Origin of the sequence: Nocardia sp. NPDC002869, from assembly GCF_046764065.1 — a bacterium.
GTDB classification, from domain to species: Bacteria; Actinomycetota; Actinomycetes; order Mycobacteriales; family Mycobacteriaceae; genus Nocardia; species Nocardia rhamnosiphila.
Genome location: NZ_JBKOOL010000005.1, coordinates 1 through 57,671, shown reverse-complemented (window position 1 = coordinate 57,671; position 57,671 = coordinate 1). Strand labels below are relative to the sequence as shown.

Annotated in this window: 45 protein-coding genes, 3 tRNA genes and 2 pseudogenes (1 of these 50 running past the window's edge); 22 read left to right on the top strand and 28 right to left on the bottom strand. The window is 67.7% G+C overall.

Annotated features, from left to right (window positions below; genetic code table 11):
• The 7 genes from dnaN to ACLML9_RS01520 form a co-directional block, all read left to right on the top strand.
• On the top strand, positions 1-852 hold the 3' portion of the coding sequence (gene dnaN / locus ACLML9_RS01550; protein ID WP_411943751.1) for a DNA polymerase III subunit beta. The gene continues 324 nt to the left of window position 1, outside the view; 852 of the gene's 1,176 nt are visible here — the last part of the coding sequence; its start codon lies off the left edge, out of view; the stop codon is at positions 850-852.
• 184 nt (positions 853-1,036) lie between these two features.
• Positions 1,037-2,251, top strand: a complete 1,215-nt coding sequence (gene recF, locus ACLML9_RS01545) for a DNA replication/repair protein RecF (protein ID WP_411943750.1) — start codon at positions 1,037-1,039, stop codon at positions 2,249-2,251.
• Between the two features lie 348 nt (positions 2,252-2,599).
• Entirely contained in the window at positions 2,600-3,166 is a 567-nt protein-coding gene (locus ACLML9_RS01540; RefSeq protein ID WP_265803127.1) for a DUF721 family protein, read from the top strand.
• Positions 3,167-3,474: 308 nt separating this feature from the next.
• Positions 3,475-5,520 (top strand): DNA topoisomerase (ATP-hydrolyzing) subunit B, encoded by a 2,046-nt coding sequence (gene gyrB / locus ACLML9_RS01535; protein ID WP_411943749.1) that lies wholly within the window; start codon positions 3,475-3,477, stop codon positions 5,518-5,520.
• A 67-nt stretch (positions 5,521-5,587) separates the two neighbouring features.
• Positions 5,588-8,089 carry a DNA gyrase subunit A gene (gene gyrA / locus ACLML9_RS01530; RefSeq protein WP_411943748.1) on the top strand — a complete coding sequence of 834 codons (2,502 nt, stop codon included), beginning with the start codon at positions 5,588-5,590 and terminating at the stop codon, positions 8,087-8,089.
• Positions 8,090-8,128: 39 nt separating this feature from the next.
• A complete protein-coding gene (locus ACLML9_RS01525) occupies positions 8,129-9,253 on the top strand; it encodes a DUF3566 domain-containing protein (RefSeq protein ID WP_411943747.1) in 1,125 nt (374 codons plus the stop codon).
• Between the two features lie 182 nt (positions 9,254-9,435).
• Positions 9,436-9,509, top strand: a tRNA-Ile gene (locus tag ACLML9_RS01520).
• Positions 9,510-9,809: 300 nt separating this feature from the next.
• Here the strand turns inward: ACLML9_RS01520 and ACLML9_RS01515 are convergent.
• Positions 9,810-10,460, bottom strand: a complete 651-nt coding sequence (locus tag ACLML9_RS01515; RefSeq protein WP_411943746.1) for a TetR/AcrR family transcriptional regulator — start codon at positions 10,458-10,460, stop codon at positions 9,810-9,812.
• Positions 10,461-10,495: 35 nt separating this feature from the next.
• Here ACLML9_RS01515 and ACLML9_RS01510 point away from each other — a divergent pair.
• Together ACLML9_RS01510 and ACLML9_RS01505 are read left to right on the top strand one after the other, a co-directional pair.
• Positions 10,496-11,832 (top strand): annotated as a pseudogene (locus tag ACLML9_RS01510) (oxygenase MpaB family protein).
• Positions 11,833-11,924: 92 nt separating this feature from the next.
• Positions 11,925-11,997: transfer RNA gene (locus ACLML9_RS01505), tRNA-Ala, on the top strand.
• 10 nt (positions 11,998-12,007) lie between these two features.
• Here ACLML9_RS01505 and ACLML9_RS01500 read toward each other — a convergent pair.
• Entirely contained in the window at positions 12,008-12,313 is a 306-nt protein-coding gene (locus ACLML9_RS01500; RefSeq protein WP_411943769.1) for a winged helix-turn-helix transcriptional regulator, read from the bottom strand.
• Positions 12,314-12,396: 83 nt separating this feature from the next.
• Between ACLML9_RS01500 and ACLML9_RS01495 the strand changes: the two genes are divergently transcribed.
• Positions 12,397-13,371: an NAD(P)-dependent oxidoreductase gene (locus ACLML9_RS01495; protein WP_411943768.1), complete on the top strand. Its 975-nt coding sequence runs from the start codon at positions 12,397-12,399 to the stop codon at positions 13,369-13,371.
• 27 nt (positions 13,372-13,398) lie between these two features.
• Here the strand turns inward: ACLML9_RS01495 and ACLML9_RS01490 are convergent, their stop codons facing one another.
• Together ACLML9_RS01490 and ACLML9_RS01485 are read right to left on the bottom strand one after the other, a co-directional pair.
• The gene (locus tag ACLML9_RS01490) at positions 13,399-13,932 is read right to left on the bottom strand and encodes a helix-turn-helix domain-containing protein (protein WP_411943745.1); all 534 of its coding nucleotides are present in this window, start codon (positions 13,930-13,932) and stop codon (positions 13,399-13,401) included.
• A gap of 156 nt (positions 13,933-14,088) precedes the next feature.
• Positions 14,089-14,730 (bottom strand): class I SAM-dependent DNA methyltransferase, encoded by a 642-nt coding sequence (locus tag ACLML9_RS01485; RefSeq protein ID WP_411943744.1) that lies wholly within the window; start codon positions 14,728-14,730, stop codon positions 14,089-14,091.
• Positions 14,731-14,842: 112 nt separating this feature from the next.
• On the opposite strand from ACLML9_RS01485, the gene ACLML9_RS01480 reads away from it, so the two are divergent.
• Positions 14,843-15,142, top strand: coding sequence for a cold-shock protein (locus tag ACLML9_RS01480; protein ID WP_051714988.1), 300 nt, complete (start codon positions 14,843-14,845; stop codon positions 15,140-15,142).
• Positions 15,143-15,236: 94 nt separating this feature from the next.
• On the opposite strand, the gene ACLML9_RS01475 is transcribed toward ACLML9_RS01480, so the two are convergent.
• Entirely contained in the window at positions 15,237-16,142 is a 906-nt protein-coding gene (locus tag ACLML9_RS01475; protein ID WP_411943743.1) for an oxygenase MpaB family protein, read from the bottom strand.
• Positions 16,143-17,021: 879 nt separating this feature from the next.
• Here ACLML9_RS01475 and ACLML9_RS01470 point away from each other — a divergent pair.
• Complete coding sequence (locus ACLML9_RS01470; RefSeq protein WP_411943742.1) at positions 17,022-18,113, top strand: ATP-binding cassette domain-containing protein; 1,092 nt, start codon at positions 17,022-17,024, stop codon at positions 18,111-18,113.
• A 59-nt stretch (positions 18,114-18,172) separates the two neighbouring features.
• Positions 18,173-18,967, top strand: coding sequence for an ABC transporter permease (locus tag ACLML9_RS01465; protein ID WP_411943767.1), 795 nt, complete (start codon positions 18,173-18,175; stop codon positions 18,965-18,967).
• A 7-nt stretch (positions 18,968-18,974) separates the two neighbouring features.
• Here ACLML9_RS01465 and ACLML9_RS01460 read toward each other — a convergent pair whose 3' ends face one another.
• Complete coding sequence (locus ACLML9_RS01460) at positions 18,975-19,181, bottom strand: hypothetical protein (protein WP_411943741.1); 207 nt, start codon at positions 19,179-19,181, stop codon at positions 18,975-18,977.
• A gap of 187 nt (positions 19,182-19,368) precedes the next feature.
• Between ACLML9_RS01460 and ACLML9_RS01455 the strand changes: the two genes are divergently transcribed.
• On the top strand, positions 19,369-20,250 hold the full coding sequence (locus tag ACLML9_RS01455) for a rhomboid family intramembrane serine protease (protein WP_411943766.1): 882 nt from the start codon (positions 19,369-19,371) through the stop codon (positions 20,248-20,250).
• A gap of 119 nt (positions 20,251-20,369) precedes the next feature.
• Here ACLML9_RS01455 and ACLML9_RS01450 read toward each other — a convergent pair whose 3' ends face one another.
• Both ACLML9_RS01450 and crgA read right to left on the bottom strand, forming a co-directional pair.
• Entirely contained in the window at positions 20,370-20,831 is a 462-nt protein-coding gene (locus ACLML9_RS01450) for a PH domain-containing protein (protein WP_411943740.1), read from the bottom strand.
• 93 nt (positions 20,832-20,924) lie between these two features.
• On the bottom strand, positions 20,925-21,191 hold the full coding sequence (crgA, locus tag ACLML9_RS01445; protein ID WP_411943739.1) for a cell division protein CrgA: 267 nt from the start codon (positions 21,189-21,191) through the stop codon (positions 20,925-20,927).
• A gap of 154 nt (positions 21,192-21,345) precedes the next feature.
• On the opposite strand from crgA, the gene ACLML9_RS01440 reads away from it, so the two are divergent.
• Complete coding sequence (locus ACLML9_RS01440) at positions 21,346-21,987, top strand: aminodeoxychorismate/anthranilate synthase component II (RefSeq protein WP_030524427.1); 642 nt, start codon at positions 21,346-21,348, stop codon at positions 21,985-21,987.
• A gap of 33 nt (positions 21,988-22,020) precedes the next feature.
• Here the strand turns inward: ACLML9_RS01440 and pknB are convergent, their stop codons facing one another.
• The 7 genes from pknB to ACLML9_RS01405 form a co-directional block, all read right to left on the bottom strand.
• Positions 22,021-23,931: a Stk1 family PASTA domain-containing Ser/Thr kinase gene (gene pknB, locus ACLML9_RS01435; RefSeq protein WP_411943738.1), complete on the bottom strand. Its 1,911-nt coding sequence runs from the start codon at positions 23,929-23,931 to the stop codon at positions 22,021-22,023.
• Positions 23,928-25,421, bottom strand: coding sequence for a serine/threonine-protein kinase (locus ACLML9_RS01430; RefSeq protein ID WP_411943737.1), 1,494 nt, complete (start codon positions 25,419-25,421; stop codon positions 23,928-23,930). The genes pknB and ACLML9_RS01430 overlap by 4 nt, the downstream gene beginning before the upstream one ends.
• Before the next feature lie 37 nt (positions 25,422-25,458).
• Complete coding sequence (locus tag ACLML9_RS01425; protein WP_411943736.1) at positions 25,459-26,925, bottom strand: peptidoglycan D,D-transpeptidase FtsI family protein; 1,467 nt, start codon at positions 26,923-26,925, stop codon at positions 25,459-25,461.
• Positions 26,922-28,400 (bottom strand): FtsW/RodA/SpoVE family cell cycle protein, encoded by a 1,479-nt coding sequence (locus ACLML9_RS01420; protein ID WP_030524423.1) that lies wholly within the window; start codon positions 28,398-28,400, stop codon positions 26,922-26,924. The genes ACLML9_RS01425 and ACLML9_RS01420 overlap by 4 nt, the downstream gene beginning before the upstream one ends.
• Positions 28,400-29,908 carry a PP2C family protein-serine/threonine phosphatase gene (locus tag ACLML9_RS01415; protein ID WP_411943735.1) on the bottom strand — a complete coding sequence of 503 codons (1,509 nt, stop codon included), beginning with the start codon at positions 29,906-29,908 and terminating at the stop codon, positions 28,400-28,402. The genes ACLML9_RS01420 and ACLML9_RS01415 overlap by 1 nt, the downstream gene beginning before the upstream one ends.
• Positions 29,905-30,372 (bottom strand): FHA domain-containing protein FhaB, encoded by a 468-nt coding sequence (locus tag ACLML9_RS01410; protein WP_411943734.1) that lies wholly within the window; start codon positions 30,370-30,372, stop codon positions 29,905-29,907. Before ACLML9_RS01410 ends, ACLML9_RS01415 begins: the two co-directional genes overlap by 4 nt.
• 202 nt (positions 30,373-30,574) lie before the next feature.
• On the bottom strand, positions 30,575-31,918 hold the full coding sequence (locus tag ACLML9_RS01405) for an FhaA domain-containing protein (protein ID WP_411943733.1): 1,344 nt from the start codon (positions 31,916-31,918) through the stop codon (positions 30,575-30,577).
• Between the two features lie 249 nt (positions 31,919-32,167).
• On the opposite strand from ACLML9_RS01405, the gene ACLML9_RS01400 reads away from it, so the two are divergent.
• Both ACLML9_RS01400 and ACLML9_RS01395 read left to right on the top strand, forming a co-directional pair.
• Positions 32,168-32,250: transfer RNA gene (locus ACLML9_RS01400), tRNA-Leu, on the top strand.
• Between the two features lie 222 nt (positions 32,251-32,472).
• A complete protein-coding gene (locus ACLML9_RS01395) occupies positions 32,473-33,240 on the top strand; it encodes an SDR family NAD(P)-dependent oxidoreductase (protein WP_411943732.1) in 768 nt (255 codons plus the stop codon).
• A gap of 835 nt (positions 33,241-34,075) precedes the next feature.
• Here ACLML9_RS01395 and ACLML9_RS01390 read toward each other — a convergent pair.
• A complete protein-coding gene (locus tag ACLML9_RS01390) occupies positions 34,076-35,065 on the bottom strand; it encodes a stage II sporulation protein M (protein WP_411943731.1) in 990 nt (329 codons plus the stop codon).
• A 173-nt stretch (positions 35,066-35,238) separates the two neighbouring features.
• Between ACLML9_RS01390 and ACLML9_RS01385 the strand changes: the two genes are divergently transcribed.
• Positions 35,239-36,039, top strand: coding sequence for an RDD family protein (locus ACLML9_RS01385; protein WP_411943730.1), 801 nt, complete (start codon positions 35,239-35,241; stop codon positions 36,037-36,039).
• 23 nt (positions 36,040-36,062) lie between these two features.
• On the opposite strand, the gene ACLML9_RS01380 is transcribed toward ACLML9_RS01385, so the two are convergent.
• The 5 genes from ACLML9_RS01380 to ACLML9_RS01360 form a co-directional block, all read right to left on the bottom strand.
• Positions 36,063-37,358: a DUF58 domain-containing protein gene (locus ACLML9_RS01380; protein WP_411943729.1), complete on the bottom strand. Its 1,296-nt coding sequence runs from the start codon at positions 37,356-37,358 to the stop codon at positions 36,063-36,065.
• A 3-nt stretch (positions 37,359-37,361) separates the two neighbouring features.
• On the bottom strand, positions 37,362-38,366 hold the full coding sequence (locus ACLML9_RS01375; RefSeq protein WP_411943728.1) for an AAA family ATPase: 1,005 nt from the start codon (positions 38,364-38,366) through the stop codon (positions 37,362-37,364).
• Positions 38,363-39,397, bottom strand: a complete 1,035-nt coding sequence (locus ACLML9_RS01370; RefSeq protein WP_411943727.1) for a DUF4129 domain-containing protein — start codon at positions 39,395-39,397, stop codon at positions 38,363-38,365. Before ACLML9_RS01370 ends, ACLML9_RS01375 begins: the two co-directional genes overlap by 4 nt.
• Positions 39,394-40,302 (bottom strand): hypothetical protein, encoded by a 909-nt coding sequence (locus ACLML9_RS01365; protein WP_411943726.1) that lies wholly within the window; start codon positions 40,300-40,302, stop codon positions 39,394-39,396. Before ACLML9_RS01365 ends, ACLML9_RS01370 begins: the two co-directional genes overlap by 4 nt.
• 115 nt (positions 40,303-40,417) lie before the next feature.
• Positions 40,418-42,058, bottom strand: a complete 1,641-nt coding sequence (locus tag ACLML9_RS01360; protein ID WP_411943725.1) for a DUF4407 domain-containing protein — start codon at positions 42,056-42,058, stop codon at positions 40,418-40,420.
• A 1,009-nt stretch (positions 42,059-43,067) separates the two neighbouring features.
• On the opposite strand from ACLML9_RS01360, the gene gltB reads away from it, so the two are divergent.
• From gltB to ACLML9_RS01345, 3 genes are all read left to right on the top strand, one after another.
• Positions 43,068-47,720: a glutamate synthase large subunit gene (gene gltB, locus ACLML9_RS01355; RefSeq protein ID WP_411943724.1), complete on the top strand. Its 4,653-nt coding sequence runs from the start codon at positions 43,068-43,070 to the stop codon at positions 47,718-47,720.
• A gap of 56 nt (positions 47,721-47,776) precedes the next feature.
• On the top strand, positions 47,777-49,246 hold the full coding sequence (locus ACLML9_RS01350) for a glutamate synthase subunit beta (RefSeq protein WP_411943765.1): 1,470 nt from the start codon (positions 47,777-47,779) through the stop codon (positions 49,244-49,246).
• A 385-nt stretch (positions 49,247-49,631) separates the two neighbouring features.
• Positions 49,632-50,531 (top strand): cutinase family protein, encoded by a 900-nt coding sequence (locus ACLML9_RS01345; RefSeq protein ID WP_411943723.1) that lies wholly within the window; start codon positions 49,632-49,634, stop codon positions 50,529-50,531.
• Here the strand turns inward: ACLML9_RS01345 and ACLML9_RS01340 are convergent, their stop codons facing one another.
• From ACLML9_RS01340 to lysX, 3 genes are all read right to left on the bottom strand, one after another.
• The gene (locus ACLML9_RS01340) at positions 50,532-51,143 is read right to left on the bottom strand and encodes a histidine phosphatase family protein (RefSeq protein ID WP_030524408.1); all 612 of its coding nucleotides are present in this window, start codon (positions 51,141-51,143) and stop codon (positions 50,532-50,534) included.
• 148 nt (positions 51,144-51,291) lie between these two features.
• Positions 51,292-51,696 (bottom strand): hypothetical protein, encoded by a 405-nt coding sequence (locus ACLML9_RS01335; RefSeq protein WP_411943722.1) that lies wholly within the window; start codon positions 51,694-51,696, stop codon positions 51,292-51,294.
• A gap of 115 nt (positions 51,697-51,811) precedes the next feature.
• On the bottom strand, positions 51,812-55,147 hold the full coding sequence (gene lysX / locus ACLML9_RS01330) for a bifunctional lysylphosphatidylglycerol synthetase/lysine--tRNA ligase LysX (RefSeq protein ID WP_411943721.1): 3,336 nt from the start codon (positions 55,145-55,147) through the stop codon (positions 51,812-51,814).
• A 257-nt stretch (positions 55,148-55,404) separates the two neighbouring features.
• Here lysX and ACLML9_RS01325 point away from each other — a divergent pair, with 257 nt between their 5' ends.
• On the top strand, positions 55,405-55,626 hold the full coding sequence (locus tag ACLML9_RS01325; RefSeq protein WP_265803096.1) for an RNA-binding S4 domain-containing protein: 222 nt from the start codon (positions 55,405-55,407) through the stop codon (positions 55,624-55,626).
• 37 nt (positions 55,627-55,663) lie between these two features.
• Here the strand turns inward: ACLML9_RS01325 and rraA are convergent, their stop codons facing one another.
• The 4 genes and pseudogenes from rraA to ACLML9_RS01305 all read right to left on the bottom strand — a co-directional run.
• Positions 55,664-56,152, bottom strand: coding sequence for a ribonuclease E activity regulator RraA (gene rraA / locus ACLML9_RS01320; protein WP_411943720.1), 489 nt, complete (start codon positions 56,150-56,152; stop codon positions 55,664-55,666).
• A 37-nt stretch (positions 56,153-56,189) separates the two neighbouring features.
• Positions 56,190-56,594 carry a DUF5313 family protein gene (locus tag ACLML9_RS01315; protein WP_265803094.1) on the bottom strand — a complete coding sequence of 135 codons (405 nt, stop codon included), beginning with the start codon at positions 56,592-56,594 and terminating at the stop codon, positions 56,190-56,192.
• A 57-nt stretch (positions 56,595-56,651) separates the two neighbouring features.
• A complete protein-coding gene (locus tag ACLML9_RS01310) occupies positions 56,652-57,035 on the bottom strand; it encodes a DUF5313 family protein (RefSeq protein ID WP_411943719.1) in 384 nt (127 codons plus the stop codon).
• Between the two features lie 9 nt (positions 57,036-57,044).
• Positions 57,045-57,560, bottom strand: a pseudogene (locus ACLML9_RS01305) (CopD family protein); the annotation flags it as partial.
• Positions 57,561-57,671 lie beyond the last annotated feature (111 nt).

Sequence of the window (57,671 nt, the reverse complement as noted above, 5' to 3'; positions counted from 1 at the left end):
TTCTCGCTGCCGACCATGCCGGTGGAGGACTATCCCCAACTGCCGGAGGTGCCACAGTCGAGCGGGGAGCTGGCGGTCGAGGTGTTCGGTGAGGCGGTCGGCCAAGTGGCCGTCGCCGCCGGCCGCGACGACACGCTGCCCATGCTGACCGGTATCCGGGTCGAGATCGATGGGCCGCAGGTGGTCTTGGCGGCGACCGACCGGTTCCGGCTCGCGGTGCGGCACATCCAGTGGCAGCCCGCACGCACCGATATCGAGACCGCGGTGCTCATTCCCGCCCGCACCCTGTCCGAGGCTGCCAAGACGCTGGGTGCCTCCGATCGACCGGTGCAGCTGTCGCTGGGGTCCGGAGCGGGCGCAGACGGGCTGCTCGGCATCGTCAACGGTGGTCGGCGGACCACCACCCGCCTGCTGGATGCCGAATTCCCCAAGTTCCGGCAGTTGCTCCCCAAGGAGCACACCTCTATCGCGACGCTGGAGGTCGCCTCGCTCTCCGAGGCGATCAAGCGTGTCGCGCTCGTGGCCGAGCGCGGTGCCCAGGTGCGGCTGGAATTCTCCGCTGAAGGCCTGCTGCTGTCGGCGGGCGGTGACGACGCCGGCCGGGCCGAGGAATGGCTCACCGCCGATTTCCGGGGCGAACCGCTGACCATCGCCTTCAACCCCGGCTACCTGATCGATGGTTTGTCCGCGCTGCGTTCCGAGCGGGTCACCTTCGGGTTCACCACGCCCAGCCGCCCGGCTGTGCTGCTGCCCGCCCGTGAGGAGGAACCGGAGCCGCTCGATTCCGGTGCGTATCCGGCGCTGGCGAGCGACTACATCTACCTGTTGATGCCGGTCCGGCTCCCGGGCTGAGCGGGCGTGGGTTCGGTAACGACGAACCGGCGCACCTCCACCCGGTACCGCCGGTGCCGGTGTACCGTGCCTGCGGTGGCGGTCGGTAGCGATACCTCCGCAAACCAGCGCCGCGACCTGCGCTCTCCCCAGTTATCCACAGCTGTGGATAACTGGGCTGTCATTCCCCGGATGGTGTGAACAGGTGCATATCCGTGCTCTGACCTTGCGTGATTTTCGATCCTGGGAGCACGCTGAGATCGAGTTATCCACAGGCCCTACGGTTTTCCTGGGGGCGAACGGTAACGGTAAGACCAACCTGCTCGAAGCGCTGGGCTACCTGTCCACATTGGGGTCGCACCGGGTCTCCACCGACGCACCACTCGTCCGGGCCGGTGCCGAACGTGCCCGGATCGGCGCGAACGTGGTGCATCTGGGGCGCGAATTGCGGATCGACGTCGAACTCAACCGCGGCGCGGCCAACCGGGCACAGATCAACCGGTCCCCGGTACGCCGGCCGCGGGAGATCCTCGGCATTCTGCACACCGTGTTGTTCGCTCCCGAGGATCTGGCGCTGGTCCGGGGCGACCCGGGGGAGCGTCGTCGTTTTCTGGACGAGTTGTGCACTGCACGGCGCCCCGGCCTGGCCGGCGTACGCGCCGATTACGACCGGGTGCTGCGGCAGCGTTCGGCCCTGTTGAAAACGGCGGGCCGGTCCGCGCGGGCGGATCTCGGCACGCTGGACGTCTGGGACGGGCACCTGGCGGCTCACGCGTCGGTCCTGCTCGCGGAGCGGTTGCGCCTGGTCCACGAACTCCATCCACATCTGGCCCGCGCATACGCGGCTCTCGCGCCGGAGTCACGGCCGGCGGCGATCGGGTACCGCAGCGGCGCGCTGCCGGCCGCGCTGCTCGATCCCGGCCGGCCGCCCGAGCCCGGGGACCGGGCACTGCTGGAGGAGACCCTGCTGCGTGAACTCGCTACGTCGCGGGCGAAAGAGCTCGAGCGCGGTGTCTGCCTGGTCGGTCCGCATCGGGACGAGCTGGAGTTGATGCTCGGCGAAACCCCGGCCAAAGGTTTCGCCAGTCATGGGGAGTCCTGGTCGTTCGCGCTGGCGCTGCGGCTCGCGGCGTTCGAACTGCTCCGAGCGGACGGGGCCGAACCGGTCCTCTTGCTCGACGATGTCTTCGCCGAACTCGACCGGCGTCGCCGCACGGCACTGGCCACCGTGGCGGCGGCCGCCGAGCAGGTGCTGATCACCGCGGCTGTCCCCGAGGACGTGCCCGCCGAGCTGATCGGCGCGACGTTGCGGGTGACGACCACCGGGGATCCGGAGCATCGGATATCCGGTTTCGCGGCGGAGCGCCCGGTCGCCGGTGGTGACCCGCCCGCGGCGGTCGCCGGTGATTCGCCGGGATGAGGACACGCGCCCGCCGCCGTCTTGCATGCGCGCCGGGCCGTTCGTAGAGTGAGCCGGTACACCGGGCCGTTATCCCCCCGTCCGGTATCGGAATCCAGTTATACACAGCCTGTGGATAACTTATTCGACCAGGTCGTCGCACCGCACCCCGGACGACTGCCCGGTCCACTCGGTGGCACCCGGCACCGGCACCCGAAATAGCAGCCCTGAGCTGCGAGTTTCCCCGATGGAGCGGCCTTTGCGACGATCCTGGTGGTGCGGTGTCGAGCGGGGGTTCCCGGATGTGCACAGCTCGAGGAAAAACCGGTCGAACCTGGGGATAACTCGCACCGGTGAGTGGGAGCAGCGATGACCGACCAGCCCGGAACGCCCGGGGGCGCAACGCCTCCGACCGAACCGGAGTTGCGCGGGGTCGACCTGGCCCGCCGGGCGTTGGAGGAGGCTCGGGCGGCGGCGCGCGCCAGCGGTAAATCCGTCGGCCAGGGACGCTCTTCCCCGCGCCGCGGTCTCCGTTCCGGTGCTCGCCGCCGCAGCGGGTGGTCCGGTCCCCGTCCCGACGACCGCGATCCGCAGCCGCTGTCCAAGCTCGCCACCTCGATCGCGCGCAGTCGCGGCTGGTCCACCAAGGTCGCCGAGGGCACAGTGTTCGGGCACTGGTCGGGTGTGGTCGGGGAGGACATCGCCGCCCACGCGAAACCGGTCTCTCTCGAGAACGGGGTGTTGAGTGTCGCGGCCGAGTCCACGGCCTGGGCCACGCAGTTACGTCTGCTCCAGGCACAGTTGCTCGCGAAGATCAGCGCGGCGGTGGGGCCCGGGGTGGTGCGTTCACTGCGGATTTCCGGGCCGACGGCGCCGAGCTGGCGCAAAGGACAACGTCATATCCGGGGTCGCGGACCTCGCGATACCTACGGTTAGAAACCGGTTTCACGTGGAACGCGACCTCGCGGCTACCGCCCCCGCGCCTCAGTGAACTCTCAGGCCGAATCTGATGCTTCGAAACAGCTGCATCGCGAGGGGACCCGTGCCGGTCCGATTTCTCTCACCCAGGAAGCCGTCAGGGGTGTCGCAGGTGCACTGTAAGTTGGGCCGCGAAGTAGGATGGAACTGTAAATCAGCGGCGATACCCTCGGCGCGTTGCGTGCAGCCCTCTGATCGTTCCCGGGCCCACGTGCGCTGTCCCACCGCCGTCCCGGGGATCAGCAAGTAAGGAGAGCTACCGACCAGTGGCTGCCAAAGACTCCAAAGCATCAGGCTCGAGCGCATCGGAAAAGCAGGACTACGGTGCCTCCTCCATCAAGGTCCTGGAAGGCCTCGAGGCGGTGCGGATGCGCCCGGGCATGTACATCGGCTCCACGGGTGAGCGCGGTTTGCACCACCTGATCTGGGAGGTCGTGGACAACTCCGTCGACGAGGCGATGGCCGGCCACGCCACCAGGGTCGAGGTCACTCTCCTGGCCGACGGCGGTGTCCAGGTCGTCGACGACGGCCGTGGTATTCCCGTCGCCATGCACGCCCAGGGCATCCCGACCATCGAAGTCGTCATGACCCAACTGCACGCCGGCGGCAAGTTCGACTCCGATTCCTATGCCGTGTCCGGCGGTCTGCACGGTGTCGGTATCTCTGTGGTCAACGCGCTGTCCAGCCGGCTCGAAGCCGAGGTGGACACCGACGGTTACCACTGGAGCCAGACCTACAAGGACGCGGTCCCGGGTCAGCTGGTCCAGGGCGAGCCGACCGAGGCCACCGGAACCACCATCCGGTTCTGGGCCGATCCCGCGGTCTTCGAGACCACCACCTACAACTTCGAGACCGTATCGCGGCGCCTGCAGGAGATGGCCTTCCTCAACAAGGGCCTGACCATCGTCCTGACCGACGAGCGCGTCAGCGATACCGAGATCACCGACGAGGTGGTCAGCGACACCGCCGAAGCGCCCAAACACGACGACAACGGCGAGAAGCCCGCGGCCGAGCCCAAGGTGAAGACCCGTACCTACCACTACCCGGGCGGGCTGGAAGATTTCGTCCGGCACATCAACCGGACCAAGCAGCCGATCCACAACTCGGTCGTCTCGTTCAACGGCAAGGGTCCCGGGCACGAGCTCGAGATCGCGATGCAGTGGAATTCCGGCTACTCCGAGTCGGTGCACACCTTCGCCAACACCATCAACACCCATGAGGGCGGCACCCACGAAGAGGGCTTCCGCGCGGCACTGACCACGGTCGTCAACCGGTATGCCAAGGAGAAGAAACTCCTCAAGGAGAAGGACGGCAACCTCACCGGTGACGATATCCGCGAGGGCCTGGCCGCCATCGTCAGCGTCAAGGTGAGCGAGCCCCAGTTCGAAGGCCAGACCAAGACCAAACTCGGCAACACCGAGGTGAAGTCGTTCGTGCAGCGGTCCTGCAACGAGCATCTCGCGCACTGGTTCGAGGCCAACCCGGCGGATGCCAAGACCATCGTCAACAAGGCGGTGTCCTCGGCACAGGCCCGGGTCGCGGCGCGGAAGGCCCGCGAGCTGGTCCGGCGCAAGAGCGCGACCGATATCGGTGGCCTGCCGGGCAAGCTGGCCGACTGCCGGTCCAAGGACCCGAGCAAATCCGAGATCTACATCGTCGAGGGCGACTCGGCCGGCGGCTCGGCCAAATCCGGCCGGGACTCCATGTACCAGGCGATCCTGCCGCTGCGCGGAAAGATCATCAACGTCGAGAAGGCGCGTATCGACAAGGTCCTGAAGAACGCCGAGGTCCAGTCGATCATCACCGCTTTCGGCACCGGCATCCACGACGAATTCGATATCGCAAAACTGCGGTACCACAAGATCGTGCTGATGGCCGACGCCGATGTCGACGGCCAGCACATCTCGACGCTGCTGCTGACGCTGCTGTTCCGCTTCATGCGGCCGCTCATCGAGCACGGTCACGTGTTCCTCGCGCAGCCGCCCCTGTACAAGCTGAAGTGGCATCGGACCGAGCCCGAGTTCGCCTACTCCGATCGGGAGCGCGACGGTCTGCTCGAAGCCGGTCTGGCGGCCGGTAAGAAGATCAACAAGGACGACGGTATCCAGCGGTACAAGGGTCTCGGCGAGATGAACCCCAAGGAACTGTGGGAGACCACCATGGACCCCTCGGTCCGGGTGCTCCGTCAAGTGACGCTGGACGACGCGGCCGCCGCGGACGAACTGTTCAGTGTCCTGATGGGCGAGGATGTGGCGGCTCGCCGCAGCTTCATCACCCGTAACGCCAAGGACGTCCGCTTCCTCGACGTATAGGGCGGTCCGCCCGCAGCGCCCACGCGCGCGGTGACCCCCCGTATTTCGTCAGTACCTAGGAGATTGCATGACCGACACCACCCTGCCGCCGGAGAGCGCGGGCGACCGGATCGAGCCGGTCGATATCCAGCAGGAGATGCAGAACAGCTACATCGATTACGCGATGAGCGTGATCGTGGGCCGTGCGCTGCCCGAGGTCCGCGACGGCCTCAAGCCGGTGCACCGCCGGATCCTGTACGCGATGCACGACAACGGTTACCGGCCCGATCGCAGCTATGTGAAATCGGCGCGCCCGGTGGCCGACACCATGGGCAACTACCATCCGCACGGCGACTCGGCCATCTACGACACCCTGGTCCGCATGGCCCAGCCGTGGGCGATGCGGTACCCGCTGGTCGACGGCCAGGGCAACTTCGGCAGCCGGGGCAACGACGGCGCCGCCGCCATGCGGTACACCGAATGCCGGCTCACCCCGCTGGCCATGGAGTTGTTGCGGGAAATCGACCACGACACGGTCGATTTCATCCCCAACTACGACGGTAAGACCCAGGAACCGGTAGTTCTGCCCAGCCGGGTGCCGAACATGCTGATGAACGGCAGCAACGGCATCGCGGTCGGGATGGCGACCAATATCCCGCCGCACAATCTGAACGAGCTGGCCGCGGCGATCTACTGGATTCTCGACAACCACGAGGCCGACGAGGAAGCCGCCCTCGCCGCCTGTATGGAACGGGTGAAGGGCCCCGACTTCCCGACCTCCGGTCTGATCGTCGGGTCCCAGGGCATCCACGACGCCTACACCACCGGTCGCGGTTCCATCCGGATGCGCGGTGTGGTGGAAATCGAAGAAGATGTCCGCGGGCGCACCACGATCGTCATCACCGAACTGCCCTACCAGGTCAACACCGACAACTTCATCAACGCGATCGCCGAACAGGTCAAGGACGGCCGGATCGCGGGCGTCGCCGATATCCACGACGAATCGTCGGACCGCGTGGGTATGCGCATCGTCGTCACGGTCAAACGCGACGCGATCGCCAAGGTTGTACTGAACAACCTGTACAAGCACACCCAGCTGCAGACCAGCTTCGGTGCGAACATGCTCTCCATCGTCGAGGGCGTACCCCGCACCCTGCGGCTGGATCAGATGCTCCGGCTGTATGTGAACCATCAGCTGGAAGTCATCGTCCGGCGTACCCGCTACCTGCTCCGCAAGGCCGAAGAGCGGGCCCATATCCTGCGCGGTCTGGTCAAGGCGCTGGATCAGCTGGACGAGGTCATCGCATTGATCCGCCGGTCGGCCAATACCGAGACCGCGCGGACCGGCCTGATGGGACTGCTCGATATCGACGAGACCCAGGCCACCGCGATCCTGGATATGCAGTTGCGGCGCCTCTCGGCGCTGGAACGGCAGAAGATCGTCGACGAACTGGCCAAGCTCGAGGCCGAGATCGCCGATCTGAAGGACATTCTGGAGAAGCCGGAACGGCAGCGCGCGATCGTCAAGGACGAACTCGCCGAGATCGTGGAGCGCTACGGCGACGAGCGGCGGACCCAGATCATCTCCGCCGACGGCGATGTGGCCGACGAGGATCTGATCGCCCGTGAGGACGTGGTGGTCACCATTACCGAGACCGGGTACGCCAAGCGCACCAAGACCGATCTGTACCGCAGCCAGAAGCGCGGCGGCAAGGGTGTGCAGGGCGCGGGCCTGAAGCAGGACGATATCGTCCGGCACTTCTTCGTGACTTCGACCCACGACTGGTTGTTGTTCTTCACCAACAAGGGTCGCGTATACCGGGCCAAGGCATACGAATTGCCGGAGGCCAACCGCACCGCACGCGGGCAGCACGTAGCGAATCTGCTGGCCTTCCAGCCGGACGAGAAGATCGCCCAGGTCATCCGGATCAAGTCCTACGAGGACGCCGCCTACCTGGTGCTGGCCACGCAGAAGGGCCTGGTCAAGAAGTCGCGCCTGGTCGACTTCGACTCCAACCGCAGCGGCGGGATCGTCGCGGTGAACCTGCGCGACAACGACGAATTGGTCGGCGCCGTACTGTGTTCGGCCGAGGACGACCTGCTGCTGGTCTCGGCGCAGGGACAGTCGATCCGCTTCTCGGCCACCGACGAGGCGCTGCGCCCGATGGGACGCGCCACCTCCGGGGTGCAGGGTATGCGGTTCAATGCCGAGGATGCCCTACTGTCACTGAACGTGGTCCGCGACGGGACATACCTGCTGGTAGCGACCTCGGGCGGCTACGCCAAGCGAACCGCTATCGAGGAGTACACCGCGCAGGGACGTGGCGGAAAAGGTGTATTGACAATCCAGTACGACATCCGGCGTGGCACCCTGGTGGGAGCGCTCATCGTCGACGACGACGACGAGTTGTATGCCATCACCTCCAGTGGAGGGGTTATCCGTACTGCCGCCCGGCAGGTGCGCAAGGCCGGTAGGCAGACCAAGGGCGTGCGATTGATGAACCTCGCCGAGGGCGATACCTTGCTTGCGATCGCACGTAACGCCGACGAGCCCGAGCAGATCGACGGCGGCGGTTCTCCCGAGCAGTAATCCCATATCGGCGGCAAAGAACGGATCCGAGGATTCCCATTGACCACTCCGAAACAGCCGAGCGACGAGCGGCAGCAGACGAACGGCGTGACCGAGCGGGTCGCCCCGTCCCCGATTTCGCCGCGTCCGACTCAGCGGCCGGGCGAGGCCGCGGACCACGAGCAGGCAGGTGGACAGTCGGGCGGTAACCCGTCCGGCGGTTCGCCCGCTGCCGGCCCGCAGCCCGAAAAGCAGGAGCAGCAAGGCGAATTCGCGTCCGACTCGCGCAACGCCCCGGCGGACCGGAATTCCGGCCCGCAGGCCGGTGGCGGGCCGGGCGATCAGCAGGGCGGCGCGGGTAATCAGCAGGCCGGCAAGGGCCCCGAGGGGAACCGCTACCAGGAGGGCTGGTCGCAGTTGCCGCAGCGGGAACCGCAGTCGAACCTCTCACGGCCCGGCCATATGCCGGTGGGTGGCGCCCAGCGGTCGGTCGGCCTCCAGGGCGGCGGCCTGCAGAGCGGCGGCGGTTTGCAGGGCGGCGGCGGTTTGCAGGGTGGAGTCACCAATGCCCGCACCACCAGCGACCTGGCGGCCAAGGCGGCACGTAAGGAAGCGGCCATGGCCAAATCCGTTGGCCTGGACGGGCCGACGCGCAGTATCGCGCGTCCGGAGCTGGTGAAGGATATGCCGGATCTTTCCGAGATCCGGCATCCGCTACCCCCGGAACAGCCGCCCAATCAACCGCACAACCCGTACACACCGCCGGCCGCGCCTCCGCCCGCGCCGGCGGCGCCGCGCGGGCTGCCGCAGGCGGTGCTCGGCGGAGAACCGTTGCGCGCCACCGTCCAGGTGCGCCGGATCGATCCGTGGTCAACGCTGAAGATCACCCTGGTGATCAGCGTGGCCATGTTCTTCGTGTGGATGATCGCCGTCGCGCTGCTGTACATGGTGCTCGCGGGTATGGGCGTCTGGGAGCGGCTCAACAGCACCTTCACCGATATGGTGTCCCCGGACAGCGGATCGGTGGGGCTGATCGACGCGGGTACGGTCTTCGGCTACGCCGGGGTGATCGGGCTCATCAATGTCGTCCTGTTCACCGCACTGGCCACGGTCGGCACGTTCATCTACAACCAGTGCTGCGATATGGTCGGCGGGATTCAGGTCACGCTGGCCGACCCGGACTGAATTCGCACAAACCTGGAACGGCCGGCGCCCGCATCTGGGCACCGGCCGTTCCGCTTATTGGGCGAGCTTCTACTCCGATGCTCTGACCAGCTGTTTTGGTTGAAATCACGGTTTCCTGTAGTCTCTGTTCTCGGTCGTCGAACTACAGTTCTCGTGCGAAACTGATGTTCGGTGAACCCCGCGGGTCTATAGCTCAGGCGGTTAGAGCGCTTCGCTGATAACGAAGAGGTCGGAGGTTCAAGTCCTCCTAGACCCACACTTGTACGAGAACCCGGCCCTCGAACCTTTCAAGGTTCGGGGGCCGATTCGTTTCCGGGCCGCTCCCGGGATACCGTCCGGTCCGGAATTGAGCTGTTCCGGTGTCACAGGACTAGGCTCGAGAGCATGAAATACGTTCTCACCATCGGTCTTGTCGCTGCGGTTCTCATCGGTATCAGCAAGCTGCGCCAGCGTGACGACGCCGACCTGTGGCATGAGGTCACCACACGCTGACCCCGTCCCGGGCGACCGTCGCTGTTGTTGCCACCGGACCCGGTGACAACCGGGTCCGGTGTGATCACGGCCGGGCCAGCAGTTCGATGACCGAGTACACCTGTTCGGTGGTCGGCGTCGGCAGATTGTCCCGGCCGTGGATCAACCCGAGACCGATGTAGACCATCGCGCCCGCCCGGAGGCCGGCCTGCTTCTCGTCGAACCCCAGGTCCAGCATGGTCCGGTAGACCGTCTCGAACACCCGTTGGTCGAGGGTGCGTACCGCATCGGCCACCTTGGGATTGCTGCGTGACCATTCCCGCACCGTGGTCTCCACGATCCAGTGCCGGTAGTCGACGAGCATGGCGGCCATCTTCTCGATCCGTTCCTCCACCGGGATCTCCGCGAAGCCGCCCAGCTCCCGGATCTTCTCGCTCTGTACCGCGCTCCAGCGGTCGGCCATTGCCGCCATGAGCTGTTCGATATCGTCGAAATGCCAGTAGAAGCTGCCCTTGGTCACGCCGAGCTCCTGGCACAACCGCGGAATCCTGATCGCCGCGATGCCTTCGCGGGACAGCAGTTCGAGTGCGCCGTCGACCCAGTCGTCGTAGGACAGCCGAGCGGGCCGCCGGCGCCGGGTCTGTTGGGCGCGAGCCTTTTTCGATCGGGGTCGTGGTGGCGCCGTCCGGTCGCCGGCGGGATCGGGGTGCGAAGCCGTGGACGAACCCGCCGTCATCGGTTCGACAGGTCAGCGCTGAGTCTCATACTCCGATGGTAGGGGAGGGGGCCGACGGCCTCGACGTATTCGCCCATCACGACGGATTGCCGGTCGTGCGCGTGGCTGTGTCTCCGCCGGACGGAGACGCAACGGGCACCCGATGCCCGGCGGACTTCCGTTACTGGCAGGTCCGGGACAGTCCCGCGGTCAGGCGGGTCGAACGGGCTTTCCGGGCGGTGACCGGTTCGGCGCTGTTCCCGACCGACGAGCAGGCGCGGGCGCTGTGCGCGGATATGTTCACCGGCGACCCGGTCGCGGAACGGTTCGTCGCGGAGGTGATGCGCGGGGAGACCGGCCGGGAGCACGGCCGCCGGCTGCTGGACACCGCGCTGCGTGACGGTATCGGCGCGGTTCCCGACGCCCCCACCGCCATGCGCGAGCTGTTCGACGAGTTCGAGACGGTGCCCGACTGGGTCCGGCCGGAGCTGGTCGAACGCGGCGCCGCGTATGGCCGCGCTGGGGCACCGTGCTGTTCAGCTTCGCGGGTGCGGAGACATTGGAGATGTACACCGAATCCGCGGTCGCGACATCGCTTTCGCCGGCCGGTGGTTACGCCGGGGACAGCGCGCTGCGCCGCTTCCTGGAGACCTGCCGGTTCTGGATGGATGTCTCCCGGCCCGGAGCGCTGCTGAGTCCGGGCTCGCCGGGGCGGACCACCGCACTGAAGGTGCGGATCATGCACGTCTCGGTGCGTGCGGGCGTGCAGCGGCATCCGGAATGGGAGATCGAGCGGTGGGGGCTGCCGATCAGCCAGACCTACCAGTTGCTGACGCTGATCGACGGCAGCACGATCCCGGGCCTGGGACTCTGGGCGCTGGGCTACCAGACGACCCCCGCGGAGTTCCGGGCGCTCCTGCATTTCCAGAAGTACATGGGATTCCTCCTGGGTGTCCGGCTGACGTGGCACCCGGAGACCGTGGCCGACACGCTACGGGTGATGGCGATGACGATGGTCGCCTGGGCGTACGACTCCGGTGCGCAGGGCGCCGAACTCATCGAGTCCTATCCCGCGGCGTTCGCCCCCCGCCCGGAGCAGCGGGGCCCGGCCCGGCTGCGGGCGCACTACAACTATCGGATCAACTCGGCGTACTCGGCCCTTTACATGCTGCCCACCACCCGGCGCCGCTACCGGATGCCGGCGGCCTTCCCGTGGGTGCTCGTCCCCATCGCCAGAATCCCGCTGGTCACCGCCGTGGAATTCCTCCGCCGGGTGCCGCCGCTCGGCCGGGTGCACGAGCGGATCATGCTCTGGCACCGGGAGAACTGGTATCGCGAGCAGATGCGGGGCCGGAAAGCGGAGTTCGAGGCGACCGGTGCCCTGCGCCGCTGATCGCCGCCCCCCGGGTATCCTTGTTTGACGGTGTACGTGCCGGAACGCTAGTGTTTCGCAGGCGACTCGCGGCTCAGGCCGCACGGCTGCCCGGGGCCTTAGCTCAATTGGCAGAGCACTGCCTTTGCAAGGCAGGGGTTAGGGGTTCGATTCCCCTAGGCTCCACTTCCGGTGTTCAGCAGGCGACTGCGGCCAGATGGCCGCGGTGCCTGTCTCCCCATTCCTCGAGCGGGCGCAGCGCCTCTGCGAGTTCCTCTCCGAGCGGGGTCAGCGAGTATTCGACCCGCGGCGGCACCTCCGCGTACACCTCCCGCCGGACCACGCCGCCGGCCTCGAGCTGGCGCAGATTCTCGGTCAGCACTTTCTCGCTCACCCCCGTCAACGCCCGGCGGATCTGGCCGAACCGCTGCGGGCTCGTGTCCAGGACCCACATCAGGTGCAGTTTCCACTTGCCGCCGACCACATCGATGGCCAACGACATCCCGCACACTTGGTGATCCGCATCACTCACGCCGGCCACCTTCTCCTCCTGACCTCGTTACGGACCTGGCGGTAAGCAACCACATCCGCAGGTGCGTTCTTGTCCGACTCTACCCGCGTGACCAGCATCGGTATCGGCGCCGCAACCAGCTGAACCACAACCGAGAAGGACATCGAATGTCTCAGGAGAAGATCCGATCCGTCAGTGTCATCGGGCTGGGGCCGATGGGCCGGGCGATGGTGCGGGCATTCCTCGCCGCCGGTATCGAGGTCACCGTCTGGAATCGCAGCGGTGGCAAGGCCGAAGCGATGGTGGCCGAGGGCGCGAAACGTGCCGCGACCGTGGCCGAAGCGCTGGAAGCCAATGAGGTGACCGTGCTCAGCCTGACCCACTACGCGGCGATGTACGACGTACTCGGCCCGGTGGCCGGCAGTCTGTCCGGCAAGGTGATCGCCAATCTGTCCTCGGATTCACCCGAGAATGCGCGTAAGGGTGCCGCGTGGGTGCGTGAGCGGGGTGCCGAATTCCTTTCCGGCGGCTTCATGTCCGCGGGCGACAATATCGCGCACCCGGCCTCGTATGTGTTCTACAGCGGACCGCGGGAGGTCTTCGAAGCCCATGCCGAACTGCTGCGGCCGCTGAGCCCGCAGGAGTATCTCGGGGGGGACGACGGTCTGGCGCAGGTCTTCTATCAGGCGCTGCTGATCGTCTTCCATCCGTGGATGCTCGCCTTCGACCAGTCGCTCGCCGTGATCGACCGCTCCGGTGTCGATATCGACCAGTTCCTGCCGTATGCCGTGCGGTCCAGCGAGGCATACCCGTTCTTCATGACCGAGTACGCCGCGGCGGCGAAGGCCGGTGGCTGGGGCGATCTCGCTGCCTTCGAGATGATGGACGCCGGAGCACAGCACATCATCGACGCCAGTACCGAGGTCGGGGTGGGCGCCACCCTTTCCCGTGCGGCACAGGGGTTGTGGCGCCGCGCGCGGGGCGCGAGCGAGCGGGCCGGACGTCCGGTGCCCGTGTTCGAGATGATGCGTGGCGGCGACTCCGCCTAGGGTTGCTGCCGGGCTCGGCCTCCGCCGCTACCCGCGGGGGCCGGGCTGCGGTGCCGGATTCGCCAGCCGCGCCTTCTCGGTGATCTCGGCGGCGTACTCCATATGGTCCACGCCCGGAAGCTGTTCCAGGGTCAGGTTTTCGATATCCCAGCGCGGCCGGGCGTCGGCGATGAACCGGATGGCGTCTCGGACGAAGCGCTCGCCGGCCGGTTTACCGATATGTGCCGACGGGGTGTACAGGCGGAGCCAGCCCAGCAGATCGGCTGCCGTGCCGTCGATTCCGGTGGCCTCCACGGACTCGTCGGCCGTGGAGGTATCCGGGAGCAGCAGACTGGTCGGTGAGACGCCGAGCGCGACCGCCAACGCGATCAGATCGTCCACGTCCACCCGGCGCTCACCCCGTTCGATCCGGGACAGGCCGAGCACCGGGATCGGCCGGCCGATGGCCTCGAGCCTGCGCGCCAGATCGACATAGCCGAGGTTCATCCGGTTTCGATACCGCAGGACGTTCGCGCGCACAGTATCGCCCGTGGGGCCGAGCGGGTTCTTCTTGATCACCACCTGACCAGGGTGGTCTATCGAAATGATGCCGTCAAATATCGTTTCGATGGATCGATCGAGGGCGCGGTCCGCGGGCCCTCCGGGGTGAATTGATCAACCTGATGTCTATCAAAATGATTCTGTTGAATATCTTTTTGATAGAAGAATCGGTTCCTATCAACTCGAGCGGGTCGCCATCATGTAGGCCTGCGTGGTCCGCTCCCCGTCCTCGGCGCTACGGTCGAGTCGTAACTCGACGGTGAAACCCGATGCCGCGAGGGCACCGGCGAGCTCGTCGGTCGAGATGCGATGGAAGTCCAGCGATATGGCGTGGCCGTAGCCCTCGTCCAGATGCAGGATGTCGGTACCTGATTGGAAGGCCAGCAGCAGTTTGCCGCCGGGACGCAGTACCCGCCGGAACTCGGCGAGCACACCGCCGCGTTCGGCCGCCGGGATGTGGATGAGGGAATACCAGGCCACCACGCCGGCCCGCGAGCCGTCGGGGATATCGAGCGCGGTCATGGATCCCACCTCGAAATCGATCTCCGGATGGGTGTTCCGCGCCAGTTCCACCATCGCCGGGGACAGGTCGATTCCGTGTACCCGGATCCCTTGCGCCGCCAGATGACCGGCGATCCGGCCCGGGCCGCATCCGATGTCGGCGACCGGACCCGAATCACCGACCGACTCGGCGAACGCGGCCAGTACCGCTCGATCCCAGAACCGCCTGTCCATTTCACCGGCCGCATGCTCGGCGTAGGCGGTGGCGATCGCGTCGTAACCGGCGCGGGTACGAGAGAGAAAACAGGATTCGGTCACCGGAAAGACAGTAGTGTCCCGGGCAGAACCCGACAGCGGTCGTGACGTTCGCGGTGCCGGGGCGTAGCTTTGGTGGTGTCGACCCTGCACAGACGAGGGAGAAGACCTGGTAATGCCTGCTACGGATTTCAGCGGGCCCGGGATCGACGGATCGGACTGGAGACGCGGGCGGGTCTTCTGGTTCGACTCGGAGAAGGGCTTCGGCTACATCAAACCCGACGACGGAACCGATCAGGTGTTCGTCGAGTATCGGTGCATAGAGACCGACGGCTACCGCACCCTGCACGCGGGCCAGCCGGTGCTGTTCGTCAGCACTGCCCGGCCCCGCGGACATGAGGCGGTGACGGTCCGGCCGGAGGCCGGCGCCGGGCTACCCGATACCGCCCCGGGCGGCGGGCAGAGCCGGCGTTAGCGCCGGAATCAGCTCCTCCTCGTCCCGGCGAAGTGCATCGACCCGGAGTACAGCCCCGGATCCGTGGGATCCGGGGCCGTGGGCACCCCAGGCTTCAGAGCGGCCGCACGTCGATGACCTTGCGCAACCGCGCCTTGTCGCGTTCGAGCCTGCGGGCCTCGTAGGCGATGGGGAAGTACCGCAGCCGTTCCGGCAGCAGCGGCACCAGCCGGGCGAGGAACCAGCCGAGGATCCGCAATTTGCGCTCGTCGGATTCGCTCCAGGTGAGACCGAGTTTGTGGCGGGCCGCTTCCGGCGTGGTGCCCACGGTGACGAAGTACTGCATCCGGCCGAACGGACCGGTCAGCACCCGCCACACCGGGTGCAGCGCCCCCGGCAGCTGAGTGGGCGGGGCGATGGTCCGGATGACCTTCAGGTAGTCCTTCGAGGTCTGGGTGGCCTTCAGATGGTTCTCGACCTGGTCGGCGAAGAATTTCTCGAACTCGGCGTAGGTCGCCGGCAGTTCCTTGGGCGGTACCGAGAAGTTACGCATCAGCTGCAGGGCTTCGCGGTAGTAATCCTCTTTCTCCGCCGCGGTGAGCGGACGTTTCGAGAAGTACTTCGCGTTCTCGGAGAAGGCGAAAGTGCCGGTGTGCAATACCCAGGCCCACGGGCCGCTGGACAGCGCGGTGTGCCGGACACCCTTGGCGTCGGTGGTGTTGAGGGTGGCGTGCATCTTGCGTAGCCGGTCGGTCTCGCCCAGCGATTCCTCGCCGCCGTAGGTCCACATCATCACCGCCGAGAGGCTGCGCACCGCGCGGCCGATCGGGTCGCTACGGAAAGTGGAGTGGGCATCGACCACCGCGGAGATGGTGGGTTCCATGGTCTGCAGGAGGAAGGCCGAGCCCGCGGTGAGGGAGAAGGTGATCAGGCCGGTCTCCTCCCAGGTCCGGCTACCGGGACCGAAGGGGCGGCGCTCCACCGGAGCGTGCGTGTCGGTGGCTGCGACGGACGCGGTCATGCGGATCTCCCTTGATCTACTGCATCGATCTGATGAGACGATGATACTGCAGACCTCTCATCATTGCGTCGAAAGAGTCGCGCGGCATCCCGATCGGGGGGCGGGGGGTTGGCTTCGGCAGCTGTGCGCGACCGGTGTTCGCGGAGCGGAACGCGGTACCCGAAGAAGGAAGAGTCGGGTCGGGTTGCCGGTGACGACAGGACCCGGATATGAGAGCGGGCCTCGGCGAAGGGGGGGAGTTAGCCGAGGCCCGCGTAAGGTCGGCCCGGGGGGGAGGGGCCGACGGAACCGATCCTACGCGATATCGCGAAAATGCGCCTACAAGGGCCCGAGAGTTTCGAACTTTTTTCGGTGCAGATCACAGTGTCGGGCGGGGGTCGGTGCCCTACGGAGGAGAGCGTCCGGAACTGTTGCAGCCCAAGGGAATCGGCCTCCTGGACCGGTGTATTCCGCGCAGTGGAACATGGGGGATACGGGGGCTCCCCGAGCGCTGCCCGGGCCGAGTTGTCGGACCCCGCTGTCACTATGCCGTTGTGCACTGTGAGCGTGCGCACGGCCACCTCGACTGTCGTGCTCCGGAGCGGGATCGAGTAACCGCAGAAACCGAATCGAGTAGGGCGCTGCGCGGGATCTCGCGACCCGGAGCGGTGAATACGGGCGCGGTCGCATGCCGTCTCGACTACCCCGGGCGCGGCCGGTCCGGGACGCGAACCTGCGCAGGGCGGGGAGGGGGCCGGAGGACCGGATAAATCGGATGAAAACGTCGGTGGCCGCGACGATACTGCACTGTATCGGCCGGCGGCCGAAGCGCCTGAGGTCGGTGGCCCGCCGCCGGCGATATACGACTCGTCCTTGTCGATCACTCAGTTCAGGAGAATCATGCCCGACGCAATAGTCGCCGAGGGTCTCGTCAAACACTACGGCCGCCGGGTGCGCGCACTCGACGGCCTCGACCTGACTGTGCCCGAAGGCACGGTCACCGCGCTGCTGGGACCCAACGGGGCCGGTAAGACCACCACCGTACGAGTGCTCACCACTCTGCTGGTGCCCGACGCCGGCCGGGCGACCGTCGCCGGGATCGATGTACTCGCCCGGCCGCGTGCCCTGCGCTCGCGCATCGGGGCCTCGGGACAGTACGCGGCGGTCGACGAATATCTGACCGGTTTCGAGAACCTGGAAATGGTCGGGCGGCTGTACCACATGGGCACGCGGCGCAGTAAGGAACGCGCGCGCGAGCTACTGGAGAGGTTCCGTCTCAGCGATGCCGCCGACCGCCCGGTCCGCGGCTATTCCGGTGGTATGCGGCGCCGGCTGGACCTGGCCGGGGCGCTGGTGGCCAACCCGCCGGTGCTGTTCCTCGACGAACCCACCACGGGTCTGGACCCGCGGGCTCGGCTGGACCTCTGGGATGTCATCGAGGAACTCGTTGCCGGCGGTACCACCCTGCTGCTGACGACCCAGTACATGGAAGAGGCCGACCGCCTCGCGGATGCCATTGCGGTCATCGACCGGGGCCAGGTGATCGCCCGCGGCACCGCCGACGAATTGAAGAGCATGGTCGGAGGCGACCGGATCGAGTTGACCGTCGATCACGCCGACAATCTGGCCGTGGCCCGGCGAGTGCTCGCGCCGCTGGCCGACGGCGATATCCATGTCGAACCCGGGCTGCGCCGGTTGGTGGTGCCGGTCAGCGACGGATCACAGGCGCTGGTCGCCGCCATCGGAAAGCTGAGCGACGAGGGTGTGAAAATCCAGGACGTCGGGTTGCGCCGGCCCTCGCTCGACGATGTGTTCCTCACGCTCACCGGGCACGAGGCCGAGGAAACGGCCGATGATGCCGGCGATTACGAGGGCGGAAAGGCCGGTGGCGACGGCCGTCCCGGGGCGGCCCCCGAAGTCGACGGATCCGAGGGATCCGGTCCGTCGCGGGAAGTGGAAGCAATCGAGGCGATGGAAGGTAGAAGCAGATGACCGCGCTGGCGACCGTCGGCGATATCGACGAGAACCCCACCTTGGTCGAGCGGCTGTCCATGGTGGTCAGCGACAGTCTGACCGTTACCAAGCGCAATGTGATCAAGATAAAGCGAGTGCCCGACGTGCTGATCTTCAGCACTCTCTCGCCGATCATGTTCGTCCTGCTGTTCGCCTATATCTTCGGTACCGCTATCAAGGTTCCCGGTATGGAGGGCGGTTACCGCGAATTCCTGATCGCGGGCATTTTCGTGCAGACAGTGGTGTTCGGCTCCACGTTCACCGGGCTCAGCCTTGCCGAGGATATGCAGAAGGGCATCATCGACCGGTTCCGCTCGCTGCCCATGGCCCCGTCCTCGGTGCTGATCGGGCGCACGGTCAGCGATGTGGTGATCAATGTGGTGAGCCTGGTGGTCATGTCACTGACCGGCCTGGTGGTCGGCTGGCGGATCCGCGGGTCGGTCCTGGACGCTGTCCTGGCCTACGTCCTGCTGCTGCTGTTCGCCTACGCGATCTCCTGGATCATGGCCGTGGTCGGCCTGATCGTGCGTACGCCCGAGGTGTTCAACAACGCCAGTTTCATGGTGATCTTCCCGCTCACCTTCCTGGCCAACACCTTCGTGCCGATGGACGAACTGCCGACACCGCTGCGCGTTTTCGCCGAATGGAATCCGGTATCGGCGCTCACCCAGGCGTCCCGGGAACTGTTCGGCAATGCCGCCCCGCTCACCGCGGAATCCACCGCGTGGTCGATGCGGCACCCGGTGGCGACCACCCTGATCTGGGTGGTCATCATCCTGGCCGTCTTCGTACCGCTGGCACTGCGGCAGTACCGCAAGACCGTCAGCCGCTGAGAGCCGGTCAGTCCGCGGTGGCTTCGGGATCGACCGAGGCCACCGCGGCGCCGTGACGCGTATAGCCGATCCGGGGCGGCGCCGGGGCCGGTTCGGGTGGTTGCGGGCGCTTGCTGCGCACCAGCCACGCGGTACCGCCCGCCGCCGCCACCGCGGCGGCCGCCAGCAACCGATAGCGCGAACGACTGGATGGACGCAGTGGCCTCGAGCTCATGGCTCAACTCTGGCACAGCCCGGCGGATAACGCAGACCGGCAGGTCAGGGCATCGCCGCCGACCGCGGGCGCGGAACCGGCGAGCTACGGACCGCGGCCTCGCATGGCACGATGGGCTGGTGAGTACGACACGCCCGGCCAGGTGGCGAGCGCGCCGCGATACAGCTCCGGGAACGAAGCGGAGGCCGTGGTGAATCCCCAGCAGCCCTCGACGCCGGCTCAGGTGTGTGTCCGGCACGCCGACCGCCCGACCGGTCTGTCCTGTACCCGCTGCGGACGTCCGGCGTGCCCGGAATGCCTGCGTCCCGCCTCGGTCGGCCAGCACTGTGTCGATTGTGTGCGGGCCGACCAGCGCAGCACACCGCAGGTGCGGACCGTATCGGGTTCGGCCGCGGCCCGCAGTTCGGTCCCGTTCGTCACTAACACCCTGATCGCGCTCAATATCCTGGTCTACGTCGTGACCGCGGCGCAGTCGCGCAGCGTGATGGAGAACGAGCGCGGATCGGCGCTGTTCGTGGATTGGGTCATGTACCCACCCGCCGTGGCCGGCGGCGACTGGTTCCGTGTGATCGGTTCCGGGTTCCTGCACTACGGGCTGATCCATCTGCTGCTGAACATGTTCGCGCTGTATATCGTCGGCCGCGATATCGAACTGGTGCTGGGCAGGGCCCGCTACCTGGCCGTATATCTCATCTCGCTGCTCGGCGGATCGGCCGCGGTGATGCTGCTGGCCCAGGACAGTCTCACGGCGGGAGCCTCGGGCGCGGTGTACGGCTTGTTCGGCGCGATCACGGTCGTGCTGATCCGGTTGCGGCAGAACCCGAACAATATGTTGATCCTGATCGCGATCAACGTGTTCATCAGCTTCTCCCTACCCGGTATCTCGCTGTGGGGTCACCTGGGCGGTCTGGCCGCGGGCACCCTGGCGACGCTCGGCATCATGTTCCTGCCCGCGTGGGTGCGGGTTCGGACGCCGGAGCGTGCCCGGCTGGTCGGGGTGCTCGCGCCGGCGGCCCTGGCGGTGGTGGCCGTGGCGGTGATAGTGCTCGCGGCGGTTTCGCTGCGCTGAGCCGGGCGTACCGCGTTGAGGCTCCGGCGTGTGGGCCTGGCGGGCCCCGGCATGTTCAACGTGAAACATTCGGACGCGCGCAGCGCGCGACCAGACCACGAGGTGACCCGCCGGGGCACTCAGCGCGCGGCGTCGCCGCGCAACCGCAGTTCTGTCCGCACCGCCGCGTAGACATCCTCGGGGCTCGTGCCCAGATCCCAGCGGCCGAAGATCAGTAGCCGCTCGGATCCCAGATGGTCCACATCGATCTCCAGCATCGGCGATTTCCGGCCCAGTCGGCGGTAGCCGACCACTCGCGCCCGCAGGATCTGGTCACGGGTGTATTCGGTGACGCCGGTGAGTGTGCGCAGCACCAGCCGCGGATTCTCGCCCGGCACCACCGAGAGCCGTGGTCGCTGCCGCATTCCGAGCGCGGCGACTCCCAGCAGTACCAGCGCGGCCACCCCGAGCAAGAATTTTCCGGGCAGCTCGGTCGTCAGTACCGCCGCGACCGCGAGGACCACCCCGCCGCCGGCCGTCGCGATCAACGCGGGCAGGGGCGTCGTCCAGGCGAGACGGGGTTCGGTGCGCTCGGGCTGCACGCGGGTGTACCTCCATCTGAGGTCGAGGGTTATCCACAGAGTTATCCACAGGTGTGCATTAATTACACCGGTGTAACCCCGGGCGAGGCGCCGCTAACGCCAGCGCATCGTCATGATCAGACCCACCACCATCAGCCCGAACCCGATCAGGAAGTTCCAGGCATTGAGGTTGCTCATCCAGCTGATCTGATCGGCAGCGAGGTAGTAGACCAGCAGCCAGACCAGGCCCGCGAGCATGAAGCCCAGCATGATGGTGACGTACCAGACAGGCGACGGACCAGCTGCCTTCACCTTCACCGGCATACGGCTGGCGGGGTTGATCGTGTAGTCGGTCTTCTTCCGGACCTTCGACTTGGGCATGATGTCCTCGTGTTCAGCGTGCAGGTCGTGTTCCAAGGCTATCCCACCAGGTAATCGGTGTGATGCCCAGCGGCCGTACAGTCCGCGTGACCGATTGTGGCGCAATCGCAGGCCGGACCGGGTGTGCCGGGGTGCGAACACGTAATCTTTGGGCATGCGTGTACTGGTCGTCGACAACTACGACAGCTTCGTCTTCAACCTGGTCCAGTATCTGGGCCAGCTCGGCGTCGAGGCAGTGGTATGGCGTAACGACGACCCGGAGCTGGCGGATCCGACGGCCGTGGCCGGCGATTTCGACGGAATCCTGATCAGCCCCGGTCCCGGCACCCCGGAACGCGCGGGTGCCAGTATCGACCTGGTCCGTGCCTGTGCCGACCGGGGCACCCCGCTGCTGGGCGTCTGCCTCGGACATCAGGCCATCGGTGCGGCCTTCGGCGCCACGGTGACCCGGGCTCCGGAACTCCTGCACGGGAAGACCAGTTCGGTGTTCCATATCGGCACCGGAGTCCTGGCCGGGCTGCCCGATCCGTTCACCGCCACCCGTTATCACTCGCTCACCGTGGTGGAGAAGACGCTCCCGCCCGAATTCGACGTCATCGGCCGCACCGAGACCGGGATCGTCATGGCCCTGCGCCATCACGAACTGCCGATCCACGGTGTGCAGTTCCATCCGGAATCGGTCCTCACCCAGGGCGGGCACCGGATGCTGGCGAACTGGCTGGAGGTCTGCGGTGAGCGCCCCCAGGAGGGGCTGGTGCAGATGCTGGAAGCAGAGGTCGCCTCCCTGGCCGTCTGATATACGACTCGCCGGGCCGGGCCCGGCAGCGGATCAGGGTGGTCCCAGTGGCATTATTCCGGTATTGACCGTCACCGTCGTCGACGACGGCACGGTGGTCCCGGCCGAGGGCTGCTGGCTGAGAACCTTGCCGGCCTGATCGGAGTTGAGCGTGATCTGCGTGATCTGACGGACCTGATTCGCGCTGCCCTGCCAGCCGCTTTCGCGCAGCTTGTCCACCACCTCCGCGGTGGTGAGCCCCACCAGGTTCGGCATCGCGATCCGATCGCTCTGCGCCACCTGGACCGTGATCGTGGAACCCTCGTCGGCCGTCGAACCGCCGGACGGGCTGGTGGAGAGGACCTCGCCGCGCGGCCGAGCCGACTGGACCTGCTCGATTACGATCTTGAAGCCGGCGCCCTCGAGGTTCGGCTGGGCCACATCGATCAGCTGGCCGACCACCTCGGTGACGCGGACCTGTTTGGGACCGGTGCCGATGGTCAGCGTGATCTGACTGCCCGCGTCCATCTCGATACCGGGCGAAGGATCCTGCCCGATCACCTTGTCCTTGTCCTGCGCGCTGGACGGTTCCCGCTTCACGTCCGGGTTGGTCTGGAGGCCGGCGTTGTTGAGTTCCTGCTCGGCGTCCTGCTGGGACAGGCCGGTGAGCCGGGGGACCGGTACCTGCTGCGGACCGGTGGACACCTGCACGGTGATGGTGCTGCCCTCGTCGGCGCGCGAGCCGCCCAGCGGCTGGGTCGCGATCACATTGCCGGCACTGATCTTGCCGTCGGGTTTCTCCTGGACGGCCACATCGAAGCCGAGCGAATCGAGCTTCTTCTGGGCCTCGGTGGCGGAGGTGTTGGACAGATCCGGGACGGCCACCTGATCGGGTCTGCTCCCCGGGCCCAGCAACATCCAGAAGAGCCCGAAGGCAGCCACCACCGCGGCGACCACACCCACCGCGATATAGGCCGTGCGGCGGGAACGGCCCCCGGAGTCGTGCCCGTAATCGTCGTAGTCGTCGCCCTCGTCGCCGCCGCGATAGCCACGGCCGGAACCGTCCGCGGGGCCGAGCATGGTGGTGCGGTCCTCGTCGGTCATCACCATCGGCGCGCCGGGTTTCTGACCGCCCAGCACCCGGATGAGATCCGCGCGCATTTCCGCCGCACTCTGATAGCGATTGGCCGGATTCTTGGCCATCGCCTCGAGCACCACCGAGTCCAGTTCCCGCGGCACCCCCTCGTAGACGAGCGAGGGCAACCGGGGATCCTCCCGGACATGCTGGTAGGCGACGGCGACCGGGGAGTCACCGGTGAACGGGGGCTGACCGGTGAGGATCTCGAACAGCACACAACCGACCGAGTAGACATCGGACCGGGCGTCCACCGTCTCCCCACGCGCCTGCTCCGGCGACAGATACTGAGCGGTGCCGATCACGGCCGCGGTGGCGGTCATCGGATTGGCGGCGTCGGCGATCGCACGGGCGATACCGAAATCCATCACCTTCACCGCACCGGCACGGTTGATCATGATGTTGGCGGGCTTCATATCGCGGTGCACGATCCCGGCCTTGTGGCTGAAATCGAGCGCCGCGCACACATCGGCGACGACCTCCATCGCGCGCCGGGGCGGCAGCGGTCCCTCGTTGCGCACGATATCGCGCAGCGTGTCACCTTCCACGTACTCCATCACGATGAACGGCAGCGGTCCGCCGTCGATCTCGGCCTCGCCGGTGTCGTAGACCGCCACGATGGCCGGATGGTTCAGCGCCGCGGCGTTCTGCGCCTCACGCTTGAAGCGCAGATAGAACGTGGGGTCCCGGGCCAGGTCGGCGCGCAACACCTTGATCGCGACATCGCGGTTGAGCCGCAGGTCGCGTGCTTTGTGGACTTCGGACATACCGCCGAACCCGATGATCTCGCCCAGCTCGTAGCGAGAGGAGAGATTCTTCGGGGTCGTCATGGCTGTCCTTGCAAATTAAGGTCCGGCGCGATGTTGTCGACAGGGTTCCCCGGGAAGGGGATATCAATGGTCGGGACCGGCGGGCGGCGACGCGTGGTGGTCTCCTCTTCCTCGCCGGTGGTCTCTTCGCTCGCCGTCGTCTCGGTGGTGCTCGGAGCCGCGGACGTGGTGGTGGGCGGCTGAGTCGTCGTGGTCGAGGGCTGCGGCGGTGTGGTGGTCGTCGCGGCCGGCGGCGCGGTGGTGGTGGGCTCCACGGGCGGCGTCCATACCGGGGGCTCGGTCACTTCGTAGGTGGTGGTGACCGGCGCCGGCAGCGGACGGGTGGTGGGTGCGGTGGAAGAGGTGACCGGCGAAGTTCCCGCCGGGTTGGTGTCCCCGCCGAACAGCAGCCATACCACGGCACCACCCAGCAACAGCGCGCCGATACCGAGCGCGATCATCCACTTCTGGTTCTTGTTGAGGATGCCGCCGCCGGGGTTGCCGCGGTAGTCGTCGTCGCCGGGGTCATGCGCGCCGCGGTCGTACGTGGTCGCCGGCCCGGCCATGGCGGCGGGAGGCGCGTTGTAGCGGACGGTCGCGGTCTCGTCGTAACCCGGCTGCGAAGCCGCGATCACGCTGGTGGGCCCCGCCACCGGGAGATCGCGGGGCGGAGGCGGACGGCGGCCCGAGCGGACCGCGGCGACCGCCTCGGCGAATTCACCGCCGTCGGTGTAGCGCTGGGCCGGGTCCTTGGCCAGCGTGATCTCGACCAGTTCGCGCACATTCGGCGGCAGGTCGGTGGGCATCGGCGGCGGCACTTCGCGGACGTGTTTCATCGCGACGGTGAGCGCACCGTCTCCGGTGAACGGCCGCTGTCCCGCGAGCGCCTCGTATCCGACGACACCGAGGGAGTACACATCGCTGGCCGCGGTGGCGTCCTCACCGACCGCCTGCTCGGGCGCGATGTACTGCGCGGTGCCCATCACCATCCCGGTCTTGGTGACCGGAGAGGCATCGACCGCCTTGGCGATACCGAAATCGGTGATCTTCACCTGGCCGGTGGGGGTGACCAGGATATTTCCCGGTTTCACATCGCGGTGTACCACGCCCGCCAGATGCGCGACCTGAAGTGCGCGACCGGTCTGTTCCAGCAGGTCCAGGCCCTGGGCCACCGACAGTCGGCCGAGCCGGTTCAATACGGTGTTGAGCGGCTCGCCCTGGACCAGTTCCATCACCAGGTAGGCGGTTTCGCCGCCCTGGGGGTCGTAGGTCTCGCCGTAGTCGTAGATACCCGCGATACCGGAATGGTTCAGCTGCGCGGTGGTCTTGGCCTCGGTGCGGAACCGGTGCCGGAAGGTCGGGTCCGCGGAGAACTCCGACTTGAGGACCTTGACCGCGACCCGGCGATCCAGCCGGGTGTCCAGGGCTTCCCAGACCTGGCCCATCCCACCGGTGGCGATCAGCCGCTGCAGCCGGTAGCGGTCCGCGATCAACGCGCCGTTTGTCAGCATCGGGTTCCCCGCAGATTCACTCGCACATCCATCTCGTTCAGCGACCTCGCAGACCTGCGTCCAGTACCGCCCGGGCGACCGGCGCGGCGACCGACCCACCTGTTGCCGCCAGCGCCCGGTCACCGCCGTTCTCCACGATGACCGCGATGGCGATCTTCGGGTTCTCGGCAGGTGCGAAGGCTATGTACCAGGCATGCGGTGGGGTGTTCCGTGGATCGGCGCCGTGCTCGGCCGTACCGGTCTTCGACGCGATCCGATAGGACGTTCCGCCGCTGCCCGCGGTGTTCTCCTCGGAGGCGACCATCAGCTCGGTCAGCGTAGACGCTACATCGGCGCTCACGGCCTGGCCGACCGAGACCGGCTCGGTGGTGGACAGCTCGCTCAGATCCGGGTTCTGCAACTGGTCGACCAGGTAGGGCTCCATCCGGACACCGCCGTTGGCCACGGTAGCGGCGATCACGGCATTGTCGAGCGGGGTGAGCGCGACATCACGCTGGCCGATACTGCTCTGCGCGAGAGCGGCGTTGTCCGGGATATTGCCCACGGTGCTCTCGGCGACCGGCATCGGGATCCCGCGATGCGGTCCGATACCGAACGCCGCGGCCTCGTCTTCCAGCGCTGCCGCCCCGACATCGACGCCGAGCTCCACGAACGCGGTGTTGCACGACCGCCGGAACGCCTCGTAGAGGGTGGCGGTGGGACCGGATCCGCAGGTCGAGCCGTTGTAGTTCTCCAGGGTCGTGCTCGTGCCCGGCAGGGTGATGTTGGGCGCCGCGGTGAACTGGGACTGCGGATTCGCCTTCCCATTGGACAGCGCGGCCGCCGTGACGACCACCTTGAAGGTGGAACCGGGTGGATAGGTCTGCGAGATGGCCCGGTTGAGCATCGGCTGGTTCTCGTCGGCGCCGAGATCCTCCCAGGCCTGGGTGCCTTGGGCGCCGTCGTGCCCGGTCAGCAGGTTCGGGTCGTAGCTGGGGGTGGACACCATGGTCAGGATCTTGCCGGTGCTGGGTTCGATCGCCACCACCGAGCCGGTGTAGCCCTTGCTGGTGAGTTCGTTGTAGGCGACCTGCTGCATCACCGGATCGATGGTGGTGACGACATTACCGCCGCGGGGGTCACGACCGGAGACCAGATCGACCAGCCGGCTGCCGAAGAGCTGGGCGTCCGAACCGTTGAGCACCGGATCCTCGGCCCGTTCCAGACCGGTGCTGCCGTACTGCATGGAGTAGAAACCGGTGACGGGGGCGTAGGCCTGCGGATCGGTCGGATAGACGCGCAGATACTTGTAGCGGTCGTCGGTGGACACCGAACTGGCCAGCACGGTGCCACCGGCCGAGATCTGGCCGCGCTGGCGGGAGTACTCGTCGAGTAGCACCCGTGAGTTACGGGGGTCGGCGCGGTAGTCGTCGGCCTTGATGACCTGCACATAGGTCGCGTTGAGCAGCAGGGCGACGATCATCACCATGACCGCCATGGCGACGCGGCGTAATGGTGTGTTCAACGCTGCAGACCCCCTTGCCGTCGTGACACCATCACTGTCTGCGCTTCCGCCAGCGGCGCCGGGGCGGGTTCGCGGCGGCGGGCCGGCGCGGGTTCGCGAGCCGCGTCGGAGATCTTGATGAGGAGGGCGATCAGCACATAGTTCGCCAGCAGCGAGGAACCGCCGTAGGAGACGAACGGCGTGGTGAGACCGGTCAGCGGGATCAGCTTGGTCACTCCGCCCACCACCACGAAGACCTGGATGGCGATGGTGAACGAGAGCCCGGCCGCGAGCAGTTTGCCGAAACTGTCCCGGATCGCCAGCGCGGTGCGCATACCGCGCAGCACCAGCACCAGGAACAGGATCAGGATCGCGGTCAGGCCGATGAGACCGAGTTCCTCACCGATGGTCGTCACGATGAAGTCGGTTTTGGCGAACGGCACCTGCGACGGCCGTCCGGCGCCCAGGCCGGTGCCCGCCAGACCACCGGTGGCCAGGCCGAACAGCGACTGCACGATCTGGTAGCCGGTGTTGTTGTAGTCGTCGAACGGGTGCAGCCAGGTCTCCACGCGTACCCGGACGTGCCCGAACATCTGGTAGGCGAATACGAAACCGAGGGCGAGCAGGCCGCCGCCGATGAGCAGCCAGCCCACGCGTTCGGTGGCGATGTAGAGCATCACCAGGACAGTGCTGAAGATCAGCAGCGACGTGCCGAGATCCTTCTCGAACACCAGGACACCGATGCACACGATCCACACGGCCAGGATCGGGCCCATATCGCGGGCCCGCGGAAACTCCATGCCCAGGAAGTGCCGCCCGGCCGCGGTGAACAGCTCCCGTTTCGAGACCAGCACCGAAGCGAAGAAGATGATCAACAGGATCTTCGCGAATTCGCCGGGTTGCAGGCTGAGACCGGGCAGCCGGATCCAGATCTTGGCACCGTTGACCTCGGACAGCGAGCTGGGCAGGATCGCCGGGATCGCGAGTGCCACCAATCCGACGAGACCGAGGGTGTAGGCATACTTGGCCAGCGTGCGGTAGTCGCGCAGCACCAGCAGGATCGTGACGAACAAGATGATGCCCAGCGCGGTCCACAGGATCTGCTGGTTCGCGTCGGGGGAGGGGATCTCCCAGGAGTTGTAGGCGGCGGTCTGCTGATCGGCCAGATCGAGCCGGTGGATCAGTACCAGGCCGATGCCGTTGAGCAGCGCCACGATCGGCAGCAGCAGCGGATCGGTGTAGGGGGCGAAACGGCGTACCGCCAGGTGCGCGACGGCGAAGAGACCGAGATAGGCCAAGCCGAGCTTGGCGATATCCCAGGTCAGCGATTCTTCCTGGCTCGCTTCCACCAGGGCCAGTGCGGCGGTGGTGATCAGCGCCGCGAATCCGAGCAGCATGAGCTCGGTATTGCGCCGGGTCGTCGGCGACGGCGCCGGAGCGAAACCGCCCGGGGGACTCGGAAAAGCCCCGGCGGACGGTGGTGCCGGTGCGGACATCAGTCCGTCACCCGGCAGTTCTCCCCGGCGATCTGGGGCACAGCGGTGGTCGTCGGAGCCGGGACGGTGGTGGTCGGGGGCGCGGGCGGCGCGGGGTTCTCCCCATTGGTACCGGGCGCGGGCGGCTGGTTGGCCGGGGCGGGCGGAGCCGCGTCGGTGGGCGTCGGCGCGGGCGCCACCGGAGCGGGGGCAGGGGCCGGGGCCGGGGTGGTGGTGACCACGCCCGGCTGCGCGGCCGAGGCGTTCTTCTTGCACACCGGCAGCAGCTCACGGTCGGCCAGCACGGCCATCTGCTCGCGGGCCTTGTCCAGGGTGCCGGGCGGCAGCCCGCGCTCGACCTGGTCACGACCGGTCTGTTCCAGATCGCTGACCTTCAGAACCCGGCAGCCCTGCGGCAGGGCGGCGCCGCTCTCGACGAGGCCGAGCTCGCCTTTGGATGTGACGCAGCCGACCAGGTTCACGTCGTGGATCGAGTAGCCCAGGATCGACCCTGGCAGACCCTGCATGACCACGACACTGTCGTTGTCCGCTCCGACGTAGTAGTTGGTCCGGATCATCTTGTAGCCGACGACCAGGCCGACCACCACCGCGAGTACGAGGGCGACCGCCAGCAACAGCCAGCGCAGTTTGTGGGACTTCTTCGGTTGCGCCTCGGGCTCACCGGCGGCCCGGCGCGGGGCGGCGGCCGGCGGGCGCATCGCGGCGGCCCGCCCGGCCGCGGTGTTCGGCGGCGGGTTGTCCTCGGCTTCGCCGGATGCCGCGCCGGCCACGATCGGATGACTCTGGCCGTAGTCGAGGTCGATGACGTCGGCGACGACGACGGTCACATTGTCGGGCCCGCCGCTGCGCAGCGCGAGCTCGATGAGCCGGTCGGCGCATTCGTCGGTACTGCCCTCACGCATGGTGTTGGCGATGGTCTCGTCGCTCACCACATCGGACAGACCGTCCGAGCAGAGCAGATACCGATCCCCGGCCCGGGCCTCGCGCATCACCAGGGTCGGCTCGATCTCGTTACCGGTGAGCGCGCGCATGATCAGCGAGCGCTGCGGATGAGTATGAGCCTGCTCCGCGGTGATCCGGCCCTCGTCCACCAGCGATTGGACGAACGTGTCGTCGCGGGTGATCTGGGCGAGTTCGCCGTCGCGCAACATGTAGGCGCGCGAGTCGCCGATATGGACCATGCCGAGTTTCTTGCCGGCGAACAGGATGGCGGTGAGCGTGGTGCCCATACCGTCGAGTTCGGGCTCTTCCTCGACCTGTTCGGCGATGGCGGCATTACCCGCGTGGGTGGCCCGGTTCAGTTTGCCGAGCAGATCCTCGCCGGGTTCGTCGTCGTCCAGATGCGCCAGCGCGGCGATCATCAGTTGCGACGCCACTTCGCCGGCCGCGTGGCCACCCATGCCGTCGGCAAGGGCCAGCAGGCGGGCGCCGGCGTAGACGGAATCTTCGTTGTTGGCGCGGACGAGGCCGCGGTCGCTGCGCGCTGCGTAGCGGAGAACAAGTGTCACGATCGGAGCTCGATCACTGTCTTGCCGACCCGGACAGGAGTGCCGAGCGGAACGCGGACTGCGGTGGTGACTTTGGCACGATCCAGGTAGGTACCGTTGGTCGAGCCGAGGTCTTCGACGTACCAGTCGTCACCGCGTAGGGACAGCCGGGCATGTCGGGTGGAGGCGTAATCATCGGTGAGCACCAGCGTGGAATCGTCCGCACGGCCGAGCAGCACCGGTTGGGTACCGAGCGTTATGCGGGTACCGGCGAGAGAACCTTGAGTCACCACAAGATATTTGGCGCCCTTCTGGCCTCGGCGCATGGACGGCAGCACCGCGGAACCGCGCGGTCCCCGGGTCTGCAGTCGTTTGCCGGAGGCCGCGTAGATATCACTGCGGAGGGTACGCAGGATTGCCCACACGAACAGCCACAGCAGCAGGAGGAACCCGGCTCGGGTCAACTGCAAGATCAATCCCTGCACGGCGCTCCACCTCCTGTTCGACCGTGTGTCGGTGTTGTAGGCGTGGTGCGACCCACCCCACTGCGATGCTCGTCCCGGCGGACCGCTGTGCGGTGCCGCGCGTGTGTTGGCACATCATAGGGCCGTCGGACGATACCGATCACGATTAGGCCGCCCCATTATGCGAGAGCCGCCTCGTGATCCGCACGGCGAGCCTACGGCATCAGACGATACGGATGAGGATCTCGGAGTGCCCGGCACGGATGACATCGCCGTCGGCGAGTTGCCAATCCTGCACGGGAGACCCGTTCACCAGGGTGCCGTTGGTGGAACCGAGATCGGACAACATGGCGGTCTGGCCGTCCCAGCGAACCTCGATATGGCGGCGGGAGACACCGGTGTCGGGGAGACGGAAGTGCGCGTCCTGCCCGCGGCCGATGATGTTGCTGCCTTCCCGTAGCTGGTAGGTCCGGCCGCTGCCGTCGTCGAGCGCGAGGGTCGCGGAGAAACCGGGTCCGGCCGCCGGCGCGTATCCGCCCGGTGCGCCGTAAGCGGCCTGCTGGGCCTGCGGGGGATAGCCCTGGCCCTGCGGCTGGCCGTAGGCCTGCTGGTCGTACCCCTGTTCGTAGCCGGGCTGCTGGCCGTAGCCCGGCTGCTGGTCGTACCCCTGTTCGTAGCCGGGCTGGGCATAGCCCTGCTGGTCGTAACCACCCTGCTGGGCATAACCCTGCTGGTCGTACCCCTGGTCGTAACCTTGTTGGCCCTGATAACCCTGGTCGTAGCCGGGCTGGCCCTGATAGCCGCCCTGGTCGTAGCCGGGCTGCTGGCCGTAGCCCTGGTCGTAACCGGGCTGGGCATAGCCCTGCTGACCGTAGCCCTGGTCGTAGCCGCCCTGCTGGGCGCCGTAGGCCTGCTGGTCGTAGGCGGCGCCACCCTGCTGGTAGTCGTAGCCGTTCTGATAATCCGGGCCGCCGTTGTAGGCCGCGCCGGGACCGTAGTCCTCGGGGTACGCGCCGTTCTGCGGCCCGCGGCCCGCGGGTCCGGGAGCGTACCCGCGATTACGTGGATCGGACTCCGCGTGCTCACGGCTCGGGTCGTAGCCAGAGTTCTGCGTCATGGGGCCAGCTCCTGGTTGCGGGTTAGCGGGTCGTTGTAGCGGTTCGGGGCGGTGAGCCGGTGCGGCTCCGCGGCCGGCGTCGGGGTCGACGCGACCGCTCGTCCTGAACATTCCGGTGTGCAGCGTAGGGGATGCCTCGAACGCCACGTGTACTTCGCCATAGGTCTGCCAGCCTTGCTCACGGATGTAATCCTGCAGATGTTTGGCGAAAGCACGGGTTGTGAGGTCGTGATCGGCGTCGAGCTGCCGGTGGTCCGACGAGTTGATGGCGATCACATAGCTGTTGGGTGCGAGCAGATGCCCACCGCCGACATCTCGGACGTTGTCGGCGGCCTCACGCTGCAGCGCTGCCTCGACCTCCTGGGGAACGACGTTCCCGCCGAAGACTCTGGCGAAGACGTCACCGACGGCGCCCTGCAGGCGACGCTCGAAACGCGAGACGATCCCCATCCGGGCCCTCCCTTCGGTGAGTCTCTCCTCATTCTTTACGACGACACGCGAATACGGCGTGTCGTTCTACGAGCACGTTCTCTGCATGATATCCACGTTCCGCTGTACCTGTAACTACCGGAACCGTGCCGGAGTTCCCTTCCCGGCGGTCCTCGTGCTCCGAGCCCTGGTCACCGGCGGGTTCGAAAAGCCTGTGACCATGTGATTTCGTCTCGTGGACCTCTCCGTGCTAGTGTCTGACCGTCGCTCGGGCGAGTGGCGGAATGGCAGACGCGCTGGCTTCAGGTGCCAGTGTCCTTCGGGACGTGGGGGTTCAAGTCCCCCTTCGCCCACCGAGAAGAAAGCCGTGGATCCTCCGGGGTCCGCGGCTTCTTTCTTTTCTGCCGCCGAGTGTGTACCGCTCCGGCCTCATGGTCTGCGAAATCCGGCGTGTGGCGTTGGTCATGCTCGGTCCGCCCGTGGCTCCGCTGGACGCCTAGAACGTGTTTCAGAAATATGCCGGAAAATGGGCGGAACCCGTTGACTCCCGATTCGAACCTGTTCTAATCCTTGCTATGCGGAGATACGAAGGCCGTCGAGTACTGGTGACAGGTGCGGGTTCGGGGATCGGCCAGGGCGTGGCCCTGCGACTGCTGGACGAAGGAGCCCGGCTCGTCGCCGCCGATATCAACGAGCCCGGTTTGGCAGCCACAGTGGAGAAGGCCGGCGATGCGGCCGACCGGCTCGGCACCGTGGTGGTGAACATCGCGGATATCGAGTCGGTACGCGCGGCCGCCGAGACGGCGCTGGAAACCCTGGGCGGATTGGATGTGCTCGTCAACTGCGCGGGCATTCTGAAGCCGGCCCGTACACACGAGATGCCGCTCGACGAGTGGAACCGGGTCATCACCGTCAATCTCACGGGGACGTTCCTGGTGACCCAGGCGCTGCTGCCTCCCCTGTTGGAATCCGGCCGGGGCGTGGTGATCAATCTGTCCTCGACGTCGGCCTTCCAGTCGGCTCCCTATCTGGCCGCCTACGCGGCCTCCAAGGGTGGCGTGGCCTCTTTCACCCACGCGATCGGTCTGGAGTACGCGAAGCAGGGACTGCGGGCGGTCAACATCGTCCCGGCCGGAATCATGAGCGGGATCACCACCGAATCGATCACCGAACAGCCGGAGGACGCGGACTGGACCCTGTTCGCCCGGCTGACCGGTTGGTTGAACGGTGGTGCGCTGGGCACTCCGGAGGATATCGCCGGCGTCGTGGCGATGGTGGGATCCGATGACGGCCGCTACATCACCGGCACCGAGATCCGCGTCGACGGCGGCGCGCTCATGTGATCTCTCAGGATGTTCCGAGGCCGCAACGGTGCTCGCGCGAGTCGCGATCGCCGCTGCGGCCTTACTTCTTTTCCCGGGCGCCGAATGGGCTGCCGGGCGAGTGATCCGGCCGGTCGCGGCGCAAGGGCTGCGTTTGCCGGCTCCGGCGCGAACAGCGCGCCGTGCTCTCGGTATGCCTGAATGAGACCGAGATCACACAAGAATTTTTCGATTGCGGCGGCGCTGCTGAGGGTTACCTCAGTAGGCGGCTCTGGTGACCCAGTTCACGCCTTGGAACCACCTTGGTTAACTACCGCGGGGCGTTTACCGGGCTGCCGTACGGGGGGTGTGGCAGGTTTGTCCGCGCTAAACAAACTCTAGGTATTTTTCGTTCGTATCGCCTGTTCGTCAACCGCGTTAACGGTGCGCGAACGCGCAGTTCGGCGAGGGAACAACCGAGTTAACGGCCGTTCGGGGGAGCCGCGCGGCGAACCCGTTTCCCATATCCGCAACCATGGTTACGGATATGTCTGTGACCAGTAAAAACCAAATGTACTTGCAAATGAAAGCACTGCTGTAAGTCCGACGCGGCCTGCTGAAAGTTAGCTGGACGAGGGTCGGGGTGGGGGTTTCTGAATGTTTGCCGAACTGCGACGCGCACCTGTGACCTCAGCCGCAACGGGTTGCGTAGGGATAACGATTGTGTAGAGTCAACGGTAACGCTGGCCGCAGCTAGAGCGGCGACTCGCTGCGGCCAGCGGAATTCAAATGGGGAATCCACGCAGGTCATTCGGTTCGCGTTGCTGCGACCTCACAAACCGCGGTCGATTGCCGTATGCTCGAGGTTGTCTACCCGTTACCGCGAAAGTTGCGCTACCGCTACTTCCACCGCCGTCGTCTCGACAGGCCGGTCGGCGCGGCTACCGGCGAGGAAGATGTAGGCGAGAAAGGCTGCCTCGGCGGCGAATCCGATGGCGATCCGGGCCGGCGTGGGCAAGGCGCTCGGCGTCACGAATCCCTCCAGAAGGCCCGCTACCAGCAAAGTCGGCACCAAACCGAGCGCGATGGCGGCGGTGACGCGACCCTGCCGGGCGACCGCTTCGGCCCGGCTGAGGCGGCCCGGATCGATCAGCGTCCAGCCGAGTTTCAGCCCCGCTCCGCCTGCGATGAAAATGGCTGTCAGCTCCAGCATGCCGTGCGGCAGCAGGAATCCGAAGAATGAGTCCAGCCGGCCGGCCTCGGCCATCAAGCCCGCTGTAATGCCGATATTCAGGGCGTTCATGAACAGTAGGTAGAGCACGGGCACGATGAGTACGCCCAGAAAGAGGGCCAGTGCGGATACCCACGCATTGTTGGTCCAGACCAATGCGGCGAACGCGTCGTTGGAATGCTCGGTGTAGTAGGTTTCGAAAGCGCCACCGGGAGCCGTCAGCACACCGGTGTTGCCCTGCAGGCCCAGTGTTTTCCGGGCCGACGGATCGTTCGCGATCCAGGTCGCGAACCCCGCCGAGACACCCAGGAAGACCACCGCCACAGCCAGCCACCAGCCCAGGGCCCGATACACCGCGCCGGGGAAACCGTGTGTCACGAACCGGACGATCTCGGTCCGGGTATTCGGTGCGCTGCCGACGATCCGGCCGCGGGCCCGGGCGATCACCGCGCTGAGTCCGGCCACCAGTTCCGGTTCGGGACTGTGTGTCTGCAACCGGGCCAACTGCTGCGAGGTGCGCCGGTACAGCAGCACGAGTTCGTCGGTTTCCGGCCCGGTGAGGGTGCGTTTGCGCGACAACGTGTCCAGCCGGGCCCACAGGTGCCGGTTCCTCGCGCTGTATGCGTCCACGTCCATGGGCTCGCCTCCCGCTCCCGCCGGTACCGCCGTCGTGTCCGCGCCGGCCACCGCCGCGGACTGCGCACAACGGCGGCGATGATCCGTACTCGGTGAACCGATGGCGACGGCTGTACCCCCGTGTCACCGACGCGGGGCCGGAAATCGGCCCCCGTGGAAGAATGCTATGCGATATGGCCGAATTCACGACGGGCGAAGCCGTGGCGATCGAACTGCCGGTCGCTCGCGTCCCGACCCGCGCGGCGGCGTTCGTACTCGACCTTCTCCTGCAGGCCGTGCTCGCGATCGTGTTGTTCACCGGCGTGCTGCTGCTCGTCGACGGCGACGATGCCGACCCGTGGTTCACGACCCTGACACTGGTGTCGCTGGTCACCGTGCTCGTCGGGTATCCGGTCGCGTTCGAGACGCTGTTGCGTGGTGCCACCCCGGGAAAACTCGCGCTCGGGCTGCGGGTGGTTCGCGCCGACGGGGGCCCGATCGATTTCCGGCACGCCCTCACCCGGGGCCTCACCGGCGCGATCGTGGATTTCTGGATGCTCGGGATCTTCGGTGTCATCGCAGTGGTGAGCTCCATGTGCTCGCCGCACGCACGCCGGGTGGGGGATGTGCTCGCGGGCACCGTGGTGGTGCATATGCGGCAGCGGCTGTCGGTGCCCGCACTGGCCGTTCCGCCGATATGGCTGACCGGCTGGTCGGCCGAATTGGATCTCGCGGCGCTGCCCGAGGATCTGGCCCTGGCCGTGCGGCAGTATCTGACCCGGATCAGTTCGCTGACCCCGGCGGCGCAGCACGAACTCGGATACGCACTCGTCCACGCGGTGTGCGCTCGGCTGCGGGTCGCACCGCCGGCCGGGTACCCGCCGGTGCAGATCCTCGGCAGCGTGATCGCCGAACGTCAGCGTCGTGCGCTCCCGGCGCCCCCGCCCCCGGCGGCGTCCGCCCTGCCGCCGGTGTCGTTCGCTCCCGTGCCCTGACGTCGACGGGGCCGGCTACGTGATCAGAGAGCTCCGGAACGTTTGAGTTCCAGGTACTCGTCGGCCAGGGCAGCCGGAAGATCGGTTCCGGCCGCGGCGACCACCGCGATCCCCATTCGGCGCAGCGATTCCTGAAGTACCGCGTGTTCGGCGATCCGCGATTCGGCGGCGGCTGCCCGGTACAACGCCGGCAGGCTGCCGCGGTCGGCGGCCGCGGCGGCGATATCGGGATCGGTGACCGACACGATCAGGACCCGATGCCGCTCGGCCAGGACGGGAAGCACCGGAAGCAGATTCTCGGTGACCGCCGCGCCGTCCAGACTGGTGAACCAGACGATCAGGCTGCGCCGCCGGGCCCGCTGGACAGCGGCCCGGACCAGCCCGTCGGCGTCGGTGTCGACCAGCGCGGGGGTGACACCGGTCAAAGCGTGCAGGAGTTTGGGCTGGATGCCGCGGCCGACCCCGGTGGGCACCTCGGCGCGCACCGCCCGGTCGTAGGCGAGCAGGCCGACCATATCGCCCCCGGTCGCGGCCAGGCCGCCCAGCAGCAGGGCCGCCTCGATCGCCGACTCCAGGCGGGTGCCCGCACCCACGCGTCCCGCGCTGATCCGGCCGGTGTCCAGGAGCATGAGCACCTGCCGGTTGCGTTCCGGACGCCAGGTGCGGACCAGTACATCGGTGGCTCGCGCGGTGGCCCGCCAGTCGATGGAGCGGACATCGTCGCCCGGTACATATTCGCGGAAGGAGTCGAACTCCGTGCCCTGGCCGCGTACATCGGCCGGATTGCGGCCTTCCAGATGATGCAGCCGCTTCACCTTGGCGGCGAGGAGCCGTTCGCTGTGGAACGGGGGCAGAGCACGGACCCGGGCCGGGACATCGCGGTGGAATTGATGCCCGGCCAGACCCAACGGCCCCCAGAGGCGCAGCGTTACCGGGCCGGCGGCGCGATCGCCGCGCCGGGCGGGGGCGAGGGTGGTACGCAGCCGGATCCGGCCGGATGGGGGGACGGTGATCCGGTGTTCGCGCTCGGTGGCGCGGGCACTGTCGGGCCAGTCGTCCCAGAGCAGTCCCCGCACTGCCCGGGCGCCGGTATTGGTCACCGTCAGCTCGACCTCCGTGTGCGCGCCCAGACGCAGCACCGACAACTCGGGCCGGTGCAGCGTCACCTCCGAGCTCCGCGCGGCCAGCAGGCGGTCGGTCACGGCGAGCGCGACGATCAGCGCACTGGCCGTCAGGACCGCGGCCCAGGAGGGCGCCAGCAGCATGACCGCCGTTGCCGCGACGGCAGCGACGGTGACCAGCCGGCCGGTGACGACCACGGCCTACACCGGGACCGGGATCGACAGCAGCAGCGAAGCCATCACCTGTTCGCCGGTGACTCCGTCCAGCTCGGCTTCGGGACGCAGTTGCAGGCGGTGTCGCAGTGCCGCCACGGCAACGGTTTTCACATCGTCGGGCGTGACGAAGCCTCGTCCGTTCAGCCAGGCCAGAGCCCGGGCCGCGGACATGAGCGCGGTGGCGCCGCGGGTGGACGCGCCGTGCTGGACCGCCGCCGCGGTCCGGGTGGCGCGGCACAGATCGACGATATAGGCGAGAACCTCCGGGCGGACCGTGATCCCGGCGATCGCGGAGCGGGCGGCGGCGATATGCGCCGGGCCGGCCACCGGCCGTAACCCGGCCGCGGTGAGGTCGCGGGGGTCGAAGCCGTCGGCGTGTCGCTGCAATACGCGGAACTCGTCGTCCCGGTCGGGGAGATGGATATCGACCTTGAACAGGAACCGGTCCAGTTGGGCCTCGGGCAGCGGATAGGTGCCCTCCTGCTCGATGGGATTCTGGGTGGCGACCACGACGAAGGGGTCCGGCAGCGGCCGGGGCGCGCCGTCGACCGAAACCTGGCGCTCCTCCATGGATTCCAGCAGCGCCGACTGCGTTTTCGGTGGGGTGCGATTGATCTCGTCGGCCAGGAGCAGATTGGTGAACACCGGACCGTCGCGGAAGGTGAACTCGGCCGAATGCGGATCGTAGATCTGTGATCCGGTGACATCGGCGGGCATCAGGTCCGGGGTGAACTGGACCCGGGCGTGCCGTAGGTCGAGGGCGGTGGCCAGGGCCCGGACCAGCAGGGTCTTCGCCACACCGGGGACCCCTTCCAGCAGCACGTGGCCGCGGCACAGCAACGCCAGCACCAGATACATGACGGCGTTGTCGTTACCCACCACCGCCTTGCCGATCTCGGTGCGCAGCGCCGCGAAGGCGGCGGCCGCCTCGGCGGGGGCGGGGTCCGTGACTCCTCCCATGCCGGCCTTGGTGGTGTCAATACTGGTCATCCGACCTCCGCTTCGATCCATTCGAGTTGCGCGGCAACGAGTTCCAGGGTCGATACGTCGGGCACCGGCCCGTACAGGGCCGACCCGACGACGGCCGGGTCGGCGCCGATCCGCGCGGCGACCGCCGCCGCCAGTTTCTCCGGGGAGGTCCCGGTGCCGAGCGCGCGGCGTAATCTGCGCACGGTCGCGGCGCGCAACACACCCGCGATATGCGCGTGATCACCGGACCGGCGGTAGAGCCCCGCCTGTCCGGCCAGCAGTTCATCGGCCGCGACCTCCACCGGCCGCGGTTCACCGACCACCGTGCCCCGGCGCCGCGCCCGCCACCACACCAGCAGGGCGGCGGCGATCAGGAACTGCAGTCCGCCGAAGGCCAGCCAGTCGGGGGTTCGCTCGAAAAGGGAGTCGTCGCCGGCCGGCCGGGGCAGGTCCGGATCGTAGTCGCCGCTCGGCGGGTCCATCGGGGGCGGGTCGAGCGGCGGCGCGTCCGGGGCGCGCGGCGCGCTGGGCCCGGAGCAGCCCTGCAGGACCGCGTACACCACCAGCAGGAGCACGACCAGCGCGGCCGACCAGGCCCAGAACCGGGGGTCGCGCAGTATCGCGGGCCACTTCCCGGAACCCGGTCGCCATCGCGACCCGCGGCGGGCCGGTTCGATATCGAACGGTTCGGCCGCCGGGGGCGGCGCCGCCGCGGAGAACCGGTCGGCCCGCGTCAGGCGGCGGTATTCCTCTTCATCCGCCCGGCGGCCGCCGTAGACGACCTCGTCGAACGATCTGGCGGCGGCCGGGAGTTCACCGGAGTCCCCGGCGGGCAGGCCGGCCGCCGCTTCGTGTGAGGTTTCGCGGGCCGTGCGCGATCGGCGCACCTCGAGTAGGCCGCGCTGTTCCAGCCCGCGCAGCACCGCACGGAAACGTTCGCGGAGCGCGGTATCGAAGTCACCGCGGGCGGCCGCGTGTTCGGCGGCGGCCGAATGGACCGCGGCGGCGTCCAGCCGGGGCGGCTCCGGAACGGTCCGGGACGGCTCGGTCACCGGACACCTCCGTCGGGGATCCGGATATCGGCGCCCTCGCGCCGGCAACGCAGATCCAGGTACCCGACCACCCGGGCGCTGGACTCCACGATCTCGGTGACGGCCGCCAGCAGCAGGCCGGCGACGGTGACCAGTACCAGGAACCCCCACCGGTGGGTGCCCGAGATATCGCCGACGAAGAGCAGGAGGCCCAGCAGCGGTGCCACGAGCAGGGTGAACAGCAGGTGCCGGCAGATCCAGAGGCCGGTTCGCCGGGCACGCAGGTTCGCGACCAGTGCGCCCGACCGCGCCAGCGCCGCCCCGGCGCCGACGCCCTCGGCGAACAGCACCGGCACGGCCGCGAGATGACGCGCGCGCAGCCAAGCCAGCCAGAGCAGGCAGCAGGGATAGGTGACCATGAACCAGAGCAGGCCGCCGAGAAAGGTGAACGGGAAGAGCGCGGCGCTGATACCGAGGACCGCGACACCGATCGCGGTGAACGAGAGCTGGGTGAGCAACAGCGGGCCCAGCCTCCCGGCGGTGCGGCGCAGACTTTCCCGCAGCCCGATCGGCTGCCGGCCGACCCGGGCCAGGCCGGTGCCGACCGTGACACCGCGTAGGACCAGCCGGACGACCCAGGCGCTACCGAGTGTCGCGAACAACGCGGCGAGGGCGGTCCCCGTATCGGAGCCGTCGGTCAGATGCGAGACGAGCCCGATCGACCCGGCAACCACGAGTTCTCCGGCCACCAGCAGCACCGCGGCACAGCCCGCCAGCGTCCGGATATCGGCCTGTAGGAGAGCGAACGGCCCGTCGAGCAGTTCCCGGAAACTCAGCGGACGGAGCGGAACCGTCGCTACCTGGGCTCGGCCTTCCGGATGTCTTCCCGCCCCGACGGAACCGGCCGTATCAGCGGCAGGCTGCACGCGGCCGAGTCTAATGGGCGCCGGTGCGGTCCGCGCCGGTCCGGAGCGAAGGCAGCGATATGCCTGCGGTGCGGTGGGTCGCGGCGCGCGGGTGAGCATGCGGGCCGCGTGGCGGTCAGCTGCCCGGGGGTAGTTCGCGAGGCGCGGGGGTCTGTCGTTCGCCACCCGCGGGCAGCATGGCGGTGGTCGCCGGCTCGAGACGCGTCGTGGCGGAGACGATGGCATCCGAGCCCAGGGTGATTTCGGCGTCCACCGCGTCGCCGCGGCGACGGGCCGGACGGTCACGCACGGTGCGCGAATCCTCGATACCGCTGTCCACACCGACCTTTCGTGTCCGGCGCAGGGTGAAGGTGATCTCCTCGGCCTCGGTGAGCACCTGGCGGGCGGTGCGCAGCGGCCGGCTCGCCGTATCGACGGCGGTGTCGATGGCCGAGCTGACGAAACCCGGGACCAGCGGGCGGATCCAGCGGGCGGCGGTATCGGTGAACGGAACGGTGCCGATGATCGGGAGCTCCAGTCCCGCCGGCTGCCGGACCGCGACCTCTCTGCCCAGTGGTACGGGCAGGTCCGATCCGTCACTTCCCGGCGGCAAGGCGTTGTTCGGGGCCGCCGCCGGTACGGCGGGGTCGCGTTCGGTGACGCCGATCTCCAGCCCGCCGAGCGCGGCGATGACCCGGGTGCGCTGGCGTTCCCGGTCGATGGTGGTGTCAGCCTCGGCCACCAGTTCGGCCGTGGTGAGCTGCTGCTGGAGCCGGACGGCGGCGGTATCGGCCCGGACCCGGGCCTCCTTCTCGGCGATGGCCGCGTCGGCGGCGCGTTCGGCGCGGTCGCGGACGGTGTCGGCGGCCCGGCGCCGCTCCTGCGCGGTCTCCCCGCGCCACCAGCGCAGGATCAGCGGCAGCAGCGCCAGCAGGGCGAAAAGCGCCCAGGTCAGCGCCCGGAGTCCCAGCGCGCCCAGCTCACCGACGGTGTATTCGTGTGCCGCCGACCACCGCGCACCGAACCCGCGGTCACCGCCGGCGGCCACCGCCTGCGCGTCGTACAGGGCCAGGCGGGCATCGGATACGCGCTGGTCCAGCGGGGCAACCCGGTTCTGCGCGGTGCTCAGCGCGGTGCGGGCGTCGTCGAGCATCGCGTTGGCGGTCTGCGCCTCCGGTCCACGACCGGGCACTCCGGTGATCTTGGTCTGCGGGCACTGCGGGGTGGGGTTGAACTCGCACCGGGCGATGATCAGGGCGTTGTCGATATCCGCGGCGGCCGCCGCGATGGCCCCGTCCAGCGCCGTGCGGTCGGCGACCGCACGGTCCAGTTCGTCCTGCGCGGTACGGACGGCGGGAGCCGAGGCGGTCGCGGTCGCGGCCCGCTCGTCGAGTATCCGGTCCACCGTGCCGCCGAACAGTACGGTCACCGCCATCTCGGCCACCACCACGCCGGCCAGCAGCGCAGTACCGATCCGCGCGGCGACCGCCGGAACATCGACGGTCCCGGCGGGCAGGTCGGGGCGGGCGGTGGGCTGGGCCCCGGCCAGTGCCCGGCCGAGCAGGCCCGCGAGGACGCCGGCCACCAGGGCGATGGCGGCGACCGCGGCAGGTGGATGATCGGCGGCACCCATGGCAGAGGCGGTGACCGCGCCGGCGACGAGGGCGAACAGCGCCACTCCCGCTCCGGTGACGGTGTAGCCCGTGCGCTCGTATCCCTCGGCGGTTTCGGCGGGCTGCCCGCCGCCGAGCCGGATGAACATGCCGGTGACGCTCATGGGACCCCCATATCCTTCACAGCAGTCATCGGCACTCCTTTGGAGCAGGCATGCGGTCCGCGGAGGCCGCAGCGAAGGCGGAGGTATCGCACCATCGATTCGTTGTCTCAGCGTGACAGGACACACGCCTGTCCATCGACCCTTGGCGATCGGGTGTGGGGATCTTCACAGGGGTGTCGCGCAGCATACGGTGACCGATCCGCGAGCCGGGTCCCGGCCGTACTTCCGGCGCTGCCGAAACTCGCGCTGGCGCAACGGAAGCGAGGTGTGAGTGGCCCGGAAAAGTGTGTCGTAAACCACTCATCGGATGGTTTGCTGATCAGATGCTGATGGTGCCGATCGACAAAACAGGCCGAACGGTCGGATCATGTTCTGTGCTTGTCACGACGCTGTCACAAACATCTCACCGGGGTGCGCAACAGTTAGCCGCAGGCTGATGGGTTTGCCGTCCGCCGCTCTCGGGAAATCATCTTCGATGCAGGTGAGCGTGGGTTCGGCGGATGCGGCGCGGCATCGGGAAAGGCTCGGAACCGATGGATCGCCGCTGTTCGGAGGGGCGATCCGGGATCGATTCACTCCCGAAAGCTGCTTTACACTAGAAAACGCGCATATGTGGAGGAACGAATGAAGAAGCCCAGCTAGACCCGATTATTAGGGCAACCTTGGTTGGTTGGGTCCCGGACCTGGCTTATCGTTTGCTCTTACGCCGCACATACCCATGTCCGGCCGAAGGGCATGCTCGGGCGACCACCGATCAGGCCGGCCTAGCGGGCGAAATCCCGCTCCCGGGTTCCGGACGCGTAAGCGTTTCGTTACCGGCGGGTACCTGCGCACAGCGACAGGTGGAAAACTTCAGACGTGACTGCACGCCGAACACCATCAGCGCGGCTGGTGTCGGCCAACGTACGAACGCAGTCCAAGCAGGGAGCGTTCGACAGTACCGGCGTTCGACAGGGCGTTCTCGCAAAGGCCGCACCACGTCGAGGTCGACTTTCTCGAAGGCAGAGGCATGACGCAACTACCTGGCCACAGGTCCCCCGGACCCATCGGGCTCTACGACCCGGCGAACGAACACGACGCCTGCGGTGTCGCCTTCGTCGGTGATATGCACGGCCGCCGCAGCCGTGACATCGTCGACAAGGCTATTACGGCCCTGTTGAATCTGGAGCACCGCGGTGCCGCGGGCGCCGAGCCGAACTCCGGTGACGGCGCGGGCATCCTCATCCAGGTACCCGACCGGTTCTTCCGGGCAGTCGTCGACTTCGACCTGCCGGCGGAGGGCTCCTACGCCACGGGAATCGCCTTCCTGCCGCAGGCCCGCCGCGAGGCCGCACGCGCCTGTTACGGCGTGGAGAAGATCGTCAAGGAAGAGGGCCTGACGGTCCTGGGCTGGCGCGAGGTACCGATCGACGAATCGTCGCTCGGTGCGCTGTCGCGTGATGCCATGCCGCTGTTCCGGCAGCTGTTCATCGGTTCGCCCGCCGATTCGGCCGAACCGCTGTCCGGGATGGATCTCGAGCGGCGCGCCTACGTGATACGCAAGCGGGTCGAGCACGAACTCGGTCGCGCGGGTGCCGGCGAGGGTGCGGTGGGCAGGGAATCGGTGTACTTCCCGAGCCTGTCCGGCCAGACCTTCGTCTACAAGGGCATGTTCACCACCCCGCAGCTGCGGGCCTTCTACCTGGACCTGCAGGACGACCGGGTGGAGAGCGCCCTGGGCATCGTGCACTCCCGGTTCTCCACCAACACTTTCCCCTCCTGGCCGCTGGCCCACCCGTTCCGCCGGGTGGCGCACAACGGTGAGATCAACACCGTCGCCGGTAACGAGAACTGGATGCGGGCGCGTGAGGCGCTGCTGCGTTCGGACATCTTCGGCAAGGATTCGGCCGGCAAGAACCGGCTGGACAAGATCTTCCCCGTCTGTACCCCGGGGGCCAGTGATACCGCTCGCTTCGACGAGGTCCTGGAACTGCTGCACCTCGGCGGCCGTAGCCTGCCGCACGCGGTGCTGATGATGATTCCCGAGGCCTGGGAGCGCAACGAGAACATGGACCCGGAGCGCCGGGCGTTCTACGAGTACCACTCGATGCTGATGGAGCCGTGGGACGGCCCCGCATCGGTGTGCTTCACCGACGGCACCGTCATCGGCGCCGTCCTGGACCGCAACGGTCTGCGCCCGAGCCGGATCTGGGTCACCGACGACGGTCTGGTGGTCATGGCCTCCGAGGTCGGTGTCCTCGATATCGACCAGTCCAAGGTCGTCCGCAAGATCCGCCTGCAGCCCGGCCGCATGTTCCTGGTCGACACCGCCCAGGGCCGGATCGTCGGTGACGACGAGATCAAGGCGCAGCTGGCCGCCGAACACCCCTACCGGGAATGGCTCGACGAGGGCATCAAGAACCTCTCCGACCTCCCGGACCGGCCGCATATCCACATGTCGCACGACCGCGTGCTGATCCGCCAGCAGATCTTCGGATACACCAACGAGGAACTCGAGCTGCTGATCTCGCCGATGGCCAAGACCGGCGCCGAAGCGCTGGGTTCGATGGGTACCGACACTCCGATCGCGGTGCTGTCGGCGCGTCCGCGGCTGCTGTTCGACTACTTCTCCCAGCAGTTCGCGCAGGTCACCAACCCACCACTGGATGCCATCCGCGAAGAGGTCGTCACCAGCCTGCGCCGCCATATCGGCCCGGAATCCGATCTGCTGCACCCGAGCCCGGAGTCCTGCCGGCAGATCGTGATCCAGCAGCCGATCATCGACAACGACGAACTGGCGAAGCTGGTCCACATCAACGACGACGGTAGCCAGCCCGGGCTGCGCTCGGTCGTCGTGCGCGGCCTGTACGAGGTCGCGGCCGGCGGCGACGGCCTGCGCCGGGCGCTGAACGCGATCAACACCCAGGTCTCGGCCGCCATCGACGGTGGCGCCCGGATCATCGTGCTGTCCGATCGCGAATCCAACGAGAAGCTGGCGCCGATCCCGTCGCTGCTGCTCACCGCGTCGGTGCACCACCATCTGGTCCGGGAACGCACGCGCACCATGGTCGGTCTGGTGGTCGAGGCCGGTGACGCCCGCGAGGTGCACCATATGGCGACGCTGGTCGGTTTCGGTGCCGCGGCGATCAACCCCTACATGGCCTTCGAGTCGATCGAGGACATGCTCGAGCGGAGCGCGCTGCAGATTCCCGGCAGCACCGGGGACCTGCCCGCCGACTACCGCAAGGCCGTCGCGAACTACAACAAGGCCGCCAGTAAGGGCGTACTGAAGGTGATGTCCAAGATGGGCATCTCCACCGTCGCCTCGTACAACGGCGCCCAGCTGTTCCAGGTGATCGGTCTGTCGCAGGAACTGGTGGACGAGTACTTCACCGGTCTGCGCTCGCATCTGGACGGCATCGGTCTGGACGAGATCGCCACCGATGTGGCCACCCGGCACTCGGTCGCCTTCCTGGAGAACCGCAACGAGCGCGCGCACCGCGAGCTCGAGGTGGGCGGTGAGTACCAGTGGCGGCGCGAGGGCGAATACCACCTCTTCAACCCGGACACCGTCTTCAAACTGCAGCACGCCACCCGCAGCGGTCAGTACTCGATCTTCAAGGAGTACACCAAGCTGGTCGACGACCAGTCCGAGCGGCTGGCGTCGTTGCGTGGCCTGTTCAAGTTCAAGAAGGGCGCGCGCTCCCCGATTCCGATCGAGGAGGTCGAACCCGCCAGTGAGATCGTGAAGCGTTTCTCCACCGGCGCCATGAGCTACGGCTCCATCTCGGCGGAAGCGCATGAGACCCTGGCCATCGCGATGAACCGCCTCGGTGGTCGCTCCAACTCCGGTGAGGGCGGCGAATCGCCGGCCCGGTTCGAACCGGAGGACAACGGTGACTGGCGGCGCAGCGCGATCAAGCAGGTGGCCTCGGGCCGCTTCGGCGTGACCGCGCACTACCTGACCAACTGCACCGATATCCAGATCAAGATGGCCCAGGGCGCCAAGCCGGGCGAGGGCGGTCAGCTGCCCGCGCACAAGGTGTACCCGTGGGTCGCCGAGGTCCGCCACTCCACCCCGGGTGTCGGCCTGATCTCGCCGCCGCCGCATCACGATATCTACTCGATCGAGGATCTGGCGCAGCTCATCCACGACCTGAAGAACGCGAATCCGCAGGCGCGGATCCACGTGAAGCTGGTCGCCGAGCCCGGCGTCGGCACGGTCGCGGCGGGTGTGTCCAAGGCGCACGCCGACGTGGTGCTCATCTCCGGCCACGACGGCGGGACCGGGGCCTCCCCGCTGACCTCGCTCAAGCACGCCGGTGGTCCCTGGGAGCTCGGCCTGGCCGAAACCCAGCAGACCCTGCTGCTCAACGGTCTGCGCGACCGGATCGTGGTGCAGGTCGACGGTCAGATGAAGACCGGTCGCGATGTGATGATCGCTGCCCTGCTGGGCGCCGAGGAGTACGGTTTCGCGACCGCGCCGCTGGTGGTCTCGGGCTGCATCATGATGCGGGTCTGCCATCTGGACACCTGCCCGGTGGGCGTGGCCACCCAGAACCCGGTGCTGCGCGAGCGGTTCACCGGTAAGGCCGAGTTCGTCGTGAACTTCTTCATGTACATCGCCGAGGAAGTCCGGGAACTGCTGGCGGAACTGGGTTTCCGCACCCTGGACGAGGCCATCGGCCGGGTCGATCTGCTCGACACGGGTAAGGCCAAGCGGCACTGGAAGGCCAGCAAACTGGATCTGTCGCCCATCCTCGACGATGTCGAGACGGCGTTCATGTTCCAGGACCGCCGCCGGACCAAAGAACAGGACCACGGCCTGGACAAGGCGCTGGACAACGAGCTGATCGCGCAGAGCCGCGACGCGCTCGAGTTCGGCAAACCGGTCCGGATCGATACCAAGATCACGAACGTGAACCGCACGGTCGGCACCATGCTCGGCCACGAGGTGACCAAGCTCTACGGTGGCGCCGGCCTGCCCGACGACACCATCGACATCACCCTCACCGGCTCGGCCGGTAACAGCTTCGGTGCGTTCGTCCCCGCCGGTATCACCCTGCGAGTGCAGGGCGATGCGAACGACTATGTCGGTAAGGGCCTTTCGGGTGGTCACCTGGTGGTCCGCCCGGCGCCCAACGCCCCGGCCGATTTCCGGGCCGAGGAGAACATCATCGCGGGCAACGTGATCCTGTTCGGCGCGACCAGCGGCCAAGCGTTCATCGGCGGTGTGGTCGGCGAACGGTTCGCCGTACGCAACTCCGGCGCCACCGCGGTGGTCGAGGGCGTCGGAGACCATGCCTGCGAGTACATGACCGGTGGCCGGGTCGTCATCCTGGGCGATACCGGACGCAACTTCGGTGCCGGTATGTCCGGTGGCCTCGCGTTCGTCTACGACCCCGACGGCACCTTCGCCGGCCGGCTCAACCCGGAACAGGCCGAGGCCGTCGAACCGCTGTCCGGTGACGATTTCACCTGGCTGCGCGACATCATCGGCCAGCACCGCGAGCAGACCGGCTCGGCGGTGGCCGAACGGATCCTGGGCGATTGGTCGCAGCAGGTCAACCACTTTGTAAAGGTCATGCCGCGCGAGTACAAGAAGGTGCTGCTCGCCATCTCCGAGGCCGAGAAGAGCGGTAAGGACGTCGATGAGGCGATTATGGAGGCCGCTCGTGGCTAGTAGGGAAATTCCGCAGGTGGCGTCGATGAGGCGCTGTGACGATTCGGGGGCCGCTCGTGGGTGACACCCAAGGATTTCTGAAGCACACCTCCCGCGAGCTACCCGAACGCCGTCCGGTGCCTTTGCGGCTGATGGACTGGAAAGAGGTCTACCAGGAGGGTTTCCCGCACCAGACCCTGCAGCGGCAGGCAAGCCGCTGTATGGACTGCGGTATCCCCTTCTGTCACAACGGCTGCCCGCTCGGGAACCTGATCCCCGAATGGAACGACCTGGTCTACAAGGACCGCTGGCGCGAGGGTATCGACCGGCTGCACGCGACCAACAACTTCCCGGAGTTCACCGGGCGGCTGTGCCCGGCGCCGTGCGAGGCGTCCTGCGTGCTCGGGATCAACCAGGACCCGGTGACCATCAAGCAGGTCGAGGTCGAGATCATCGAGAACGCCTTCGACGAGGGCTGGGTCGCACCGGTCTACCCGACCCGGCTCACCGGTAAGAGGGTCGCGGTCGTGGGGTCCGGCCCCGCGGGTCTGGCCGCCGCCCAGCAGCTCACTCGCGCCGGTCACACCGTGACCGTGTTCGAGCGGGCCGACCGTATCGGCGGTCTGATGCGGTATGGCATCCCGGAATTCAAGATGGAGAAGCGCTTCATCGATCGCCGCCTGGCGCAGATGGAGGCCGAGGGCACCATCTTCAAGGCCGGCGTCAACGTCGGTGTCGATATCACCGCCGACGAGCTGCGCGAGAAGTTCGACGCGGTGGTCCTCGCCGGTGGCGCCACCCAGGCGCGTGACCTGCCCATCCCCGGTCGGGAACTCGACGGGATCCACCAGGCCATGGAATTCCTGCCGTGGGCCAACCGGGTCCAGCACGGCGACCCGGTGACCGACGACAAAGGCCTGCCGCCGATCCACGCGCACGGTAAGAAGGTCGTCATCATCGGCGGCGGTGACACCGGCGCCGACTGCCTGGGCACCTCGCACCGGCAGGGCGCGGCCAGTGTGCACCAGTTCGAGATCATGCCGCGGCCGCCGGAGGAGCGGGCCGGTTCCACTCCGTGGCCGACCTACCCGCTCATGTACCGGGTGTCCTCGGCGCACGAAGAAGGCGGCGAGCGGGTGTTCTCGGTGAACACCGAACGCTTCGTCGGCGCGGACGGCAAGGTCACCGGGCTCGATGCGCACGAGGTCAAGATGGTCAGCGGCCGGTTCGAGAAGGTCGAGGGCACCGATTTCACCCTCGAAGCCGATCTGGTGCTGCTCGCCATGGGCTTCGTCGGTCCCGACAAGCCGGGTCTGCTGACCGATCTCGGGGTCGGCTACGACCAGCGCGGCAATGTCCAGCGGGACAAGAACTGGGCCACCAATGTCCCCGGTGTCTTCGTGGCAGGCGATATGGGCCGCGGTCAGTCCCTGATCGTCTGGGCCATTGCCGAGGGCCGGGCCGCCGCGTCCGCGGTGGACCGGTACCTGGAGGGCGAGACGGCGTTGCCCGCGCCGATTCCGCCGACCGCCGTCGCCCAGCGCTGATCTCGGCGCGGCGGTCCCGAACCGCCGAGCCGGAGATGCTGCGGCACAAATGAATACGCTACGGCGCGGTGTTTCCGGGTTTCTCCGGGGACACCGCGCCGACGTATTTCGGGCGCGGGCCGAATTCGGCACGCAGCTTTTCCGGTGAAATGCGGGTGATCGCTCATCTCCGGTGGTCAGGCCGGGGTGGGCTGGCGATACCAAGATCGTCGCTCTATTGTTATCTGCGGTGTGTCCCGGTACGAGATCGTGATCCGATCGTGTAATTGTGACGCGTGGTTGTTGTTCACCTGTTACACACGTCGGTGTCACCGGCCGGGCTCGGCATCTTGGCGATGGCTTAACGGCAGCGTCCCGATCAGGGGCCAGGGTTGACTGGAGCAGAATGCAGTTCAAAAGGGTTGCCGCGGCGCTGGGTGCCTGTGCGGCGGTTGCGTCGGGATTGGTTTTCGGGGGATCGGTGGCAACGGCCGACCCCGGATGCCCGAGTCTGTATGTGGTGGCGATTCCCGGGACCTGGGAAACCGGCCACGACAAGCGCCCCACGCCGGGCATGCTCGCCCGGGTGACCAACGGCCTACCGTCCTCGGCGAAGGTCGACTACGTCACCTACGCGGCAACCGCTTTTCCGTGGGAAGGCGATATCTACGCCGACTCCAAGAAGGAGGCCGTGTCCAATGCGCGCGGCATGATCACCGATATGGTGCAGCGCTGCGGCGGCACCAAGGTCGCGCTGGTGGGTTACAGCCAGGGCGCCGACGCCGCCGGTGATCTCGCCGCCGAGATCGGTACGGGCCTCGGCCCGATCCGGCCGGAGAGTATCGCGGGTGTCGGGCTGATCTCCGATCCGCGGCGGGCACCCGGTGATGTCCAGGTCGGTCCCCCCGCGCCGGGCGCCGGTGCCGGCGGCCCCCGGGTCGGTGGATTCGGCTGGGTCGGCGACCGTACCCGCACGGTGTGCATTCCCGATGATCTCTACTGCGCCACCGCGTCGGATGATTTCGTCACCCGATTCGCCGGTTTCCTCGCCCAGAGTTCCGACGCCAATCCGGCCAATATCTGGCGTTACCAGCTGGAAGTCGGCGCCATCGTGAGCGATCTGCTCTCCAAGGGCGGTCTGCCCACATTGCAGGCCCAGCTGACCCGCAACGCCAACGAGCAGCGGGTCAAGGATCTCGACACCTTCTACCGGTCCGAGTCGCATGTCGCCTACGGCAGCTACAAGGTCGGCGGCGGCCAGACCGCGCTGTCCTGGATGCACAACTGGATCGCCGGAATGGCCTGATCAGCCGGAGATATTGCGGGGGAGCAGTTCCCAGACGTGTCCGTTCTCGTTGACGGTCGCCGCGGTGCGGCGACCGGTCCGGGAGAACAGGATCCGGGTGATCGAGCAGTAATCGATCGGGAAGGTCAGCGGCCGGGCCAGACCGAGAATGTCCTGCAGGGTGACATTGATGACGCCGCCGTGCGCGAACACCACCACGGTATCGGCGGCCGGGGTGGTGGAGGCGATCTCGGTGATCGCGTCGTGCACCCGGTGCCGGAAGGCATCGGCATCGATCTGCACCGGTAGGTGCCCGGCCTTGATCCGGTCGTAGGCGTCCCGGAACTCCACCTTGGCGTCCTCGATCGGGATATAGGACGGCAGGTCGCGATCGTATTCGGCCAGGTCGTCCATGGTGTCCACGTCCAGTCCCAGCTTCGCGGCCGTCGGTGCGGCGGTTTCGCGGGCCCGGCGTTGCGGGCTGCTGATCACCCGCACGATGCGGTGGTGTTCCAGGGCGGCCGGTACCCGTTCGGCCTGCTCCACGCCGATGGGCGCCAGACCGGGGTCGGCTGCCTGCCCGGCATTGTCGACCCGGAGCGGCTGGCCATGGCGAACGAGTATCAATTGCACCCGTCCACTCTGCCGCATCGGTCCGGTGGGTCGGCAGCGAGGTCGCGGAGCCGGATCGGCCGACCGAGGAAATCCCGGGTGGTCTCGAAAAGCACAGGGGCCGGTTCGCCGTGACCACGGCGAACCGGCCCCTGTGTACTGGGTGAGCCTATTGTCCGGTGGGCGGGTACGGCGGCTGGCCGCCCTGCGGGGGATTGGGGTAGTTCGGGTCGGACGGGTAGCCACCTTGCGACGGGTAACCACCCTGCTGCGGATAACCGCCCTGCTGGGGGTAGCCGCCCTGCTGCGGATAACCCTGGGGGGGCTGGCCGGGCTGGGGGAACTGACCCGAGGAGTTGTTGTCGTTCTTCTTCTTACGGGCCAGCAGAATGACACCGACGATGATCGCCACCACCAGCACGCAGCAGATGAGGCCGAACAGGCCGAAGCCGCCGCCTTTGCCCTTGCTCCTCTTGCGGGCGCTCAGCTCGACCGCGGACGCCAGCGTATCGGTGTTGGCCCAAGCCGAATAGTCCACCTGGCCGGCGTGGGTGAGCAGGTCCACATAACTCAAATCGAACCCCGTTCCGAAGGTAGGCCCCTCCTCCCGGGGCCGAAGTCACTACACCGTACTTCCCCGAGCAGCGGAGCGGAAACATTCCCTCCGGTCAGTACGGGGGAGTGCCTGATCATCGCGGCCGGACCAACGGGAACGGCTGGGTCTCGCGGAGTGCGCGCCCGGTCAGCAGCATGATCACCCGGTCCACGCCGAGGCCCAGACCACCGGTCGGCGGCATGGCGTGTTCCAGCGCGCACAGGAACTCCTCGTCGAGTTCCATGGCCGCCGGGCCGCCGTCGGCCGCGATGCGGGACTGGGCGGCGAGCCGCCGCCGCTGTTCCACCGGATCGGTGAGTTCGCTGCACCCGGAGCCCAGCTCGATACCCCACGCCACCAGATCCCAGCGTTCGGCCAGAGCGGTGTCGCGGCGCGCCGGGCGGGCGAGCGGCGACACCGAGTTCGGAAAGTCGGTGTAGAAGGTCGGTTCCCGGGTGGCCTCCACCACGAGTCGCTCATAGAGGGCGTAGACCGTCCGGCCCTCGTCCCAGCCGGGTTGATGGACGATATCGGCCTTCTCACACAGTTCCCGCAGGTCCGGTAGGGCGGTACGGGGCGTGATATCGACACCGACCTCCGCCGACAGCGCCTCGTATATCGACCGCACCCGCCATTCACCGGAGATGTCCACTGCGTGCAGCGAACCGTCCGGGGTAGGCCGCATGGCGATCATCGCATCATTGGCGGCCAGCGCGGCCTGCTGCACCAGCTGCCGGCACAGCGTCATCATGCGCCGGTGATCACTGTGCGCCTCATAGGCCTCCAGTACGGTGTATTCGGGCAGGTGGCGGGTATCGGCGTGGGTGTTGCGGAAACCCGGGCCCAGTTCGAACAGTTTCTCGACACCGCCGACACACAACCGCTTCAGCGCCGGTTCCGGAGCGGCCCGCAGATGCAGATCGGTGTTGTCGGCATCGATATGGGTGCGCAGACTGCGGGCGGCCGCGCCGCCGGGGCTGTGCTGCAGCACCGGTGTGGTGACCTCCAGGAATCCGCAGTCGTGCAGGGCATCGCGCAGGGCCCGCAGCACCGCACTGCGCCGGGTCAGCAGTTCGCGCGCTTCCCGGTCGATCATCAGATCCAGGTAACCGCGCCGCATCCGGACCTCCGGGTCACTGAGGCCGCGCCATTTGTCGGGGAGCGGGTGCAGGCATTTACCGAGCATCCGCCAATCCGCCACCAGCAGGGACAGTTCCCCGCGCCGGCTGTACCCCAGCTGACCGCTGACCGACACCAGATCTCCCAGATCGACGAGTTCACCGAATTCGTCGAGGCGTTGCCGGCCGAGCCGGCCGCGGTCGAGCAGCAGCTGGATATCGCTGGTCCAGTCCCGGACCACCCCGAAGATCACACCCCCGTAGTCGCGCCGGCGCAGTAGTCGTCCCGAGACGCGGACCGTCGTACCGCGCGGTGTCCGGCGGGCGGCGGCGACCGTATGCGTCGGCGGGAACGGCAGGGGATAGGGATCGACGTTCGCGGCGGCAAGCCGGTCCAGCTTCTCGATCCGCACCCGCACCTGTTCGCGCCGGTGCGCGGTGATCGGCTCCGGTTCGATCTCCGCGGGCCCGGTATTCGTGCCGGCGCGTGCGGGAGCCGGATGTTCCGGCGCGGCGCGGTGCCGGCCGGTATGCGTAAAAGCCGTGGATCTTCCGTCCGCCCGTGGCAGCAGACCTTCGGCACGCGCCGCGGCGACGGCGATCCGTGCCAGGTCGCGCGCGGAGTCGCACAGGACGTAGCGGGGATCCCACCGCGGCTGGTACCGCATACTCGCGCGGTGCAACTGGGCCAGCTGCCACCAGCGCGAGAAGGCCAGCGGCAGGGTGCGGGCACTGCGCACGAATCCGGCCGCGGTGTGCAGCGCGGCCAGGGGCTTCCGGGAGGTCGCCGGAATGTACTCGCGTGCCGCCGCCTCGAACACCGACCGGAACAGGGTGAAACTCAGCGAAACCTGGTGGATACCGTGCTGTTCGGCGCGCAGCGCGAATTCCGCGATCAGCAGGTCGGTCGTCTCCGTGGTGCTGCCGGGCGCCCGGCGCAGCAATTCCACTGTGGCGCCGGTCTTCCCCCAGGGCACCAGGGACAGCATCCCCAGCACCCGGTCGTCGGCGTCGACGGCTTCTACCAGCAGACAGTCACCGTCGCGGCGATCACCGAGACGGCCCAGGGGAAGTGGGTACCCGCGTTCGGTCTCACTGTGCCGCCACTCCTCGGCGCGTACCGTGAGCCGGGCGAGGTCGGCTGTCCCGATATCGCGGTGCCGGCGGATCCGGACTGTCACACCCGCTTTGCGGAGCCGGGTCACCGACTGCCGGACGGGCGCGAGTTCCGGGGCGGCCAGCGAGAAGCTGCGTGTGTCGAGGACGGCCTCCGCGCCAGCGGTCACCGCCGTGAGCCCGGCACGCTGGTAGACCGGTACGGCGGATTCGCTCGCTCCGATCACCGCGACCCGCCAGCCGAAATCGCGGGCGTGGTGCCGCCAGGTCTCGATCGCCTGTGGCCAGGAGTCACGCGCGCCGATCGGATCGCCGAGGGCCAGGCAGACTCCGTACTCCACGCGATAGCCGATGGCCGCCCTGCCGTTGGGTGTGAAGATCAGTGCCCGGTCCCGCCGGGTCGCGAAGTAGTCGATAGAACCGGAGGAGTCCGCGCCCGCCAGCAATTCGCGCAGCGCCGATTCGTCGGCGTCGGTGAGTGCGTACTCCGTGCGCTGGGTGCGGTGCAGGACCAGGGCGCTTGCGGTAACCGCCAGGGCGCCGAAGAGTCCCACCAGGAATTGGGCCGGGAAGGACGGTACGCCGGGGGTTTCCGGCGAGCCGGGTACCAGATGCACGGTGAGTTCGGTGATCACCCACAGCGCACGTTGCGCGACGGACGACAGTGCTCCGGGAAGCAGCTGGACCACACCTCCACCGGCGACGGCCGCCATCAGCAGGCCGGCGGCCAGGGTCAGCGCGGCCGGGCGCAGCGCGCAGCGGCGGATCCGCGCGCCGAATTCCGCGCGGCTCAGGGCCAGTACGGTCAGCGCGGCCAGGTGGATCAGCGCGGCCACCGCGGCATGCCGGTCGTGTGCGCGCACCAGATCGGCCAGGTTCGCCGGGACCCAGCTCGCCGTGTAGAGCACCAACGCCCACCAGGCGACCCGCTTGCGCCCGGCCAGTCCGAGCGTCAGCAATCCGAGCAGTCCGGCCCACAGCAGGTTGGTATCGGGTGCGTACAGGTAGTAGCGATCCAGGTAGTGGCGGGCGCCGGCGAGTGCCGCCGACAGGGCCGGGGAAAGACTCCACAGCAGGCAGGCGGCCGTGAGAACACCCGAGACCAACGTGGCGACACGCGGTATCGCCGCGGACCGCCCGGGCGTGCCGGAGGGGCCGGGTGGTGCGGGGTGTCGCGGTTCCTGCGTGGATATCACGGTTCCAGTCTGCCGCCAGGAATCACCGAATCATGGCTGTGGCCCGGCGTGTTAATGGTATATCGGTCCGGAAACGCATGTATTTCCCTCTGCGCGGGCGCGGTTGGCCGATATGGGAAACCGGGTCCCGGGCGTGGCGCGCGAAGCGGCCGTGAAATGCCCCAATTGTCTTCTTGTTACGCATCCGGCGCTGTCCGCGCGCCGCGTGCCCGGGGCCGGTCGGAAAGCGCCGTGACCGGGGGAGTAAGCATGAACCTATGTCGGATCCCATCGATGTGCCGATCGACGACGGCGCCATACGGCTCGGGCAGTTCCTGAAGCTGGCCAATCTGATCGAATCCGGGGCGGAGGCCAAAACCGTGATCGCGGCCGGTCTGGTGCGCGTGAACGACGAGGTCGAATTGCGCCGCGGACGGCAGTTACAGGTCGGCGATGTGGTCGCCATCGCCGGTCACTCCGCCCGGGTGAGCGGCGGATAACGCCGGCCCGGCCGTTACCGGCACCGAACCGCGGCGATCAGGGTTCGGCGCGGACCACGATGCCGTCGTGGTCGCTGTAGAGCATCTCGCCGGGAATGAAGGTGACGCCCCCGAACTCCACCGGGACGTTCTTCTCGCCGCTACCGGTCTGGGTGCTCTTGCGCGGATTCGTGCCCAGGGCCTTCAGGCCGATACCGAGGGTGCGCAGAATCGCGGAGTCGCGGACCGCGCCATTCACCACGACCCCGGCCCAGCCGTTGTCGACCCCGCGGCCGGCGATGATATCGCCGACCAGGGCGGTGTGGATGCTCGCGCCGCCGTCGACGACCAGGACCTGCCCGGCGCCGGGCTCCCCGAGTGTCTGTTTGACCAGCAGATTGTCCTGGAAGCAGCGGATCGTGGTGATCCGGCCGGAGAACACCTGGCGGCCGCCGAACTGGATGAACTGGGTGTCACAACTGCGGATATCGGGCCCGATCTCGTCGGCGAGATCCGCGGTGGCCACCTGCTGCTCTGATTCGGTCACGGTCCCGATTGTGCCGGGTGCGTACCGGCCGCGCCCATCAACCCCCGTGCCCGGGCTGCGTCATCCGCGCGTCGCGGTGCTGCGGGCGATAGCGCAGGTTGTACACCTCACGATCGCAGTCCTTGCATTTCTCGTGATCGACCAGGTCCGGATCCAACCCGTGCTGGACCAACCGGTACCGCCGCCACACATAGGTCAGTGCGATCGTGAAGATGATCAGCGGGACGATCATCATGACGATCAGGCCCAGCTTGAGGGTCATAGGGCCCGGGAACAGCAGGATCAGCACGAAGAAGGGGATGATCGGTCCGACGAACCGGATCAGGTAGCGCTCCATCGCCCCGCGGCCGACGACGTCCTGGACCACCCACGCGTGCAACTCCGCGGGCAGTTCGCCGCCCAGATCGTAGGCGATCCGTTGCTTGAAGGTCGGCTTGTCCATAGCTCCAGGCTATGCCTGTGTGATATCGCTCACCAGGGGTAATTCGAGGCGTTGTGTTCAGCCCCGGCCGTGCCGTCGCTCGTAGGCGGCGCGCTCGCGCTCCGCCCGGCGGCGGACGTCGGCGTCGGCCAGCCCCGGATCCAGGCCGTGCTTGACCAGCCGGTTGCGCAGGAAGACGTAGGTCAGCGCCACGGTGAAGTAGATCAGCGGCAGCAGGAGCAGCGCCATCATCGACGCTCCTATCCACAGCGGCCCGGGGACCAGCAGGAACAACACCAGCACCAGCACCAGCGGCACCAACATCCGCACAAGGTAACGGCGGGTCGCACCCGGCCCGGTGAGATCGTTCAGCACCCAGTCGGAGTATTCGGCGGGCAGGGTTCGGCCACAGATGTACCCGATCCGCTGGAGGAGATTCGGAGTCGGGGCACCGGCAGCCATGGACCCAGGCTATCCCGTGACCGCCAGCGACGCTGCCAGCCCGAACACCACCGCCATCACCGAAACCTCCACCACCGCGCGCCGCAGCGAGCCCTCGGCCGGCATCTGATGCCGGGCCGCCGCTACCACCCAGCTACGCCGCCACCACCAGCCCAGCGCCAGCAGGACCGCCAGCAGCACTGTCTTGGCGAGCATGATCCGTCCGTAGCCGGTGGTGACGAACGGTGCGATACCGCCGAGGCGCACCAGACCGTTGATCACGCCGGTCAGCGCCACCGCGGCGATCATGGGCAGCGCGACCGCCGAGTACCTGGGCAGGGCGTCGGCCCACCCGCGGCGGCCACGCACCACCAGGGCGAGCGCCAGCAGCAGACCGAGCCAGGTCGACGCCGCGAGCGCATGGACCCCGGCCAATACCGACCCGGCCGGTTGCTGCGACATATGCCCCGTGATCGGCCGCAGGGTCACGCTGACCGCGGCGAACACCAGCACCAGGTCCGGTGAGCGCTGCCCGGCCCGCCGGAAGGGGGGGGGGGGGGGGGCCCCCCCGGCCCCCCGGGGGGCCCGCCGGGGCGCGCGCCGCGGGCCCCCCCGGCGGGGCGCGCGCGGTTGGGCCCCGGCGTAAGCCCCGAACAC

Coding starts and splice junctions, on each gene's coding strand:
- ACLML9_RS01540 (WP_265803127.1), top strand. CDS start 2,600: ATGACCGACCAGCCCGGAACGCCCGGGGGCGCAACGCCTCCGACCGAA.
- ACLML9_RS01360 (WP_411943725.1), bottom strand. CDS start 42,058: ATGAGCGTCACCGGCATGTTCATCCGGCTCGGCGGCGGGCAGCCCGCC.
- ACLML9_RS01465 (WP_411943767.1), top strand. CDS start 18,173: ATGGTGGTCAGCGACAGTCTGACCGTTACCAAGCGCAATGTGATCAAG.
- ACLML9_RS01430 (WP_411943737.1), bottom strand. CDS start 25,421: ATGCTGACAAACGGCGCGTTGATCGCGGACCGCTACCGGCTGCAGCGG.
- gyrA (WP_411943748.1), top strand. CDS start 5,588: ATGACCGACACCACCCTGCCGCCGGAGAGCGCGGGCGACCGGATCGAG.
- ACLML9_RS01420 (WP_030524423.1), bottom strand. CDS start 28,400: ATGTCCGCACCGGCACCACCGTCCGCCGGGGCTTTTCCGAGTCCCCCG.
- ACLML9_RS01310 (WP_411943719.1), bottom strand. CDS start 57,035: ATGGCTGCCGGTGCCCCGACTCCGAATCTCCTCCAGCGGATCGGGTAC.
- ACLML9_RS01345 (WP_411943723.1), top strand. CDS start 49,632: ATGCAGTTCAAAAGGGTTGCCGCGGCGCTGGGTGCCTGTGCGGCGGTT.
- ACLML9_RS01325 (WP_265803096.1), top strand. CDS start 55,405: ATGTCGGATCCCATCGATGTGCCGATCGACGACGGCGCCATACGGCTC.
- ACLML9_RS01475 (WP_411943743.1), bottom strand. CDS start 16,142: ATGACCGCGTCCGTCGCAGCCACCGACACGCACGCTCCGGTGGAGCGC.
- ACLML9_RS01390 (WP_411943731.1), bottom strand. CDS start 35,065: ATGGACGTGGACGCATACAGCGCGAGGAACCGGCACCTGTGGGCCCGG.
- gltB (WP_411943724.1), top strand. CDS start 43,068: ATGACGCAACTACCTGGCCACAGGTCCCCCGGACCCATCGGGCTCTAC.
- ACLML9_RS01500 (WP_411943769.1), bottom strand. CDS start 12,313: ATGTCGTTGGCCATCGATGTGGTCGGCGGCAAGTGGAAACTGCACCTG.
- ACLML9_RS01515 (WP_411943746.1), bottom strand. CDS start 10,460: ATGACGGCGGGTTCGTCCACGGCTTCGCACCCCGATCCCGCCGGCGAC.
- ACLML9_RS01315 (WP_265803094.1), bottom strand. CDS start 56,594: ATGGACAAGCCGACCTTCAAGCAACGGATCGCCTACGATCTGGGCGGC.
- ACLML9_RS01375 (WP_411943728.1), bottom strand. CDS start 38,366: ATGACCAGTATTGACACCACCAAGGCCGGCATGGGAGGAGTCACGGAC.
- ACLML9_RS01470 (WP_411943742.1), top strand. CDS start 17,022: ATGCCCGACGCAATAGTCGCCGAGGGTCTCGTCAAACACTACGGCCGC.
- ACLML9_RS01385 (WP_411943730.1), top strand. CDS start 35,239: ATGGCCGAATTCACGACGGGCGAAGCCGTGGCGATCGAACTGCCGGTC.
- pknB (WP_411943738.1), bottom strand. CDS start 23,931: ATGACGACCCCGAAGAATCTCTCCTCTCGCTACGAGCTGGGCGAGATC.
- ACLML9_RS01395 (WP_411943732.1), top strand. CDS start 32,473: ATGCGGAGATACGAAGGCCGTCGAGTACTGGTGACAGGTGCGGGTTCG.
- ACLML9_RS01480 (WP_051714988.1), top strand. CDS start 14,843: ATGCCTGCTACGGATTTCAGCGGGCCCGGGATCGACGGATCGGACTGG.
- ACLML9_RS01460 (WP_411943741.1), bottom strand. CDS start 19,181: ATGAGCTCGAGGCCACTGCGTCCATCCAGTCGTTCGCGCTATCGGTTG.
- ACLML9_RS01405 (WP_411943733.1), bottom strand. CDS start 31,918: ATGGGGATCGTCTCGCGTTTCGAGCGTCGCCTGCAGGGCGCCGTCGGT.
- crgA (WP_411943739.1), bottom strand. CDS start 21,191: ATGCCCAAGTCGAAGGTCCGGAAGAAGACCGACTACACGATCAACCCC.
- ACLML9_RS01440 (WP_030524427.1), top strand. CDS start 21,346: ATGCGTGTACTGGTCGTCGACAACTACGACAGCTTCGTCTTCAACCTG.